Origin of the sequence: Catenulispora yoronensis (assembly GCF_039531695.1) — a bacterium.
Taxonomy (GTDB): Bacteria; Actinomycetota; Actinomycetes; order Streptomycetales; family Catenulisporaceae; genus Catenulispora; species Catenulispora yoronensis.
The window spans coordinates 113,637-169,717 of the sequence record NZ_BAAAQN010000012.1; the positions used below are offsets into that span (position 1 = coordinate 113,637).

General features: G+C 71.0%; 53 protein-coding genes and 1 pseudogene (2 of these 54 cut by a window edge). 34 read left to right on the plus strand and 20 right to left on the minus strand.

The features are described 5' to 3' along the window. Positions 1-347 (minus strand): annotated as a pseudogene (locus ABD481_RS12900) (hypothetical protein); its annotated part reaches 340 nt to the left of the window's first position; the annotation flags it as partial. Between the two features lie 147 nt (positions 348-494). Beyond that, complete coding sequence (locus ABD481_RS12905; RefSeq protein ID WP_344665845.1) at positions 495-1,346, minus strand: SGNH/GDSL hydrolase family protein; 852 nt, start codon at positions 1,344-1,346, stop codon at positions 495-497. Between the two features lie 122 nt (positions 1,347-1,468). Between ABD481_RS12905 and ABD481_RS12910 the strand changes: the two genes are divergently transcribed. From ABD481_RS12910 to ABD481_RS12920, 3 genes are all read left to right on the plus strand, one after another. Then, positions 1,469-3,352, plus strand: coding sequence for an ABC transporter ATP-binding protein (locus ABD481_RS12910; RefSeq protein ID WP_344665846.1), 1,884 nt, complete (start codon positions 1,469-1,471; stop codon positions 3,350-3,352). Positions 3,353-3,552: 200 nt separating this feature from the next. Beyond that, a complete protein-coding gene (locus ABD481_RS12915; RefSeq protein ID WP_344665847.1) occupies positions 3,553-4,044 on the plus strand; it encodes a SigE family RNA polymerase sigma factor in 492 nt (163 codons plus the stop codon). A gap of 88 nt (positions 4,045-4,132) precedes the next feature. After that, on the plus strand, positions 4,133-5,083 hold the full coding sequence (locus tag ABD481_RS12920) for a hypothetical protein (protein WP_344665848.1): 951 nt from the start codon (positions 4,133-4,135) through the stop codon (positions 5,081-5,083). Positions 5,084-5,180: 97 nt separating this feature from the next. Here ABD481_RS12920 and ABD481_RS12925 read toward each other — a convergent pair whose 3' ends face one another. Next, on the minus strand, positions 5,181-5,753 hold the full coding sequence (locus ABD481_RS12925; RefSeq protein ID WP_344665849.1) for a transposase: 573 nt from the start codon (positions 5,751-5,753) through the stop codon (positions 5,181-5,183). Between the two features lie 287 nt (positions 5,754-6,040). On the opposite strand from ABD481_RS12925, the gene ABD481_RS12930 reads away from it, so the two are divergent. Then, on the plus strand, positions 6,041-7,012 hold the full coding sequence (locus ABD481_RS12930; RefSeq protein ID WP_344665850.1) for a VOC family protein: 972 nt from the start codon (positions 6,041-6,043) through the stop codon (positions 7,010-7,012). Here the strand turns inward: ABD481_RS12930 and ABD481_RS12935 are convergent. Then, positions 6,993-7,934: an SURF1 family cytochrome oxidase biogenesis protein gene (locus tag ABD481_RS12935; RefSeq protein ID WP_344665851.1), complete on the minus strand. Its 942-nt coding sequence runs from the start codon at positions 7,932-7,934 to the stop codon at positions 6,993-6,995. The two genes, ABD481_RS12930 and ABD481_RS12935, sit on opposite strands and share 20 nt — an antisense overlap. A gap of 93 nt (positions 7,935-8,027) precedes the next feature. Next, positions 8,028-9,041: a DMT family transporter gene (locus ABD481_RS12940; RefSeq protein ID WP_344665852.1), complete on the minus strand. Its 1,014-nt coding sequence runs from the start codon at positions 9,039-9,041 to the stop codon at positions 8,028-8,030. A gap of 69 nt (positions 9,042-9,110) precedes the next feature. Here ABD481_RS12940 and pdxR point away from each other — a divergent pair, with 69 nt between their 5' ends. Then, positions 9,111-10,484 carry a MocR-like pyridoxine biosynthesis transcription factor PdxR gene (pdxR, locus tag ABD481_RS12945; RefSeq protein ID WP_344665853.1) on the plus strand — a complete coding sequence of 458 codons (1,374 nt, stop codon included), beginning with the start codon at positions 9,111-9,113 and terminating at the stop codon, positions 10,482-10,484. Here the strand turns inward: pdxR and ABD481_RS12950 are convergent. Next, positions 10,481-11,452, minus strand: coding sequence for an SDR family NAD(P)-dependent oxidoreductase (locus ABD481_RS12950; protein WP_344665854.1), 972 nt, complete (start codon positions 11,450-11,452; stop codon positions 10,481-10,483). The two genes, pdxR and ABD481_RS12950, sit on opposite strands and share 4 nt — an antisense overlap. Then, on the minus strand, positions 11,449-12,363 hold the full coding sequence (locus ABD481_RS12955) for an SDR family NAD(P)-dependent oxidoreductase (RefSeq protein ID WP_344665855.1): 915 nt from the start codon (positions 12,361-12,363) through the stop codon (positions 11,449-11,451). Before ABD481_RS12955 ends, ABD481_RS12950 begins: the two co-directional genes overlap by 4 nt. Before the next feature lie 152 nt (positions 12,364-12,515). On the opposite strand from ABD481_RS12955, the gene ABD481_RS12960 reads away from it, so the two are divergent. Then, positions 12,516-13,130 carry a PadR family transcriptional regulator gene (locus ABD481_RS12960; protein ID WP_344665856.1) on the plus strand — a complete coding sequence of 205 codons (615 nt, stop codon included), beginning with the start codon at positions 12,516-12,518 and terminating at the stop codon, positions 13,128-13,130. Here ABD481_RS12960 and ABD481_RS12965 read toward each other — a convergent pair. Then, a complete protein-coding gene (locus tag ABD481_RS12965) occupies positions 13,127-13,411 on the minus strand; it encodes a hypothetical protein (RefSeq protein WP_344665857.1) in 285 nt (94 codons plus the stop codon). The genes ABD481_RS12960 and ABD481_RS12965 overlap by 4 nt on opposite strands. A 171-nt stretch (positions 13,412-13,582) precedes the next feature. Between ABD481_RS12965 and ABD481_RS12970 the strand changes: the two genes are divergently transcribed. From ABD481_RS12970 to ABD481_RS13005, 8 genes are all read left to right on the plus strand, one after another. Continuing rightward, positions 13,583-14,011 carry a very short patch repair endonuclease gene (locus ABD481_RS12970; RefSeq protein ID WP_344665858.1) on the plus strand — a complete coding sequence of 143 codons (429 nt, stop codon included), beginning with the start codon at positions 13,583-13,585 and terminating at the stop codon, positions 14,009-14,011. Positions 14,012-14,196: 185 nt separating this feature from the next. Then, positions 14,197-16,776: a Z1 domain-containing protein gene (locus ABD481_RS12975; RefSeq protein ID WP_344665859.1), complete on the plus strand. Its 2,580-nt coding sequence runs from the start codon at positions 14,197-14,199 to the stop codon at positions 16,774-16,776. Then, the gene (locus ABD481_RS12980) at positions 16,773-17,792 is read left to right on the plus strand and encodes a PD-(D/E)XK motif protein (RefSeq protein WP_344665860.1); all 1,020 of its coding nucleotides are present in this window, start codon (positions 16,773-16,775) and stop codon (positions 17,790-17,792) included. The genes ABD481_RS12975 and ABD481_RS12980 overlap by 4 nt, the downstream gene beginning before the upstream one ends. After that, positions 17,789-19,744: a hypothetical protein gene (locus tag ABD481_RS12985; protein WP_344665861.1), complete on the plus strand. Its 1,956-nt coding sequence runs from the start codon at positions 17,789-17,791 to the stop codon at positions 19,742-19,744. Before ABD481_RS12980 ends, ABD481_RS12985 begins: the two co-directional genes overlap by 4 nt. Before the next feature lie 8 nt (positions 19,745-19,752). Next, positions 19,753-20,637: a hypothetical protein gene (locus tag ABD481_RS12990; RefSeq protein ID WP_344665862.1), complete on the plus strand. Its 885-nt coding sequence runs from the start codon at positions 19,753-19,755 to the stop codon at positions 20,635-20,637. Further along, complete coding sequence (locus ABD481_RS12995) at positions 20,637-22,523, plus strand: DNA cytosine methyltransferase (protein ID WP_344665863.1); 1,887 nt, start codon at positions 20,637-20,639, stop codon at positions 22,521-22,523. Before ABD481_RS12990 ends, ABD481_RS12995 begins: the two co-directional genes overlap by 1 nt. Continuing rightward, complete coding sequence (locus ABD481_RS13000; protein WP_344665864.1) at positions 22,520-23,608, plus strand: DNA cytosine methyltransferase; 1,089 nt, start codon at positions 22,520-22,522, stop codon at positions 23,606-23,608. Before ABD481_RS12995 ends, ABD481_RS13000 begins: the two co-directional genes overlap by 4 nt. Before the next feature lie 110 nt (positions 23,609-23,718). Beyond that, the gene (locus ABD481_RS13005; protein ID WP_344665865.1) at positions 23,719-25,005 is read left to right on the plus strand and encodes a M50 family metallopeptidase; all 1,287 of its coding nucleotides are present in this window, start codon (positions 23,719-23,721) and stop codon (positions 25,003-25,005) included. A gap of 21 nt (positions 25,006-25,026) precedes the next feature. Here the strand turns inward: ABD481_RS13005 and ABD481_RS13010 are convergent, their stop codons facing one another. The 3 genes from ABD481_RS13010 to ABD481_RS13020 all read right to left on the minus strand — a co-directional run bounded on the left by ABD481_RS13010 (position 25,027) and on the right by ABD481_RS13020 (position 27,532). Beyond that, positions 25,027-25,926: a GNAT family N-acetyltransferase gene (locus tag ABD481_RS13010; RefSeq protein WP_344665866.1), complete on the minus strand. Its 900-nt coding sequence runs from the start codon at positions 25,924-25,926 to the stop codon at positions 25,027-25,029. Between the two features lie 84 nt (positions 25,927-26,010). Continuing rightward, positions 26,011-26,757 carry an SAM-dependent methyltransferase gene (locus tag ABD481_RS13015; RefSeq protein ID WP_344665867.1) on the minus strand — a complete coding sequence of 249 codons (747 nt, stop codon included), beginning with the start codon at positions 26,755-26,757 and terminating at the stop codon, positions 26,011-26,013. A 127-nt stretch (positions 26,758-26,884) separates the two neighbouring features. Next, entirely contained in the window at positions 26,885-27,532 is a 648-nt protein-coding gene (locus ABD481_RS13020) for a TetR family transcriptional regulator (protein ID WP_344665868.1), read from the minus strand. 89 nt (positions 27,533-27,621) lie between these two features. Between ABD481_RS13020 and ABD481_RS13025 the strand changes: the two genes are divergently transcribed. The 7 genes from ABD481_RS13025 to ABD481_RS13055 all read left to right on the plus strand — a co-directional run bounded on the left by ABD481_RS13025 (position 27,622) and on the right by ABD481_RS13055 (position 34,779). After that, complete coding sequence (locus tag ABD481_RS13025) at positions 27,622-28,476, plus strand: acetoacetate decarboxylase family protein (RefSeq protein WP_344665869.1); 855 nt, start codon at positions 27,622-27,624, stop codon at positions 28,474-28,476. Then, positions 28,466-29,362, plus strand: coding sequence for an SDR family NAD(P)-dependent oxidoreductase (locus ABD481_RS13030; protein ID WP_344665870.1), 897 nt, complete (start codon positions 28,466-28,468; stop codon positions 29,360-29,362). The genes ABD481_RS13025 and ABD481_RS13030 overlap by 11 nt, the downstream gene beginning before the upstream one ends. Before the next feature lie 14 nt (positions 29,363-29,376). Beyond that, positions 29,377-30,702 (plus strand): amidohydrolase family protein, encoded by a 1,326-nt coding sequence (locus tag ABD481_RS13035; protein WP_344665871.1) that lies wholly within the window; start codon positions 29,377-29,379, stop codon positions 30,700-30,702. After that, complete coding sequence (locus ABD481_RS13040) at positions 30,702-32,078, plus strand: amidohydrolase family protein (RefSeq protein ID WP_344665872.1); 1,377 nt, start codon at positions 30,702-30,704, stop codon at positions 32,076-32,078. Before ABD481_RS13035 ends, ABD481_RS13040 begins: the two co-directional genes overlap by 1 nt. A 444-nt stretch (positions 32,079-32,522) precedes the next feature. After that, entirely contained in the window at positions 32,523-33,635 is a 1,113-nt protein-coding gene (locus ABD481_RS13045) for a trypsin-like serine peptidase (RefSeq protein ID WP_344665873.1), read from the plus strand. A gap of 154 nt (positions 33,636-33,789) precedes the next feature. Continuing rightward, on the plus strand, positions 33,790-34,182 hold the full coding sequence (mscL, locus tag ABD481_RS13050; protein WP_344665874.1) for a large conductance mechanosensitive channel protein MscL: 393 nt from the start codon (positions 33,790-33,792) through the stop codon (positions 34,180-34,182). A 102-nt stretch (positions 34,183-34,284) separates the two neighbouring features. Continuing rightward, positions 34,285-34,779, plus strand: a complete 495-nt coding sequence (locus ABD481_RS13055; RefSeq protein ID WP_344665875.1) for a DUF1003 domain-containing protein — start codon at positions 34,285-34,287, stop codon at positions 34,777-34,779. A 94-nt stretch (positions 34,780-34,873) separates the two neighbouring features. Here the strand turns inward: ABD481_RS13055 and ABD481_RS13060 are convergent, their stop codons facing one another. Together ABD481_RS13060 and ABD481_RS13065 are read right to left on the minus strand one after the other, a co-directional pair. Then, complete coding sequence (locus ABD481_RS13060; RefSeq protein ID WP_344665876.1) at positions 34,874-35,896, minus strand: D-alanyl-D-alanine carboxypeptidase family protein; 1,023 nt, start codon at positions 35,894-35,896, stop codon at positions 34,874-34,876. 113 nt (positions 35,897-36,009) lie between these two features. Next, positions 36,010-36,741: a helix-turn-helix transcriptional regulator gene (locus tag ABD481_RS13065; RefSeq protein WP_344665877.1), complete on the minus strand. Its 732-nt coding sequence runs from the start codon at positions 36,739-36,741 to the stop codon at positions 36,010-36,012. Positions 36,742-37,106: 365 nt separating this feature from the next. Between ABD481_RS13065 and moaA the strand changes: the two genes are divergently transcribed. Continuing rightward, positions 37,107-38,096, plus strand: a complete 990-nt coding sequence (gene moaA, locus ABD481_RS13070; protein WP_344665878.1) for a GTP 3',8-cyclase MoaA — start codon at positions 37,107-37,109, stop codon at positions 38,094-38,096. Positions 38,097-38,345: 249 nt separating this feature from the next. Next, positions 38,346-38,594: a hypothetical protein gene (locus ABD481_RS13075; protein ID WP_344665879.1), complete on the plus strand. Its 249-nt coding sequence runs from the start codon at positions 38,346-38,348 to the stop codon at positions 38,592-38,594. 103 nt (positions 38,595-38,697) lie between these two features. On the opposite strand, the gene ABD481_RS13080 is transcribed toward ABD481_RS13075, so the two are convergent. The 4 genes from ABD481_RS13080 to ABD481_RS13095 form a co-directional block, all read right to left on the minus strand. Beyond that, positions 38,698-39,507, minus strand: a complete 810-nt coding sequence (locus ABD481_RS13080) for an isocitrate lyase/PEP mutase family protein (RefSeq protein ID WP_344665880.1) — start codon at positions 39,505-39,507, stop codon at positions 38,698-38,700. Positions 39,508-39,587: 80 nt separating this feature from the next. Next, entirely contained in the window at positions 39,588-39,980 is a 393-nt protein-coding gene (locus tag ABD481_RS13085; RefSeq protein WP_344665881.1) for a DUF3099 domain-containing protein, read from the minus strand. A gap of 117 nt (positions 39,981-40,097) precedes the next feature. Next, positions 40,098-41,522 (minus strand): metallopeptidase TldD-related protein, encoded by a 1,425-nt coding sequence (locus ABD481_RS13090; RefSeq protein ID WP_344665882.1) that lies wholly within the window; start codon positions 41,520-41,522, stop codon positions 40,098-40,100. Then, complete coding sequence (locus tag ABD481_RS13095) at positions 41,519-43,030, minus strand: TldD/PmbA family protein (RefSeq protein WP_344665883.1); 1,512 nt, start codon at positions 43,028-43,030, stop codon at positions 41,519-41,521. The genes ABD481_RS13090 and ABD481_RS13095 overlap by 4 nt, the downstream gene beginning before the upstream one ends. A 159-nt stretch (positions 43,031-43,189) precedes the next feature. On the opposite strand from ABD481_RS13095, the gene fabG reads away from it, so the two are divergent. From fabG to ABD481_RS13130, 7 genes are all read left to right on the plus strand, one after another. After that, positions 43,190-43,894, plus strand: coding sequence for a 3-oxoacyl-[acyl-carrier-protein] reductase (gene fabG / locus ABD481_RS13100; RefSeq protein ID WP_344665884.1), 705 nt, complete (start codon positions 43,190-43,192; stop codon positions 43,892-43,894). A gap of 2 nt (positions 43,895-43,896) precedes the next feature. Beyond that, positions 43,897-44,667, plus strand: coding sequence for an enoyl-ACP reductase FabI (gene fabI / locus ABD481_RS13105; protein ID WP_344665885.1), 771 nt, complete (start codon positions 43,897-43,899; stop codon positions 44,665-44,667). 431 nt (positions 44,668-45,098) lie between these two features. Then, positions 45,099-46,610: an MFS transporter gene (locus ABD481_RS13110; protein ID WP_344665886.1), complete on the plus strand. Its 1,512-nt coding sequence runs from the start codon at positions 45,099-45,101 to the stop codon at positions 46,608-46,610. Positions 46,611-46,867: 257 nt separating this feature from the next. Next, on the plus strand, positions 46,868-48,649 hold the full coding sequence (locus ABD481_RS13115; RefSeq protein WP_344665887.1) for an MFS transporter: 1,782 nt from the start codon (positions 46,868-46,870) through the stop codon (positions 48,647-48,649). Positions 48,650-48,867: 218 nt separating this feature from the next. Further along, positions 48,868-49,317 carry a MarR family winged helix-turn-helix transcriptional regulator gene (locus ABD481_RS13120; RefSeq protein ID WP_344665888.1) on the plus strand — a complete coding sequence of 150 codons (450 nt, stop codon included), beginning with the start codon at positions 48,868-48,870 and terminating at the stop codon, positions 49,315-49,317. A gap of 104 nt (positions 49,318-49,421) precedes the next feature. After that, positions 49,422-49,613: a hypothetical protein gene (locus tag ABD481_RS13125; protein ID WP_344665889.1), complete on the plus strand. Its 192-nt coding sequence runs from the start codon at positions 49,422-49,424 to the stop codon at positions 49,611-49,613. After that, positions 49,613-50,119, plus strand: a complete 507-nt coding sequence (locus ABD481_RS13130) for a SixA phosphatase family protein (protein ID WP_344665890.1) — start codon at positions 49,613-49,615, stop codon at positions 50,117-50,119. Before ABD481_RS13125 ends, ABD481_RS13130 begins: the two co-directional genes overlap by 1 nt. Before the next feature lie 45 nt (positions 50,120-50,164). On the opposite strand, the gene serB is transcribed toward ABD481_RS13130, so the two are convergent. Further along, positions 50,165-51,394 carry a phosphoserine phosphatase SerB gene (gene serB / locus ABD481_RS13135; RefSeq protein ID WP_344665891.1) on the minus strand — a complete coding sequence of 410 codons (1,230 nt, stop codon included), beginning with the start codon at positions 51,392-51,394 and terminating at the stop codon, positions 50,165-50,167. Between the two features lie 216 nt (positions 51,395-51,610). Here serB and ABD481_RS13140 point away from each other — a divergent pair, with 216 nt between their 5' ends. Further along, positions 51,611-52,054: a DUF3592 domain-containing protein gene (locus ABD481_RS13140; protein WP_344665892.1), complete on the plus strand. Its 444-nt coding sequence runs from the start codon at positions 51,611-51,613 to the stop codon at positions 52,052-52,054. Between the two features lie 8 nt (positions 52,055-52,062). On the opposite strand, the gene ABD481_RS13145 is transcribed toward ABD481_RS13140, so the two are convergent. Both ABD481_RS13145 and ABD481_RS13150 read right to left on the minus strand, forming a co-directional pair. Continuing rightward, positions 52,063-52,542 (minus strand): mycothiol transferase, encoded by a 480-nt coding sequence (locus ABD481_RS13145; RefSeq protein ID WP_344665893.1) that lies wholly within the window; start codon positions 52,540-52,542, stop codon positions 52,063-52,065. Between the two features lie 184 nt (positions 52,543-52,726). Further along, positions 52,727-53,506, minus strand: coding sequence for a hypothetical protein (locus ABD481_RS13150; protein ID WP_344665894.1), 780 nt, complete (start codon positions 53,504-53,506; stop codon positions 52,727-52,729). 143 nt (positions 53,507-53,649) lie between these two features. On the opposite strand from ABD481_RS13150, the gene ABD481_RS13155 reads away from it, so the two are divergent. From ABD481_RS13155 to ABD481_RS13165, 3 genes are all read left to right on the plus strand, one after another. Continuing rightward, the gene (locus tag ABD481_RS13155; protein WP_344665895.1) at positions 53,650-54,471 is read left to right on the plus strand and encodes an ABC transporter ATP-binding protein; all 822 of its coding nucleotides are present in this window, start codon (positions 53,650-53,652) and stop codon (positions 54,469-54,471) included. A 210-nt stretch (positions 54,472-54,681) separates the two neighbouring features. Continuing rightward, a complete protein-coding gene (locus tag ABD481_RS13160; RefSeq protein ID WP_344665896.1) occupies positions 54,682-55,101 on the plus strand; it encodes an NfeD family protein in 420 nt (139 codons plus the stop codon). A 145-nt stretch (positions 55,102-55,246) separates the two neighbouring features. After that, a protein-coding gene (locus tag ABD481_RS13165) for an SPFH domain-containing protein (protein WP_344665897.1) crosses the window boundary here: on the plus strand, positions 55,247-56,081 show its 5' portion. Its footprint extends 206 nt past the window's final position; only the first 835 of its 1,041 coding nucleotides appear in the window; its start codon is at positions 55,247-55,249; its stop codon lies beyond the right edge, outside the window.

Below are 56,081 nucleotides of genomic sequence, written 5' to 3' on the forward strand. Positions count from 1 at the left end.
AAGACCCAGATGAAGGGCACGGCCAGGAACGAGTAGAAGAAGCGGGGGGCTTCCAGGTTGTGCGCGCCCGCGCCCGGCTGGCCGGCGACGCCGGTGAGGGTGCCGCGGATGCGGTCGACCGTGTCTTCCTGGTGGAAGAAGACGCCGGTCTGGCGCAGCGCCTCGTCGGTGGAGTGACCGGCGAACTTCAGGGCGGCCGCCACGTAGTAGAGCGCGTCGCCGTCCCAGAGCTTCACGCGGCTGTGCCACCACCAGTACTCGGTCACGAAGACCAGGAGCAGGATGAGCCACGCGATGGGGGGAACCTCACCGCGGGCCCGGCGGCCCAGGCGTAGGAGCGTGTCCATGGGTGAAGGGCCTGTCTGTCGGTCGCTGGACTGATCGGGACCGCGCCATTTTTGTGGAAGCGCGGTCGGATGACAACTCCGACCGGTATGGGCGGGTTGCGGGCGCCTCCGGGCCTCGGGGTGTTGGGGCGTCAGCGCCTCAGCGCATCAGGGCTTTGGCGTCATGGGCTCGGTCGAGACCCCCGCGGTCGCCGGTGTGACCGGTGTCACCGGTGTCACCGGTGCCGGCCGCGGCCGCTTGGCCGCACGCCCGTCGCCCGACGACTTGCCGCGCAGCCGACGGCCGATCCACGGCAGCAGGTAGATCCGGACCCAGCGCAGGTCCTGGCGGCGGGCCCGGAGCCAGGGGGCGGGCCGGGCCGAGGGCAGCTCGGCACGCCAGTCGAAGTCCGGTTCGGCGCCCAGCGCCTGGAGCACCGCCTCGGCGACCCGCCGGTGTCCCTCGGGCGACAGATGGAGACGGTCCTCCGCCCACAGGCGGGGGTCGTCGAAGACCTGCGCGGTGAACAGGTCCACGACCACGACGCCGTGCGACTCGGCGAACTCGTCGACCAGCCGCATCAGGTGCCTGGTGTTGGGCATCAGGCGCTGCGAGCCGCGCATCCGGCGGCGCGGGTCGGTCGGACGGAACATGACGATCGTGGCCTTGTCCGTGGCCAGCTGCTCCAGGCAGGAGCGCAGCTTGGCCTCGACCAGCTCGATGTCGCAGCGCGGACGCAGCACGTCGTTGAGGCCGCCGGCCAGCGTGACCAGGTCGGCGTCCAGGGCGGCGGCGGCCGGCACCTGGTCGTGCTCGATCTGGCCGATAAGCTTGCCGCGGACCGCGAGGTTCGCGTAGCGCAGGGCCGGGTCGTCCCGGGTGAGGCGCTCGGCCACCCGGTCCGCCCAGCCGCGGAAGCTGCCGTCCGGCAGCACGTCGTCGCACATGCCCTCGGTGAAGGAGTCCCCGACCGAGACCATGAGCTTGCCCTGGCGGGCATTCAGCGTCGTGAAGTCCATGGTGATCAGATTTTAGCGGCGGTAGTTTCCAGGTTCATGGCGGGAATGGCGGACCGGTGCTTTCGCATTGACCATGTGGCTGCGCGGGTGCGCCGCTGTGAGAGGGAGTGACGCTGGTGTCGATGGGTGGCCCCCAGATGGGGATGATGATGCGGGGTGCCCGAGGCCGGGACGACAAGGAGATCCTGAACCACAAGCTCGCTCCCGGGACCATCAAGCGGATCATGGGGATCGCGCGGCCGTACCGGCTGCTGATCGGGCTGTTCCTGGCCGTCGTGGTCGGGGACGCGGTGCTGGTCGTGCTGCCGCCGTTGCTGTCGCAGCAGCTGGTCGACGACGGGGTGCTCAAGGGCGACAAGGGCCTGGTCACGCGGCTGGCGCTGATCATCGCGGCGGTGGCCGTGGCCGATGCCGGGGCGTCGCTGGTGCAGCGGTTCCTGTCCTCGCGGATCGGTGAAGGGCTCATCTACGACCTGCGTACGCGGGTCTTCGCGCATGTGCAGCGGATGCCCATCGCGTTCTTCACGCGGACCCAGACCGGCGCGCTGATCTCCCGGCTGAACAGCGACGTGATCGGCGCGCAGCAGGCGTTCACCTCGGTGCTGTCCAACGTGGTCTCGAACGTGATCAGCCTGGTGCTGGTCGCCGGGACCATGTTCTACCTGTCCTGGCAGATCACGCTGCTCTCGCTGCTGCTCCTGCCGGTGTTCCTGGTGCCGGCGCGGCGCGTCGGCAAGCGGATGCAGGGCCAGGTCCGCAAGCAGATGACGCTGAACGCCGACATGTCGGCGATGATGACCGAGCGCTTCAACGTCTCCGGCGCGCTGCTGACCAAGCTGTTCGGCCGTCCCGAGGAGGAGGACGCGGAGTTCGCCGAGAAGGCGGCCGGGGTCCGGGACGCAGGCGTCACGATCGCGCTGACCGGCGCCGCGTTCATGACCGTGCTGTCGCTCGTCGCCTCGCTGGCCACCGCGCTGACCTACCTGATCGGCGGCCACCTGGCGATCAGCAAGTCGATCACGCTGGGCACCCTGATGGCGCTGGCGGCGCTGCTGGGCCGGCTGTACGGGCCGCTGACGGCGCTGACGAACGTGCGGATCACCGTGATGTCGGCGCTGGTGTCCTTCGATCGAGTGTTCGAGGTGCTGGACCTGGAGCCGATGATCAAGGAGAAGCCGGACGCCGGGCGGGTGCCCGAGGGGCAGGTCGCCGTCGAGTTCGAGGACGTGGCCTTCCGGTACCCGGCCGCGGACGAGGTCTCGCTGGCGTCGCTGGAGTCGGTGGCGCGGCTGGACCAGGCGCCGTCGGCGCAGGTGCTGCGCGGCGTGACCTTCCGGGCCGCGCCGGGGGAGATGGTGGCCCTGGTCGGGCCGTCCGGAGCCGGCAAGACGACGATCACGTCGCTGGCGAACCGCCTGTACGACCCGACCGAGGGCGCGGTGCGCATCGGCGGCGTCGACATCCGCGACGTGACGCTGGAATCGCTGCACGCCACGGTCGGGACCGTGACGCAGGACGCGCACATGTTCCACACCACGATCCGCGGCAACCTGCTCTACGCGCGGCCGACCGCGACCGAGGAGGAGCTGGTCGACGCGCTGCGGGACGCGCAGATCCTGGACCTGGTCAGGACGCTCCCGGACGGCCTGGACACCGTGGTCGGCGACCGCGGCTACCGGCTGTCCGGCGGGGAGAAGCAGCGCCTGGCCATCGCCCGGCTGCTGCTCAAGGCGCCGAGCGTGGTCGTGCTCGACGAGGCCACGGCGCACCTGGACTCGGAGTCCGAGGCCGCGGTGCAGCGCGCGCTGGCGCGGGCGCTCCAGGGCCGGACGTCGCTGGTGATCGCGCACCGGCTGTCGACGGTGCGGGACGCGGACCAGATCCTCGTGGTCGAGGACGGCCGGATCGTCGAGCAGGGGCGGCACGAGGAGCTGCTGGCCGCGGGCGGGCTCTATGCCGAGCTCTACCGGGTGCAGTTCCAGGGGCAGGAGGGCATTCCGGCCTAGCGGATCGGATCGGTCCGCATTCCGACTGCCGCTTCGCGGGCGCGACCTGGATCAGGGTCGCGCCCGCGAGGCGGCAGTCGTCGTTCGCAGACTTCTGCGAGCTCCCCGCGGATCGGACCGCACCCGAACCCGCCGCCACCGCATCTCTACCGGTGACTGCAGTCGGAAGAACAGCCCTTCACACCGCCGGGGGACCCAGGTTGGAAGCCAGGGAAGAGTTCACGGAGTACGCGGCCGCCTCGGCCAAGCGGCTCCGCGACATCGCCTATCTCATGTGCCGGGATTGGCACCAGGCTCAAGACCTGACCCAGGCGGCGTTGGCGAAGGTGTACGTGGCCTGGCCGCGCATCTCCCGGCGCGAGAGCGTCGATGCCTATGCCCGGCAGGTCCTGCTCCGCGAGTTCCTCAGCGGGCGGCGGCGGCTCAGCTCCACCGAGCGGCCGATCGCCGAGGTGCCGGAGCGGGTCGGCCGGGAGGACCAGGCCGATCTGCGGCTGACGCTGCTCGACGCGCTGGCGACGCTCTCGCCGAACCAGCGCGCGGCCTTGGTCCTGCGGTACTGGGAGGACCGCAGCGTCGAGCACGTCGCCGAGATCATGCGCACCTCGCCCGGCTCGGTAAAGAGCCTGTGCTTCCGGGGACTCCAAGTGCTGCGCGCGCAGCTCGGAACGGAGTTCCTGGCCGACCGGTGAGCTCCGGTCCGGCGTCCTTCGAGCTCGGGCGCCGGCCGGCTCACCGTCCCACCGACGCAGATCACTTATTCGTCTCATGGAGGACCAGATGCAGGAAGAGGACTTCCGCGCCCGGCTGGACGCGGAACTCGACGCGGAGCTCGGACCGCCGATCGGCACGCTGGTGGCCGCCGCGACGGCGGCCGGCGAGCGGCGGCGGCGCCGTCGCACGATCGTCCAGCTCACGGCGGGCACCGCCGGGGTGGCCGCGGTCGCGGTCGGCGCGGTGTTCGCGGCCGGGCATGTCGGCTCGGGCCCCGGCGCGCCGGCGGCGGTCGGCCCGGGAGTGGGCGCGGTGGCCGCGCCGAGGACCACTGCGCCGCCGACTCCGGCTGTCACGCCGACCACGCCGACCACGTCCCCGGCCACGCCGGCCACGGAGACGTCGACGCCCCTGCCGGGCACCAGCACCTCCGGACAGCTGCCCACCGAGTACGAATCGTCGGAGATCGGCGATCTGCCGCCGGTGCCCTCGGGCCAGGCCCGCACCACCGCGCAGTCGATGCTTCTGCTGCTGGAGCAGAACGTCACCAGGGTCGGCGGCCCGGGCGACTTCAGCCACACGTTCGGCTACGCGCCCACCGGGAACCCCGGGGAGGCGCAGAAGACCATGTTCCTCGGCGACCTCTACTGGAACCACACCACCATCTCGGTCAGCTACACGCTGCCCCCGAAGAAGCAGGCCGACCCGAAGAAGAAGGTGCCGCCGGGCGGCGACGTCTTCCGGTGGGACACGCCGGGGGTCACCGGCACGTCCGAGGTGAAGCTGGCCAAGTCCGCGCGCGGTGTCGAGCTGACCCGGACCGACGGCTCGCGGGTGATGGTCCTGGAGACCAACGGTCCGGGGAACGGCCTGGCCGGGCCCGACCGCGCCGACCTGCCGCTGACCAGCGACCAGTTGCTGTCCATCGCGCGGGACTCGCGCTGGGAGGCGTCGATGGGCGCGGACTTCGTGGCGCAGGCGCAGACCGCGATCGAGCTCGAATCCACGCCCTACTAGCACCCCGTTCGACCTGATGGCCGGGCGCCGCGACCCCGGAAGGGGTCGGAAGGGGGTGTCCCCGGGACCGCCGTCCCGGGGACACCCCGCCGGTGCGTCAGCGGCTCTTGCGCAAAGCGGTGAACCCGAACTCCATCGCCACCGGGGACGGCTGGCGGACCAGGGTGGTGGAGCGCGGGCGGCGCGCCACCCGGGTCTCGCCCTCGGTCTCGCCGCTCTCGCCGGAGTCGATCACGCGGTCGAAGTCGATGCGGCGGGCCTCGGGGATCTCCTCGCGCAGCACGCGCGCGATGTCGGGCCAAATGCCGGCGCGCTGCCAGTCGCGCAGCCGGCGCCAGCAGGTCATGCCGCTGCCGTACTCCAGCTCCTGGGGCAGCTTCTCGAAGCCGATGCGGCGGCCCAGCACCACCAGGATGCCGTTGAGCACGGCCCGGTCGTCCAGCGGCTTGCGGCCGGGGTTGCGGCGGCGGCGCGGGCGCTCGGGAAGCAGGGCGCTGATCCGCTCCCAGGCCCGGTCGGTCACCACCGGGTCCGGATGCCCGGTCCGGCGCAGCCGGGGCAGCGGCGTGTTGGCGCTGGTGGTGGCCGGGTCGCGGCGGGGGGCCGGGACGCCGAGCAGGACCGCGCTGTGTACGTCGGGCGGGTCGATGCGCGGTGGGGTGTGGGGCACGTATCGCCCAACGCGGTCGAAACAGCAGACGTCACGCTTTCGGGTCGGTTGTCACCCATTGGAGGCAGACGTGCGCGACGCGTAGCGTTAGTGTGGGCCCTGGGTTGCCGCGGTGGGATGGCTGGCGCTTATACGCCGAAAGGACTAGGTGGGGACTAGATCGGCATGGTTCGGCAACCTTACGGGTCCGGGTTTCGTCAGAATGTTGAGTGCGGGGTGCGATCGGGGGTAGCCGGGGGCTGCTCTGCAAGCCGGTACGACGACTCTCTTCTTGGGGGGAACCGCAAGTGGGAACGAACGGACGCCATGCCGCCGAGGCGCGCAGGAGCTGGCCGGAGGGGGATCCGGTCGCGGTGGCGATGGTGGGTCTGCTCGATGTGGAGCTGCGCCGCCGGGGCTGCGCCTGGTCGATCGTGGAAGAAGGGCTGATCGAGGTCTACGGGCCGCACCGGGGGCGGTGGCCGCTGGCCGCGCTCAAGCGGCGGATGGAGGTCGCCGAGAAGGCGGACTGGCCGGAGCTGGTCGAGGAGCTGGTGCTGGCCCGGGTGGACCCGACCGGGTTCTACGCCTCGTCGGTGTCCGCCACCGGCGACCACGACTCGGAGTGGGCCTCGGTCCGGGGCCGGATCCGGGCCCGGCTGTTCGGCGGCGAGGACGCCGATTCGGCGGCGCTGGCCGGGATAGAGCACCGGTTCTGCGCCGAGGGCCTGGTGGAGGTGCTGGAGCTGGTGCCGCCGTCGCCGCTGCGCGATCCGCTGGGCGCCGGCGTGCGCTGGTACCGGCCCGAGGAGGGCCCGGTGGCCTACGGCGACCTGGCCCGGTGGAAGGTGACGGCGCGCGAGGCGTACCGCACGGCACGGGAGAACGTGCGGCGCGAAGGGCTGCTGGAGACCCGGCGGCTGGAGGCGGACGGCGTCGGGATCACGGTGGTGCGCGGCGGCTCCGGCTATGTGCCGACGCACTCCTTCTGGCTGCCCGACTACGTGCCCGTCGACAGCAACGGCGCGCTGGTGGTGATACCGAATCGGGGACTGTTCGCGGCGCACCCGGTCCGGGGTCCGGAGGCGGTGCCGGCCGCCGGGGGCCTGCTGCGGCTGGCCCGGCGGCAGTACGAGTCCGGGGTCGGTCCGGTGAGCGACCAGCTGTTCTGGTGGCGGGACGGGGTGCTGTACCGGCAGGGCTCGCAGCGCGGCGCGGACGGGATCCGGTTCGAGCCGACGCAGGAGCTGGCCGACGTGCTCAGGGCGCTGGCGCGGTAGCGGGCGCGGTGGCGGTGGCCGGGTCCGGGGCGTTGGCGTTGGCCCGGTCTGGGTCCGGGTCCGGAGCGTTCGCGTCGGCGGGCTGCGCGGCGGGCTTCGTGGTCGGCTCGGCGGGCTCGTCCGACTCGTCGAGTTCATCGAGTTCGTCGTCCTCGGCGGCCTCGGCCGCCTCGCGGACCCGGTGCTGGGCCTCGCGCCGGATGATCGTCACCCAACCGCCGATCGCGATCAGGCAGAACAGCCACCACTGGAACCAGTACGACAAATACGGTCCCTCGTCGAGCGAGGGCTTGTCGATCGGCGTGATCCGCGCGGCGTCGGCCGGCTGCGAAGTGATCACCTCGGTGTAGCCGCCGCGCAGCGTCAGGCCGGTCTTGGCGGCCAGCGAGTCGGTGTTGACCAGGCTGATCTGGCCGGCCGGCAGCCCGGAGGTGACGTCGCGGATGCCGGTGTTGCCCTTGGTCTCGGACTGCTGGAGCCGCCCGGTGAGCGCCACCCGGCCGGCCGGCGGCGCCGGGATGGCCGGCGACTGCTGCTGGTCGGCGCTGTCGGTCGGGATCCAGCCCCGGTTCACCAGCACCGAGGTGCCGTCGGACAACGTCAGCGGCGTGATGATCCAGAACCCGGGATTGCCGTTGACCTGGTGGTTGCGGGCCAGGAACTGGTGTCCGGGATCGTAGACGCCGGCCAGCGTGACCTGCTTCCAGCGGCTGGTCCGGACCACCGGGGCCCCGACCGCGTCGACCCCCTCGATCGGGACCGGCGCGGCGTCCATGGCGGTCCTGATGACCGCGTTCTCCGCCTTCCGCTCGTGGTAGCGGCCCCGCTGCCACATCCCCAGGCCGATGAAGGCGGGGATGAGGACCAGCCAGATCAGCACATGAAGGCGGACCCAGCGCCACGAGAAGACGAAACGGTACACGCGCCGACGTTACCCGACCCCCGCGCGGCGTCCGGCGCCAGGTCGTACTAATCGCCTCGGCCCCGATGGGCGGCCCCGGCCCCGTCGGCGGTCTCAGCCCCGCCTGAGCCCGGTGACGATGCCGAGCACCACCACCGCCACCCCGGCGAGCTGCGCCGCGCCCGGCGTGCCGACGCCGAGGACCGCGCTGGCCGCGCAGGCCGACACCGGCACCGCGCCGATCAGCAGACCCGCGCGCTGCGGGCCCAGGCCGCTGAGCGCCCGGTACCAGAGCAGGAAGGCGCCGACGGTGAGCGGGAGCGCGAGGTAGAACAGCGCCGCGGCCTCGGCGGCCGTGGGCATCCGCACCATCGCGGTGCCGTCCGTGGCCAGGCCCGCGATCAGCAGGGCCGGGACGGCGATGACGCAGAGGTAGGCGGAGACCCGCAGCTCCCCGAACTTCGGCAGCAGCGGGACCGCGAGCAGCGAGAACAGCGACTCGCAGGCCAGCACCAGCACGGCGAACACCAGGCCGATCGCGCTGCCGTGTCCGAAGCCCTGCACCATCGCGCTGCCCGCGACCACCAGCCCGGCCGCGCCGAGGACCGCGCCGCGCCGCATCCGCTGGCCGGACCGGGTGACCAGCGGTCCGGCGATCGCCAGCACCAGCGGGGAACAGGCGACGACGCTGCCGAGGGTGGCGGCGTCGGTGTGCCGGAGCGCGGCCAGCACGAAGATGTTGAACAGGACCAGCCCGGCCGCCGAGAGCATGGCCAGCTGGAGCCACTCGCGGGCGGTCGGGCGGATCCGGGGCAGATTGCGGCGACGGACTATGAGGGCGAAGACCGCGGAGGCGAGCATGTAGCGCAGCGCCTGGCCGCCGAGCACCGGGTAGTCGGTCAGGCGGGCGCTCACCGCGGTGGAGGCGCCGAGGATCGACATGCCCAGGGCGCCTTCGAGGACGTGGCGGGCGCTGCGGGGCCGGGCTGCGGAGTTGGCGGCGGTGCCAGTGGCGGGGTCCGCCGTGATGGCCGCCGCGATGTCCGCCGTGATGGCCGTGGCCGGGGAGGTGGTGGGCACGAGGGACAAGCCGGCCGCCAGTGCACCCTCTTCCGTGATCGTCGACATGCTGCGAGGCTAAGCTTGGATTGGTCCGTGAGTAAGGACCAATCGATAGCGTGCTTAGGGGACCAATCCATGGCCGAGATCCTGGTGGCACTGGACCGCGCGGCGGGCCGGCTGGTCGAGCAGCTGGTCGCCGGGCTGCGCGACGGCATCCGCGCGGGCCGGATCGCCGGCGGCACCGTGCTGCCGCCGAGCCGCCAGCTCGCCGCGGAGCTGCGGCTCTCGCGCGGCATCGTCGTCGAGGCCTACCAGCAGCTGGTGGCCGAGGGCTACCTGCTCAGCCGGCCCGGGGCCGGGACCTGGGTGGCGGGCGGCCACGCGGTGGCGGACACCCCGCCCGCCCCGGAGGCCGAGCAGCCGGCCGTGCCGGACTTCGACCTCACCCCCGGCCGTCCGGACCTGGCCGCCTTCCCGCGCACGGCGTGGGTGGCGGCGCTCCGCCGGGTGCTCAGCGACCTGCCGCACTCCGACCTCGGCTACGGCGACCCCGGCGGCGTCCCGCGCTTCCGTGAGGAGATCGCCGCGTATCTGCGGCGGGTCCGGGCCGCCGACGCCACGCCCGACCGCGTGGTCGCCGTCAACGGCTCGGCGCACGGCCTGGCACTGGGCCTCCAAGCGCTCTACGAACGCGGCCACCGGGTGCTGGCGGTCGAGGACCCGTCGGCCGACCGGCCGCGCGGGATGATGGCGGCCTCCGGAATGCGGCTCATCGGCGTGCCGGTCGACGAGTCCGGACTCGTCGTCTCCGAGCTGCGGCGCACCGACGCGACCGTGGTGTTCGCCGGACCCGCGCACCAGTACCCGACCGGCGTGGTGCTGGCGCCGGCCCGCCGCGCCGAGCTGATCGCCTGGGCGCGCGCCGTGGACGGGATGATCCTGGAGGACGACTACGACGCCGAGTTCCGCTACGACCGCGACCCGGTCGGCTGCCTCCAGGGCATGGCGCCGGACCGGGTGCTGTATCTGGGCACGACCAGCAAGTCCCTCGCGCCGTCGCTGCGCCTGGGGTGGGCGGTGGCGCCGCCGGAGCTGGGCGCGCGGATGCGGGGGCTCCGCCAGGACAGCGACCTCGGCGGTTCGGTCCTGGACCACCTCGCCATGGCGCACCTGATCGCCGAGGGCGCCTACGACCGCCACCTGCGTACCATCCGCCGCCGGTACCGCCAGCGGCGTGACGCGCTGTTGGGCGGGTTGGCCGAGGAGTTGCCGGGATGGAAGGTGCGCGGCGTGGCGGCGGGCCTGCACGTGCTGGTCGACCTGCCGGAGGGCAGCGACGAGGACGCGCTGTCGGCCGCCGCCGAGGCCCGGGGCGTGCGGGTGCAGCCGCTCGGGCCGCTGCGGTTCGCCCCGGGGCCGCCGGGACTCGTGCTGGGATACGCGGGACTGGCCCCGGGGCGCCTGGTGGAGGCGGCGCGGCGGTTGGGAGCGGCGGCGGGGGAGTGTTAGACCGGTGGTCCGGTCGGGAGGGGGTTGTCGGCTGGGAGCGGGTTGCCGGCCGGGGGCGAGCTGTCTCGTCGAGGCCTTGCAGTCTTCGCCGGGAAGGGGCCGCGCAGCGCCTCAGTGGCCTGCCAGAGGCGCTCGGCAGCCTCCCGGTCGTGGGCGTGCGGCGACGGCGCCACGGGCCGGCTGCGGTTGTAGTACTCGCCGTTGCGGACCGCCGGGGCCGTGGCGAGCTCGGTGAGCGGTTCGCCGCCCTTCGCCGGTGAGGAGAGCATCCAGCGGGTCGCGGTGCTCAGCAGCCAGAATCCGGGGCGGTGCATGGAGCGCACCAGGCGGGTGCGGACCATGCCCGGATGCACCGCGACCGTCTCGAAGGCCGGGAGGCGGCGGTGGAATTCGAGGGTGAACAGCAGGTTCGCGAGCTTGGAGCGGCTGTAGGCGAGGTAGGTGCTGTAGCCGCGGTTCGACTGCAGGTCGTCGAAGTCGAGGCGGACGTCGCCGGCCCCGAACAGCGGGGCGCGGTGGCCCTCGGAGTTGGTGTTGACGACGCGGCCGGCCCCGCGCGCGAGCAGCGGCAGCAGGAGCGCGGTCATGGTGAAAGGGGCCAGGTGGTGCACGGCGAAGTTCAGCTCCATGCCCTCGGCGGTCAGGGTCCGTCGGGGGACCATGACCCCGGCGTTGTTGACGAGGGTGTCGACGGCGTCGGTCTCGTCCCGGATGCGGCTGACGACGGCTTCGATGCCCGCGCGGGTGGAGACGTCTCCGGCGAGGAAGGCCGGAGGGCGGGTCGCGGGTGAGGCCGGCGTTCGGCTGCTGATCTGCTGCACCAGGCTCGCGCCGCGTCGTGCGTCCCGGCCGACGAGGATCAGCCGGTGCCCGGCGGCGGCCAGCTGGAGCGCGCTGGCCCGGCCGAGGCCCGAGGTGGCGCCGACGAACACGATGGTGCGTGGGGTGGAGGTGGCGAGCGGCTTCATTGCGCGGCGGGGACCTTGTTCAGGCCCATGACGCCGGCCAGCAGCCGGTCGCGGGTGCGGAGAGGCAGTCGGGCCAGCAGGCCGAGCAGGCGGGTGTCCGGGCCGACGGTGTAGCGGGGCTTCGGCTTGCGCGCGGTCAGGGCTTTGACGATGGCGTCGGCGACGATCGACGGCGGGGATGCCTTGGATTTGGCGAGGGATGCGGTGACGGCCCGCACCTGCGCTTCGTAGAGCGCTGTCCGGGACGGGGTCAGCGCGGCGGTCGCCTTCGCGACGGCGGCGGACGCCTTGTCGAAGATCGGCGTGTCCAGGAGCCCCGGCTCGATCACGACCACGGGCAGGCCCCAGTGCGCGAGTTCCAGGCGCTGGGCGTCCGACAGCGATTGCAGCGCCGCCTTGCTGGCCGAGATCGGGCCGAAGAAGGGGCCGGCGACGCGGGCCGTGGCGGCGGTGATGTTGATCAGGCGGCCGTTGCCGGAGCGCAGCAGCGGCAGGAACGCCTGGGTGACGGCGACGGGGCCGAAGACGTTGACGTCGAACTGGTGGTGGAGATCCTCGGGCGTCACCAGTTCCAGGGGTCCTTGCACGATGATCCCGGCGTTGTTGACGATCCCGTGCAGGGCGGTGCAGCCGTCGCCCAGTACGTAGGCCACCGCCGAGGCCACGCTTTCGGGGTCGGTGACGTCCAGCTGGAGGGGGCGGATGTTCGGGTGTTGCGGAAGTCCTCCGCTGGAGCTTCGCAGCGGGCCCGACGCCAGGCCTAGCCCCGGGCCTCGCACCGGGCCCCGCACCGGGCCTCGCACCGCGGCGTAGACCCGGAACCCCCGATCGGCCAACGCCTGCGTGGCGGCCCGGCCCACCCCGCCACCGGCCCCGGTCAGCAGAACAGCGCGTGTCTCGCCGTCCCCCATGGCAACCCCTCCAATATTTCGCTCGCAACATGTCTGTCTGTACATGTCATCGTCTACATGTCGCGACCGCTGTGTCAAGATGTGTCCGAGTGCCCCCGCCCAGCCCGTCCCCAGCCCGACCGCCCAGTCCATGCACCAGGAGGAACCCGCCGATGTCGCTGCGCCACGGCCTGCTCGGCCTGCTCGCCGAAGGCCCGGCCAGCGGCTACGACCTGGCCCGCCGCTTCTCCGAGGCACTCGGCTCGGTCTGGCCCGCGCAGCACCCGCAGATCTACTCGGAGTTGGCCCGCCTGGAGACCGCCGGCCTGATCGAGGTCGAGAGCACCGGCCCCCGCCGCCGCAAGGCGTACCGCATCACCGACGAGGGCCTGGCCGAGGTCCGCCGCTGGCTGGCCGAGGTCGAAGTGGACCACACCTTCCGGATGGAGACCCTCTTCCGCGCCTACTTCTTCTGGCTCATGGACCCCGAAGACCTGAAGGCCCACCTGGCCAAGGAACAACTGTTCTTCGCCGAAACCGCCGCCGCCCTCCGCGGCTACGCGGCAACCAAGGACCGCGGCGACTGGGGAACAAGCACCCAGACACGAGCAATGCGCATCGCCCTGGAAGCCGGGATCCGCATCAACGAAGCCCTGGCAGGCTGGGCGCAATGGGCCCAGGAAACAGACATCATGACCGCCGAAGACTTCGGCACCGCCAAACACCAACAAGGCGCCGCCGGCACCCCACCGACGACGCCCGCCAACCAACAGGACACCGAACCCTAAGCGCCCGCCGCCCCAACCAAGTCCTGATGCCCCGGATGCGGCTTATGGTCCACATGGTCAGCGATACCGTCAGCCCCAGCCGCCGTAGCGCAATGCGCGCAGCAATAGAACTTCCCGTCGGACTCCACCCCATGGCCGACAATGCGGCACCGGCAGTGCTCACAGGTCGGCGCCATCCGGTGGATCGCGCACTCGAAGGAGTCGAACGTGTGCTTGACTCCGGCGGCGATGACATCGAAGGACATGTAGTAGTCGTTGCCGCAGACTTCGCAGACGGCCATGGGAGGTGGATCCTTCCAAGAGGGAATCGCGTGCTCGGGTCCAGCGTCGGAGCAACGAGGGTCGGGTGCATCTCGTGCGAGCCGAACCGGTGACGGTCGTGGGTGGCGTTCGCCCGACCGGCTTGCGCAATCCGGATCCTGGGCGTGACGCCGCGGTGGATACTGGTTTGTATGGCATCCATTGCGTCGTCCGAGGCAGTCGCCGCTCGTATGAGTCGTCAGGCTTCCCGGAACACGACGCAAGAGATGGCCGTGCGTCGTTCGTTGTATGCCAAGGGGTTTCGCTATCGCGTTCACGGACGTATCCCGGGAATGGCACGACGGACGACGGATATAGCCTTCCTGGGGCCGCGAGTGGCGATCTTCCTGGACGGCTGCTTCTGGCACGGATGCCCGGAACATGCGACAAGTCCGAAGTCGAACGCGGACTGGTGGCGGACGAAGCTCGACCGCAACATGGCTCGTGATCGCGAGACGTCCGATCACCTCGCCTCGCTGGGATGGACGGTCCTCCGCTTCTGGGAGCACGAGGCGACGGAGGACATCGTCGATCGGATCGTCACGGAAGTGAACGGCCGCCGGAAACCTCGTCGGCCCTGATCCCGAGGGGGCGGACCGTCCATTCAGTTCGGTGGGAACGCTGCTGTGTCGACATGGTGACGGTCGCGGTGCGCAGTGGGTCCGGGTCGATAGTGTGGTCATCGCTTGTCTGCGAGCATCGCTCCCATGTGCGGGTGGCAAGCAACGGGCCTCGACATAACAAAATCCAGGGGAAACAGACGTCCATGGGTGACGATTTCGACAGCAATTACGAGACCTTCCAGGCGTTCGTCGACATGTTTCCTCCGGCCGAGGCGGTCAAGCGCCTGGAGATGCTCGGCGTTCCATCGGAAACCGTCCAGCGGATTCGTGAGAAGCACGAGCTGCAGACGATTCGGATCAAAGAGCTCGAAGAACCGCGGACCGTTGTGCTCGGCAATCGGGACACCTGGTACACGGGGCCGCGCGCGGGCGACCGCTACTGGCCGGCCATGGTCGACCTGCTCCGGGCTGGAGGCTGGCCCCAGGACCCCGCGGTCACGAGCCTGGACCAGGCTTCCACGCGGATCGTCTCACTGCTGAACCACCCTCTTGAAAAGACGTTCGACGCGCGTGGACTTGTCGTCGGGTATGTCCAGTCCGGCAAGACCACCAACTTCACGTCGGTCATGGCCAAGGCGGCCGACCGCGGATACAAGCTGTTCATCGTCCTCACGGGCATCCACAACGGCTTGAGACGCCAGACGCAGGCCCGCTTGATCAGCCAGTTGGTGGAGCCGAACCCGGCGAGATGGTCCCAGCTCACGGACCTGCACCAGGACTTCCGTCCGGTCGGCCACCCGGCTTCCTTCTTCGGGACGAGCAACAAGACCCACGTACTGTGCGTCGTGAAGAAGAACGCCACCGTGCTGAGAAGGCTCGTCGGCTGGCTCGGGCAGGCGGCCGACCATCTGCAGGACTGTCCGGCGTTGATCATCGACGACGAGGCGGACCAGGCGACGGTCGCCACGAAGACGATCAACCCCCTCATCCTTGAGATCTTGTCGCATTTGCCGCGCTCCGCGTACGTGGGCTACACGGCATCACCGTTCGCCAATCTGCTCATCGATCCGGCGGCCGAGGATCTCTATCCCAAGGACTTCATCGTCAACCTCCCCAAGCCGAGCGGGCATTTCGGCACCGAGGTCCTGTTCGGGAGATATGCGCTCGACGGCGAGGACCCGGAGTCCGTCGACGACGGCCACGACATGATTCGGTCGATCCCGAAGGCCGACGTGGACTGCGTCCGACCCGCCTCCAGGGACGACATAGAGGGTTTCGAGCCGACGATCACGCACACGTTGCGCGAGGCGATTCTCTACTTCTGGCTGGCAGCGGCCGCCCGACGGGTCCGAGCCACCGGGAACCCCCACAACACGATGCTCATCCACACCAGCGTCAACACTGCCGTGCACAACAGCTTCGACCGGCCGCTGCGACTGCTGAAGGCCGGAACTGCGAATTCGCTGTCCGGCGACAAGATGAAGGCCGAGTTGCGATCGCTGTGGGAGCGGGAGACCGCCAAGGTGGCGGCGGCGGACTTCGGGGAGAAGAAGGTCGACTTCGACACTCTGCTTCCCGAACTGCCCGGGGTGCTCGCGGACTGCCGCATCATCAAGGACAACTCGGACAGTGACGATCGACTCGACTACGAGAACGGCCCCGTCGTCGCGATCGCGGTGGGCGGGAACACGCTGTCCCGGGGTCTGACGTTGGAGGGTCTGTCGACGAGCTACTTCGTACGGGCCGCGTCGGCCTATGACACCCTGCTGCAAATGGGCAGGTGGTTCGGATTCCGGGACGGCTACGCCGATCTGCCGCGGATCTGGATGACCGACGAACTGGCCGGGTGGTTCCGCCACCTGGCGACCGTCGAGACCGAGATGCGCCGCGACATCGATCGCTACATGACCGAGGCCGAGACTCCCCTGTCCTTCGCGGTACGTCTGCGCACTCACCCCGATCTGCGGGTGACCGCCGCTGCCAAGATGAAGGCGGCGGTCACGGCCGCGGCGTCCTACGGGGGCAAACGCGTTCAGACGCACTACTTCAAGACGAACGCACAGTGGCTGTCGAGCAACATCGACGCGGCTCGGACGCTCGTGTCCAAGGCGGTCGGTCAGAGTTCGGCACATGACGACCGGTCCGCGGACGGGCGCCATGTCTTCCGGAACGTGCCCCACGATCTGGTGCTGGAGTTCCTCGCCGACTACACCTTCCACGAGAACTCCCTGGAGAGCGACTCCGAGCTCATCAGGGACTACATCAAGCGGCGGGTGCGGACCGCGGGCGCGCTGGCCCGATGGAACGTCGCGATCGTCGGCACACCGGCCCGCACTCGGGACGACGAGTTCGAATTCGCACCCGGAATCCAGGTCGGGAGGATCAACCGCGCCCGGCTGGCGCCGGAGCACGGCCGGACCGCGCCGGACGACTTCGCCGACATCAAGACCCTCATGAGCCGTCGGGACGCGGCCGTCGACCTGGCCGGCGAGGTCTCGCAGCTCTCCGAGGCCGACATCATGACGAAGCGACGGGAGCAGTTGCCGGAGACCGGACTGCTGGTCCTCTATCCGATCGACAAGCGGTCCGAGCCCCGTCCGGACAAGCCCCAACGCCGGCCGCTGGACGCCGAGGAGCATGTGATGGGTGTGGGCCTGGTCTTCCCCGACCCGAGCGGCACGGACAGCGCGGCCTACGTCTCCGCGGACCTGTCCGGCGTCAGGGCCGCCGAGATCGAGGAGGAGGAAGACCTCGCACGTCTCATCGAGGGCGATGTCGCATGACCGACGACACTCTGCGTGCTTTGGTCGATCGGCGTTGGGCCGAGCTCGGGACGGAGCAGGCGACCGGTGAGCACCGGCTGCGCGTGGCCGAGCTCGGGGTGGACACCGCGGCCGGGCCCTTGCTGGCGGCCGTGGACTTCGAGGGCAACCGGCATGTGATGGTGCCGATCGCCTCGAACCAGAAGGTGCGGGGCGGATTGGCCGGGCCGGTGCTGTCGTTGCGCAAGCGTCCGCTCGAAGGGCCCGACAGCTATCAGAGCTACGCGGACCTCGGTTGCCTCCGTCGGGACATGGACGATCTGTTCACCCTGCTCTGCACGAACGTCCTGGAGGCCACGAAGGAAATGCCGGACACGCCGTTGAAGGCGCTGTACCGGGTGATCAATCGATGGAAGGCCCTGTTCCGACCGCAGCAGGCGTTGCTCGGCCCGGACCAGCTCGCCGGACTCTTCGGCGAGCTGCTGGTGCTGAACCGGCTCCTGGAGCAGGAGACGAGTGCCCACCGGTTCTGGCGGGGCCCGCAGGGGTACCGGCACGACTTCGCGAGCGTGAACGTGGCGATCGAGGTCAAGGCCGGGCTGCACGGCGAGGCCCGCAGGCCCCGGATCCACGGTCTCGGGCAGCTGGAGCCGCCGCCGGACGGGGATCTCTGGCTCGCCTGGCACCGGATCGAACGTGTGGCCGACGGGGGTGTCGGGGTCGCCGACCTGGTGGACCGCGCCCTGCATCTGTGCGACGACGAGATCGCGGTGCTCGACCTCCTGGTCCGTGCGGGATACCACCATGGGGACGCGGATTATTATCGGGACCTGCGATTCCTCGCGACCGAGGAGCGCTGGTACCGCGTCGACGATACTTTTCCGAAACTGACGGGACTGCAATTGTCGGAGGCCGGGATAGAGGTGTCGGTTCTGGATGTCGACTACACGGTCGACTTGTCCGGGGATTCGCCCGCACCCGTGAGTGAGGATCAGGTGGACGCGGCGATGCGCACCATGCTCATGGAGCCCGTGTGATCGCGCCGGCCTGGTACTCGCAGCCCTACCCCGCGGAAGGCGCGAGCGCGGCCGAGGGCATCCGCAACCAACTCGGGCGACCCGAACTGGATCTCCTGACCATTCTGGTCCGCGAGTCGGCGCAGAACAGTTGGGACGCGCGTGTCGCCGACTCCGGTACGCCCGTCGACTACCGCATCGACCTGTGGACGGTCGGCCCGGCCCATCTGGGGAACTGGCGCGACCTGCTGCTCAACGGAGCGCCGGCGGGCGTCCATCTTCCGCTTCGGGAATCGCTGCGCGGCAACGTTGTGCGGATGCTGGCGGTCTCGGACCGCGGCACGAACGGTCTCGGGGGTCCGACTCGGGCCGACAAGGTGGTCGACGGGGCCCGCGACTTCGTGTCGTTCGTCCGGAACATAGGCGAGCCCAGGGACACCATTCGTGGCGGCGGCACCTATGGCTTCGGCAAAGCCATCTTCTACCTGCTTTCGGCGGCTGGGACAGTGCTGCTCTACACGCGGTGCCGTACCGGGAGCGGCGGATACGAGACACGTCTGATGGCGTGTGCGATGTGGAGGAGCTATTTCTCGGACGATCAGGGCGGCGAGCGACGCTTCACAGGGCGCCACTGGTGGGGCGACATGTCGGGTGAGATCGTCGAACCGCTGGTGGATGCCGAAGCCGATGCCGTCGCGCATCGCCTCGGTCTGCGGAAGTTCGCGGCCGGGGAGACCGGCACGACCGTCGTCGTGATCGATCCGGTCCTGAACCGCGACGAGGTCACCTTGACTCCCACCGCGGCGGCCGACTACATGGCGGAGAGCATTGCCTGGCAGCTGTGGCCGAAGATGATCGTCGCGGCGGGCGACGACCTGCCCGCCATCCGGTTCACTGTGGCCTGCGACGGCGTGGAGCGCGAGGTTCCCGATCCTCGTGGGGTTCGGGCCCTCAGGATGTTCGTCGACGCGTACGAGCAGATGTCCGGGCCCGATGGTCAAGAGCTCGTCTGTCTCAAGCCGAGCAAGCCACTGGGACGCCTGGGACTGGTGACCCGGACCATGCCACCGATGGAGGCCACGCTCGCCTCGAACATGGCGGGGGTGGGGCCGATGGTCCACCATGTCTGTCTCATGCGACCCGCGGAACTGGTGGTGACCTACTGGGCCGGTCCGAAGCCGCCCAGCGAGTATCAGGGCTATGCCGGCGTGTTTCGCAGCCACGACGTGATGGACGACGTCTATGCGAAGGCTGAGCCGCCGACCCATGATGCCTGGAACCACCAGTCGCTGGAGTATCCCGAGAGCACCTACGTGCGAACCACCTTCCGACGCATCAGGGAAGCTGTGGACGGCCTGCTGGGCCTGCGCGGGACCGCCAGGAGCGGCGCGGCGAAGATCGCACTCGGAGCTGCCAGTTCGATGTTCTCCGGGCTCGTGGGCGGTACGTGGGGGACGGGAGGGGCGACCGACTACGGGAAGCCCGGAAGCACGGCCGTGGCCGCTCGTCCCGGGCGGCGGGGGGAGGAATCCAAGGTCGAAGCCGCGCGCCGTACGGAGAACGGGCCCACCGCCGCCGGAGGCTCGTTCGGGCCACAGGACGGCCCGGACTTCCCGCCGAAGGTTCCGCAACCGCCCCGCCCCCGTGTGCAGTACATCGGCGAGCCCTACTTCGACGAGTGGAACGACGCAAGCGTGCTCGTCCAGGAGTTCCGTCTTCCGGCTCCCGTCCGGCAACGGATCAGGATCGACCTCGCCGTGGTGGTGCCCGGAGTCGGGGCACGGGAGGCCGTGCCGCCGAGCGGGGCGCCGGTACCGGAGCTGATCGGTTGGGAGGACGCCGAGGGCAATCTTCATACCGTCTCGGCGCTCGAAGCGCACGGGGGCGACATGGTGTGGCGGGCTCTGGTGCGACCTGCACCGGACACCATGACCGAGATAGGTATCAGGGCCGAGGCGGTGCGTAACTCGTGAATCACCGCGTGCTACCGTATCGGGTTCCTCGCGACGACGCCTTCAAGGCCGAGTCGTGGCGTCTTGTCACCGGTGACGTCGAGGCTCCCATGTCGGACGCGCTGTCGGGATGGGACTACCAACTGGATCTGCACCTTCGGCGGACGGTGAGTCTGGATCTGGATCGTGTCCGGTCGGAGTCGGGGCTTCCGGACGATTGCTCCGTCCTGCTCGTTGCGGTGTGGACCGCTACGGGTTCGAATCTCAGGGGCCCGGGTTGTCGGGTCGCGCTGACCGGCGGCGGGTGGACGACCGCGACGCTCGATGTCGACCTGCGTGGTGCGGACCTCGGCGGAACTCTCCTGCTCGACACGGCCGTGGTACTGGCCGAGCGACGTGAGGGAGCCCGTCCCTCGTCGCCGCGTCGTGCGGGCTCCGTCCTGTGGAGCGACCGGAAGACGCTCCGGCTCCAGGGCGACGCCCCGATGTTCCCCATGGCGGTGATCGACTTCGCGCTGACTTCTTTTCCGGAAGCAGCTGCCTGGCACCTTCAGATCAGCGGCACGTTGGAGAACGCCGCGATGGGGTCGTTGCTGCTGCTGGTGAACGAGAAGAACGCCGTCACCACCGCGGCCTTCACGAATGCCGGCGACCCTCGACCGACGGACAGGATCGTGTTGTCGGCCGTGTACGCGGACACCGCGCGAGTGATGATGGAACACGCGCTTGCCCAGGACGAGTTCGTGGACGAAGCGGAGTTTCCCGACGACTCGTTGGGTGCCACGTTCCTGGCCCTGTTCGATCGGATCTTCCCCGGCCGCAGCATCGCCGACGTCCGGCTGCAGCGCGCGCACTCGCCGAGCCTGTTCGCCTCCGAGCTCCAGGCCGCCGTCAAGATTTTCGAGGGGCGTTGATGGGTTTCCTGTACCCGAGGCTTCTGGCCGGAGAAGCGAAGCCGATCTTCGCCTCGTACGACGGTTTGTCCGTCGAGGATCTCCGCGATCGGGCCCGGACCGGTCATCCGTCGGCGGTCTACGTCGCCACCGGTGGCGATCGGGTGTCGGAGGCGCGGCTGAAGGAGATCGGCCTGAGCGTCGAGGGCCTCGCGCGCGAGGCCGGATTCCCGACGGGGACGACCAGGGCCGACAATGCCGAGTTCGATATCGCGCTGGCAAGGCTCTTGCACGTCGAGATGGGTCTGGCACCCGCCGAGGCCTCGTCGCGGGACCTCTGGACGTTCCTCTCGATGGTCCTGCTGCCTCATGTCGCCTACTGGCGGTATCCGAAACCGACCGGCGACCGGGTGCTGGGTAGCGACCTGACTCGTCACGTCTTCGGCCGGCTGTGGTGGCGCGCGCAGCTGGTGCATTCCCCGGAGGAAACCGATCCCTACAGCGCGTTGCGGATTCTGGGCGAGGGCGACTTCGATCAGATCTACGGCCGTCGAGCCGCCCTCGGCGGCAGTCCGCACATGGTGAAGGCCATCCTCCGTGTGTGGGACGACGTCGACCTCGCAGGACTCAATCGGAGGAGGACCCTGGCCGACTTCCTCATGAGGCTGACCCGTCTGGCTCCCTTCGTCTCGTTCGACGCCGTCGAACGAGACGCTCTGGAGGCCGAGTTCCGGGCTGTGGCCCAGGAGACCGTTGCGGCGCTGCGTCAGGAGGCCGGTGGGGTCGTTCCCGCGCCGGTGGCCGTCGGCCGGGGGCATGTCCTCGAAGCCATGATCGTTTCGCAGCCGGCGCTGCCGCTGCTGCCGGTCGGAACGGACAGTCCGTCGCTCGGAACGCTCGGAACGCTCGGCTCGGCGGCCGAGGCACCGTCCGGAGCGTCGCCCCGGCGGTTCACGTCGGTCGAGATCTGCTCGGGTCCCGGTGCCCAGGCTTTCGGACTCGAGCAGGCCGGCTTCGACCCGGTGCTGCTTCTGGACGCGAAACCGCAGGCCTGCGAGACGATCAGGTTGAATCGTCCGAAGTGGGACGTGCGGTGCGAGGACGTGCTCGGTTTCGACCCCCGCGGTGTCCCGAAGACGCTGGAAGTGGATCTGCTCAGTGGCGGGCTGCCCCGGATCGGGTCCGCGGCCAAGGCGAACACGGACGACGAGACGCCCGAGAAGGAGGTCCTCGCGGCGGCCGTCGCCCTGGTGGGGGTGATCGGGCCGAAGGCCGTCCTGTTCGAGAACCTGCCGGAACTCGCCGAGGGGGACGCCCTGGAGCCGTGGCGCGCGTGGATTCGGAAAGAGCTGGAGCATTTCGGCTATCAGACCTTTTGGCGGGTGCTCAACGCCGCCGACTTCGGAGTCGCGCAGAACCGGCGGTGCGGTTTCCTGGTGGCCCTTCCCGAGCCGTACCATTCGGTCTTTTCCTGGCCGGAGCCGCTGCCCGGGGCGCCGCGCACCGTCGGTGATGTACTCGCCGGTTCGATGGCGGCGAACGGTTGGCCCGGGGCCGGGCCGTGGGCCGAGCATGCCGGTCGCGTCGGCCCCGCGCTCGTCGGAGGTTCGGATCGGCGGGGAGGGGCGGATCTCGGCCCGACCGGCAGCAAACGAGCCTGGTTCGCGCTCGGGGTCGACGGCAGCAGCCTCGGTGACTCGGTGCCCGGGCCCGACTTTCCGCTCGACGGCGTCCCGAAGCTCACCAACATGCAGGTGGCGCGGCTACAGGCGTTTCCCGAGCAGTGGCTGTTCGCAGGAGGAAAGACGTCGGTGTATCGCCAGATCGGGCATGCCATGCCGCCGCCTTTGGCGACGGCGGTGGGATTGGCGATTGCCGCCGCGCTGACCGCTAGGATCACTCCATGAGTTCGTCCGTCCCACTCGCCTCTCCGTTCCACATTATTGACCTCTTCGCGGGGCCGGGCGGGTTGGACCTGGCCGCGCGTCAGCTCGGGATCGACGCGCAGGGCATCGAATGGGACAAAGATGCTTGCACGACACGCAGGGCCAACAATTTGGAGACCCTGAAGGGGGATGTCAGAGACAGTGATCCGTCTCGATTCCCTGAATGCAATGTCCTTGCCGGAGGGCCGCCTTGCCAGACGTTCACTGTGGCGGGCAGCGGCAGCGGACGTCAAGCGTTGGACCAGGTTCTTGCCTTCGCGGAGCGGTTCAGGCGTCGTGATCCCCTCGACGACATCAGAAAAGCCCTCAAAGAGCTGAAGGACGACCGGACCGGCCTTGTTCTGGAGCCGCTGAGATGGGCGCTGCGGGCGTTGGACGACGGTCGTCCGTATCAGGCGCTCATTCTCGAGCAGGTGCCGGCGGTTCTTCCGGTTTGGGAGGCGTTCGCCGAAATTCTCAGGACCGAGGGCTATTCAGTGTGCAAGCCGGCGGTTTTGCACACCGAGGAATATGGTGTCCCGCAGACCCGACGTCGGGCCATTCTTATTGCCAGATGGGCGGGTGAAGGGCGGATGCTCAAAGGTGATCCAGCTCTCCCGACACCTACACATCAGCGTTACAGAAAGAAACACCAGGCGCCCGGATTCGGTATCGAACCTTGGGTTGCCATGGCTGATGTACTCAGAGAGCGCACGCCACCTTTCAAGATTGTCTCGAACTACGGCACCGGTGGCGATCCGAAGGCCCGCGGAGTCCGTCTCCACAGCGAGCCGGCTGCGACTGTCACGGGGAAGGTCTCCCGCAACCGTGTCCTCGTCCCGGGAAGCGACGGCAAGGACAAGGACCTGCCCCGTCTCAGCAACTCCGAGGCCGGCGAGCTCCAAACCTTCCCGGGGCTCTCGGACTGGAAGTGGGCCGGGAACGGTGTGGCGCAACAGATCGGGAATGCAATCCCGCCCCGCTTCGGCATGCACGTACTTGGCGCCGCACTCGACTTGGGTGAGGATCGGTTGCAAAAGGCGATCAAGGAACACTACGCGTATTGATTCCGGGGCCAGGGCCGTATCCGTACTGAGACGGAAACCCTCGATGGCCGTTCCATGAACAGGTACCCCGGCGTCTCCCCACACGATCACACGGGTCTTACATTCCCGCCATGAGCAGTGTTATCGGGGGGACGGGGTCGGGGCGGATGGTGGTGGTGGGGGCCACTACCGGGTTGGCGCGGGTCAAGATCGCGGTGGGTGTGGTCGCGCAGGTGGTGTGGTTCACGGTTCTCCTTCTTCGGGAGGTCACGCCGGTGCGGGAGCATCGGGGGGATGGGATCTTCCTTGTGTTTGTTGGTGGGTGCGTTGCGGCGATCTTGATCACGGCGGTTGTTCATGAGGTGGGGCATGCGGTGGCCGCTTTGCTTATGGGGCTGCCTATCGCGCATTTCTCTGTGGTGAATGTGCGGCGGTCGAAGGGTGGGGCTCCGCCTCATGTGGGGGTGCGGCCGCGGAATGTGGACGCGGTGACGTTGCCGGTGCGGATGGCGGTTGTGGTGGCGGGTGGGCCGGTGGCGGGGTTGGTGCAGGGGGCGGTGTTCTTGGCGTTGGCGGATGCGCCTGGCAGGAGTGCGCGGTGGCACTTTCTGTTGCTGTTGCCGATGGCCAACGGGGTGATCGCGGGGGTCGGCAACTTGATTCCCGGTGGTGTGTACCGGGGCTTTCTTGATGACGGTTCGCAGTTGGTGCGGTGGCTGACGCGGCCGGCGGAGATGCGGGCGCGGTTGCGGGGTGGGGGGCCGCGGCCGGAGCCTGGGCCTCGGCCGGGGGTCGACCAGGCCGCTGGTCTGGAGGCCAGTAAGGAGGCTTGGCGGCGGATCAACAAGGTCATTGCCGAGCGGCTACAGGGCAAGCTGCCGGATCCGGAGGAGTTGGCGGGTATCTCGGCGCTCGCCGAGTTCGGGTACGCCCGGGTCCCCTCGGTGCTGTTCGCGCGTTCCACGCTGGCGTTGGTCCGGGTCATGCAGGAGCGGGCGGTCGAGGCGCGGGCCTTGTTGGTGGGGACGGAGCTGGAGCCCGCGGGGGGCGCGCATCAGGAGATCGCGTTCGCGGTGCGGGCGATGGCGGAGGCCAGCCTCAACGACGCCGCGCAGGGGCGGAGGCTGATCGAGTCGGCGCGGCGGGTCGGTGGTGCGGAGCAGCAGCCCCTTGTGCGGCTGGCTGAGCTGTTCGTCGAGGCCTGCGATCGGGCGATGAAGAGGGCAGCCGAAGCAGCGGCGGTGGCGGCTGAGGCTGCTGCCGCCGGGACGCCCGGAGCTGGCACGCCCGAAGCCGGGACGCCCGAAGCGGCCGAGCCCCGAGCGGCCCCGCCCGAAGCAGGCACGCCTCAAGCGGACACGACTGAAGCGAACGGGCCCGAAGCGGCCGCCCCAGGCGCGGCCGCTACCGAATCCTGACCCGCGGTCCCGCCACCCGCTCTACGGCTCCCGCGGCAGGATCTCGACCACCTCGATCTGGTGCGTCACGATCTGCGCGGTGAGCATCTGCGGTTCGGCGGCTTCGCCGGCTCCCGACGCTCCCGCCGAACCAGCCTCGTCGAAGAAGTCGAAGTCGTCCTCGTCCTCTTCCTCGGCTTCGAGGCGCTCAGCCCTGGCCTGCTCGGCTCCCACCGGTTCGGCGACCGCCGGCTCCTCGGCCGCCGGCCCCTCCGGCGACATCACCGGGTCGCTGATCCGCGGCTCGTCGGCGAGCGACGAGTCCTCGGTGCGCGGGTTGCCGATCAGCGGCTCCTCGCCGACGCCCTCGAAGGCGACGTTGGGCTGGCGGCCCAGGCCGCGCCATTCCGGCAGCGTGATCGCGTACAGCGCGCGGTCCTGCCATTGGCCGGCGACCAGGTAGCGGTCCAGTAGCACGCCTTCGGGGCGCATCTTCACGTGCTCGGCCACCCGGAGGCCCGGCAGGTTGCGCGGGTCGAAGGTGGCCTGGACGCGGTGCAGCTCCAGGCGGCTGAAGGCGAGCTCCAGCAGCAGGCGTGCGGCCTCGGTGCCCAGCCCCTCGGCCCAGCGGTCGGGCCGCAGGTAGACGCCGATCTCGCCCTGGCGGTGCGGGAAGCTGAGGATGTCCAGGGTGGCGGTCCCGATCAGGTCGCCGTACTCCAGACCGAGGTAGAAGCTGCGGCGGGGCTGGGCCTGGGCCATCCGCGCGGTCTCGGCGAGCCAGGCGCCGGCGGTGTCCGGGGTGGCCAGGGCCGGCCACGGCGTGTGCGCGGCGACGCGCGGGTCGCCGGCGATCCGCTGCCAGGCCAGTAGGTCATCGGGGCGGAACTCGCGCAGCGCCAGGCGCGGCCCCCTCGGATACTCGTGGTGCGGTGAAGACACGGCAGAACGTTATGCGATCGAGGCCGTCACGTCAGCTCGAAACCGGTAATGCCCTGGCAAGACGGCCCCGGCCGTGGTGGCGCACTAGCCGGGAACACCCAGGGTGAGCATGGCGAAACCGAAGAAGTCCCGGTGTCCGCGCAGCCAGATGCTCCGTTTCCGGTCCAGGTGTTCGCGCACGTCCGCGGCGTCCGGATGGCCGGGATTCGCCAACAGCCACTCCTCGGAGTCGGCGGTCTCCAGCGATTCGTAGTCCTCCCACTCCGAGCGGGTCGAGGTCTCGATCCGGAGCGGGCGGAACCCGGCGGCGACCGCGTGGTCGGCGAGGTCGGGCAGCAGTTCGCAGCGGTCGGCCGTGACGTTGTCCCACATGTGCGCCAGCCGCTCGGGCGGCGGGACCGTCTCCCAGTACTCGATGCCGAAGAACAGCCGCCCGCCGGGATTCACCAGCGGCCGCAGCACGGCCAGCGCCTCGGCGGCGGTCGTGCCGAAGATCTGCCAGGCCCCGCAGTTGATCACCACGTCGGCCGGTCGCCGATGGTCGCCGGCCCGGCCTTCGACGAACTCCACCCGGTCGGCCAGCCCCCGGGCGGCGGCGTTCGCACGTCCTCGCGCGAGGTCCCGGCCCGACAGGTCGACGCCATATCCGCGGGCCTGCGGCACGAGCGCCAGGATCCGCAGCAGCAGTTCGCCCCAGCCGCAGGCGTAGTCCGCGACGCTCGCCGGGCCGGCGGCGGCCAGGTCGGCGGCGATGCGGTCGCCGCGCTGCTCGGTCATGGGGGAGTGGAACACCATCCGCGTGGCGGGCCCGATTATGTCGTCCAGTGCCATGCCGGATCAGCGTAGGTGGGTCGCCGAGCGCGGGCTACCGACCGGGCGGAGATTATTCGACAAGGTAATCCGACGACTCCGATAACTCCGACGACTTCGAACGCCGCCCGACGCCCCTGCCCGATCCTCACCCACCCAGCAACGCCCGAACCAGCGCCCCGGTCGACACCGCGAACAGCCGGTCCAGGTCCACCGGCGTCGCCAGCTCCCGGGCCAGCGCCGGATCCGCGCCCGGTTCGGCGGACCACAGTTCCTCGGCCGACGGCCGCTGCTCCGGCGAGCGGTCAGTGCGCCGCTCCACCACCACGAACCCGATCACGTGGTACTGGACCGCCCGGACCGCCTCGGCCGCCTGCGCGCCTGTGAGCCCGGCGGCGGACACCTCGGCGGCTAGCGCGCGCTGCGAGGGCAGGAACATTGCCGGGGTCAGCCCGCGCTCGTTGACCAGCCCGATCAGGTGCGGGTGCTCGCGCAGCACCCGGCGCAGCCCGGCGGCCAGCGAGAGCACCCGGGCCACCGGGTCCGCCCCGGCGGCCGGCAGCGTGTCCAGGCCGTGCACCATCTCCTGCACCAGCTCGTCCAGCAGCGCCTCGCGGTTGCCGACGTGCCAGTAGATCGAGGTCACCGCCACTCCGAGCTCGGCGGCCAGTTTGCGCATCGACAGCCCGGCCACCCCCTGTTCCTCGACCAGCCGGGCGGCGGCGTCGAGGACCGCGCGGCGGGACACGGCGGGGGCGCGGGGCCGCGGAGTGCGGTTCGCAGCTTCCTGGGTCACGTCCCCATCCTCTCGCCGGCGACGGGCCTTTCCCCTTCGCGCCCGCTGGTGTAACAGTGTTACAGAAGGCTTATGACGAGGAGTCAGATATGCCCAAGGTCCGCTACGGCCCCCGCGATCCCGCCGCGGTCGCCCAGGCCCGGGAATCCGCCGCCCAGCTGCCCGACCTGTGGTCCACCGGCGTGCACGCCGTCTGGGAGACCGACCCCGACGCCCTGGCCCAGGTCCTCCCGCCGCCCCTGAAGCCCGGTGCCAAGCCGTATGTCCGCGCCACGATCAACAACGTCGACATCTTCGGGACGCCGCTCGGTGCCGCCGCCATCTCCGTGGCCTGTACCCACGGCGAGGAAGAGGGCTGGTACAGCCTCGTCATGCCGATGACCACAGAGCGGTCGCTGATCGGCGGCCGGGAGGTCTTCGGCGAGCCGAAGAAGCTGGCCGAGGTCACCGTCGAGCGGGACGGCGAGGCGATCACCGCCAAGGTCACCCGGCACGGCGTCGCCTTCGCCGAGATCCACGGCCGGGTCGGGGAGCGGCTCGAAGCGCCCGCTCCCTACGTCAAGACCGACTGGTACCTGAAGTTCCTGCCCGCCGTGGACGGCCACGGTTTCGACGCCGACCCGCTGCTGGTCCGCTGCCTGCGCACCGAGAAGACCCGGCTGCTGCACGCCGTCGACGGCGAGGTCGTGCTGCGCGAGTCGGCCCTGGACCCGGTCGCCGACCTGCCGGTGCGCCGGCTGGTGGAGATCACCTTCGGGGAGAAGACCTCGGACCAGCGCGGCGAGGTGGTGGCCCGGCTGGATCCGGCGGCGATCCTTCCCTACATCCACCAGCGCTACGACGACCCCGCCCAGGTCCACGACTCGGTGGAGGTCCAAGCAGCGGGGGAGGCCCAGGAGCCGGCAGTGGTCCAGGCAGCGGGGGAGGGCTCCAGTGCTCACTGACCTGCCCGGCAAGACCGCCGTCGTGACCGGCGCGGCGAGCGGCATCGGCCTGGCGCTGGCGAAGCTGTTCGCCGGCGAGGGCATGAACGTCGTGCTCGCCGACGTCGAGGAACCGGCGCTGGAACGTGCGGTCCAGGAGGTGGCGCAGCACGCCACGGCGGGGGCGCGGGCGATCGGCCACGTCACCGACGTCTCACTGCCCGAGTCCGTCAACGCGCTCGCCGACCGCGCCTTCGACGCCTTCCCGAGCGTCGACGTGCTCTGCAACAACGCCGGCGTCGGCTCCGGCGCCGAGGGCCCGATGTGGCAGCACGAGCGCACCGACTGGCAGTGGGCGTTCGCGGTCAACATCTGGGGCGTCTTCCACGGCGTCCAGGCCTTCGTGCCGCGCATGCTCGCGCAGAACACGCCCGGGCACGTGGTCAACACCAGCTCCCCGGACGGCGGCATCGCGCCGCTGCCCACGGCGAGCGTCTACGCCGTCACCAAGTCCGCCATCGTCACCATGACCGAGGCCCTCTACGCGCAGCTGACGCAGGCCGACGCCAAGATCGGCGCCTCGGTGCTGTTCCCCGGACCGCACATGGTCCGCACCGGGCTCTGGGAGTCCTATCGGAACCGTCCCGACCGCTTCGCCAAGACCAGGCCTCGCCAGACGCCGTATCCCACCCTGGAGGGCTGGGAGCAGGCGATGAAGTCGGCCGGGCTCGAGGCCCGGATGACCGAGCCCGAAGAAGTCGCCGCCCACGCCCTGGAGGGCATCCGCACCGGCACGTTCTGGATCCTGCCCAAGGGCGGTAGCTCCGACGACCTGATCCGCCGCCGCTCCCAATCGATGCTGGAGCGCGCGAACCCCGAGTACCTGGAGAAGTTCATTCTTGACTGAGTGGAGTCAGCACCATGCCAGAACTCGACAACAGCCCGTATCTCATCATCTCCTCCGATTGCCACGCTGGTCTCCCGACCGAGGAGTACCGCGCCTACATCGACAGCAAATACCACCGCGCCTTCGACGACTTCCTCGCCGAGCAGGCCGCCCGCGTCGAGGCCGCCACCAAGCTCGGCGTGCGCAATCCCGAGTTCGCCCGGCACTGGTTCGAGGAGCACGAGGAAGGGCTGCGCGGCGGCTGGGACGTGGCGCAGCGCGACAAGGAGATGGACGCCGACGGGGTCACCGCCGAGGTGATCTTCCCGGACGCCGACGCCGTCGAGTCCACCACCGCCGCTCCCTTCGGCGTCGGCCTGACCTTCTCCGGCGGCCTGGACCAGGAGCTCGCGCTGGTCGGCGCGCGGGCCCACAACCGCTGGCTGGCCGAACTGTGCTCGCACTCCCCGGAGCGGCGTCGCGGCGTCGCGCTGGTGCCGATCACCGGCGACGTCGACGCCGCGGTCGCCGAGATCCGGCGGGCCAAGGAGTCCGGTCTGGGCGCCGTGATGATCCCGGCGATGTGGGAGGACAAGGCCCCGTACCACGACCGCCGCTACGACCCGGTCTGGGCCGTGTGCGAGGAGCTGGGGATGCCGGTGGCCACCCACTCCGGCGTCGCGCCCCGCGACGAGTACGGCGACCACCTCGGCATCTACGTCTCCGAAGTCACCTGGTGGCCGGCCCGCCCGATCTGGTTCCTGATCTGGTCCGGCGTCTTCGAGCGCTTCCCCGGCCTGAAGTTCGGCGTCACCGAGGCCGGCTGCTGGTGGGCCCCGAACCTGCTGTGGTTCATGGACCGGCTGTACCTCGGCGCCCACGCCGCCGCCAAGCTCTCGCCGTTCCAGGAGGTCAAGCGGCCGCCGAGCGAGTACTTCGACCGCAACTGCTTCATCGGCGCCTCCAACACCAAGCGGCGCGAGCTCGCCCACCGCTACGAGATCGGCATCGACAACATGCTGTGGGGCAACGACTTCCCGCATCCCGAGGGCACCTGGCCGAACACCCGCAAGTGGCTCCGGACCACCTTCCACGACATCCCGGTCGACGAGACCAGGCGGATGATCGGACTGGCCGCCGCCGAGGTCTACGGGTTCGACGCCGCGGCGCTGCGGCCGGTCGCCGACCGGATCGGCCTGCGGCCCTCCGACCTGGGCCAGACCGGCGACGAGGCCGCGGGCTGGGCCGCCGCGCGCGAGGTCGGGCGGCACTGGCTGACCGGCAACGACTTCCCGGCCATCGGCTACGGCGCCGGCCTCGGCGGCTACCGCACCGACGGCGTCGGCTCGGAGGTGTCCTGATGACTGAGCCCGCGCACCAGCCCGAGCACCAGGCCGAGCACCAGCCCGACCACCAGCCCGACCACCAGCCCGAACGGCTGCACGAGCAGGGCCGCGAGCCCGAGCAGCAGCGCGCCGACGAGCAGGTCGGAGCCGGCCGGCGCTACACCGTCATCTCCGCCGACGGCCACGCCGGCGCCGACCTCCTGGACTACCGGCCGTATCTGGAGGCCAGGTACCACGACGAGTTCGACGCCTGGGCCGCGACGTATGTGAACCCGTACGAGGACCTGCTGCACGGCGACGCCACCCGCAACTGGGACTCCGCCCGCCGCCTCGCCGACCTGGAGCGGGACGGCATCGTCGCCGAGGTGCTCTTTCCCAACACCATCCCGCCGTTCTACCCGAGCATGTCGCTCGGCGCCCAGCAGCCGACCGCGGCGGAGTACGAGCTGCGGTGGGCCGGACTGCGGGCCCACAACCGCTGGATGGCCGACTTCTGCTCCCAGGCGCCGGGCCGCCGCGCCGGGACCTGCCAGGTGCTGCTCGGGAACATGGACCACGCGGTCGCCGAGGTGCGCTGGGCCCGGGAACACGGCCTGTTCGGCGGCGTGCTGCTGCCCGGGACGCCGCCGGGCACCTCGGTCCCGCAGCTGTACTCCGACGTCTACGAGCCGCTGTGGGCGGTCTGCGAAGACCTGGACATGCCGGTCAACCACCACGCCGGCTCCGCCTCGCCGGAGATCGGCCAGGAACCCGCCGGGCGCGCGGTGTTCATGATGGAGATCACCTGGTTCGCGCACCGCGCGCTGTGGCACCTGATCTACGGCGGGGCCTTCAAGCGGCATCCCGGTCTGAAGTTCGTGCTGACCGAGCAGGGCTCCGGCTGGGTCCCGGGCGTGCTGGACATGCTCGACTACTACCACCGGGCCCTGGTCCGCCGGATGACCTCGGCGATGTCCGACTCCGGCGCGGTCACCGCCGAGAGCCGGTTCGGCGCGGGCATCGCCGACGCCGTGGGCAAGGCGCCCAGCGAGTACTGGCGGCGGAACTTCTACCTCGGGGCGTCCTTCATGCGGCCCGCCGAGGTGCCGCTGCGCCACACCATCGGCCTGGAGAAGCTGATGTGGGGCAGCGACTACCCGCACGACGAGGGCACCTACCCGTACTCGCGCGAGGCGCTGCGCAACGCCTTCGCCGGGCTGCCGCACGCCGAGATCGAGGCGATCCTGGGTGCGAACGCGGCCCGGGTCTACGGCTTCGACCTGGAAGCGCTGGACGCGATCGCGGCGAAGGTGGGGCCGACCGTCGCCGAGATCTACGAGCCGCTGGCCGAGGTGCCCGCCGACGCGACCTCGCCGACGTTCGTCGCCGACCAGCTGATCCGGGTGTGGTGACCCTGGAGCGGTGATTCCGGTGCGGTGATTCCGGTGCGGTGATCCCGAGGACGGCGCCCCGGGGTGGGGATCCGCGGGCCGCGTTAGATGGTTTCCCTCGGCGGGCCCGGACGGCATTGCGCCCGGGCCCGCTTTCGGCTGATGTGCTCAGTGTTCTGATTCGACCGGCTGAGCCCGGCCGAACCCCAGGGACGCGGCCCGCCGACCCCCGCCGGTCGGCGGGCCGCCGCCATTCGGCCCAGCCCTTCAGGACAACCTCAGCTCCGCGGGTTTCCCTGGAATCACCGGTTCCGGGGCTCGGCAACCGGCGCGTTCTGCGGTGAGAATCTGAGGTGATCGGTCTTTCGGCAGGCAGGCAGGCAAACAGACAGACAGGCGGGTCCGGATCCGGACCCGCCGGCCGGCCGGCGGATCGGGAGTCGTTCTGGAACGGAGTGTGTGCCGATGCTGGAACCCGTCGGGCGGTCGCGGGTGGCCCGCGGACGGCAGCGCGTGCGGGACCGGAGGCGGGCCCAGGCGCGCCGGGCCGGGCTGGCCGCCGGGGTGGCCGGGCTGCTGGTCATCGCCGGGCTGCTGGGCGCCGCGCTGAGCACTTCGCACTCCAGTGCCCGCGCGCTGACCGCCGACGGCGCCGCCGGTGCGGCGACCGGGTCCGCGCTCGCCGGCGTCTCCACCGCCGCAGCCGCCACCACGGCCTCGACCACGGCCGCCGCCACCGCCTCGACCTCCGCCGCGGCCGAGCCGTCGTCCACGGCGCCGCCGGCGGCGGCCTCGACGACGACGACCGCCCCGGACAGCGCGACTCCGGCGCCGTCGACCGCGGACGCGGCGGCGAACGCCGCGGCGAGCACCGGCGCGGCCCCGGCCTCCACCGCCGACTCCACGGCCCGGCAGACCGGCTCGCCGGCCGGCCGGCCGTTCGGCGGCACCCCGGCCGTGGGCGTGCTGTTCCGGACCGATTCGGGCGTCGCGAGCCACTTCTGCAGCGCCTCGGTCGTGCACAGCCCGGCCAGCAACCTGGTCATCACCGCCGGGCACTGCGTCTACAGCGACGGCCCCAAGCAGAACGTCGCCTTCGCGCCCGGCTACCACGACGGCCAGACCCCCTACGGCACTTGGACCGTGACCAAGGTCGTGGTCTCCAACGCCTGGCAGAACAGCAACGACCAGGACGAGGACGTGGCGTTCCTCCAGGTGGCGCCGTCGGGCTCGGGGGCGTCGCTGGAGTCGGTGACCGGCGCGAACCAGATCGCGTTCAACCGCGGCTTCGGGATGCCGGTGACGGTGCCGGCCTATCCGCAGGGCAGCGACACCCCGATCACGTGCGTCGCCCCGGCCGTCAGGTTCAGCGCGACCCAGACCGAGTGGGACTGCCGCGGCTATCCGGACGGGACCTCCGGGGCGCCCTTCCTGGCCGACGTGGATGCCAGCGGGGCCAAGGGCACCGTCATCGGCGTGATCGGGGGCTACCAGCAGGGCGGCGACACCCCTGACGTCTCCTACAGCTGCTACTTCGGCGCGGCGATCCAGGCTCTCTACCAGAACGCGTCGGCGTAGCGGGCGATCCGGTCCGTCTCGACCCACTCGGGTGAGATAACCCCCGACACGCGCCGAACACCCGGTTCGCCGGTGCCCGGCCGACTAGCCTCCCTCCGACAAGGCGGCGCCGCGTGGACGGTGCGTCCGCCCCCCTCCTGGAAGGTTCACGGCTTTGCTCTCCGGCTTCAAGAAATTCATGATGCGCGGCAACGTGGTCGACCTGGCCGTCGCGGTCGTGATCGGCACCGCCTTCAGTGCCATCGTCCAATCCGTGGTCAAGGACGTCATCATGCCCTTGATCACGGCGATCTTCGGCAAGCAGGACTACACCAGCCTGGTCTGGACGCTGAACGGTTCGGAGATCCACTACGGCAACCTGATCACCAACCTCATCAACTTCCTCTGCGTCGGGGCGGCTGTCTACTTCCTCGTCGTCGCTCCCATCAACCACCTCAACGAGCGGCGCAAGGCCCGGGGCGGCATCGTCCACGAGGAGCCGGAGGAGAGCGAGAAGGAGCTGCTCGCCGAGATCCGAGACCTGCTCGCGCAGCGCACCCCCATGTAATCCGCGAGCGATCCGCTCCGGGATTTCTGAGCGATCCGCTCCGGGATTTCTGTTGCCGGGCCGTCACCAACGAGGCGGCGGCCCTCTGCGACACTCCGTAGCATGACCGCAGACGCCGACCGCAAGTCCACCGTGAAAAGCGCCGTCCACCGCATCAGCCCCGGCAGCTGGCGCCGCCACCCCGGCGTCCGCACCGGGGCCGAGCTGACTCGCGGCGAGCGGGCCGCCGACTCCATGCGCAACGGCATGGGCTCGTGGATGTTCGTGTTCATATCGGTGGGCTTCCTCGCCGTGTGGATGACCATCAACGCGGTGCTCAAGAGCGCCACCGGTCGCACCTTCGACGCGTACCCGTTCATCCTCCTGAACCTGGTCCTGTCGTGTGTGGCGGCCTTGCAGGGCGCGATATTGCTGATCGCCGCGAAACGCTCCGACCAGGTGTCGAGCGAGCTGGCCCAGCACGACTACGAGGCGGACTGCCAGTCCCGCGAGATGCTCGAAGTGCTGACGCGGGAGTTCAACGAGCTGCGGCACCAGCACGGGGAGCAGAGCAAGCAGCTGGCGGAGCTGCTGGCGCGGCTGCCGAAGGGCGAATGAGGAGACGCGGAGAACGCGGACAACGCCGAGAACGCGGAACGGCGGCGGGTGACGGTCCTCGGACCGTCACCCGCCGCCGTTCCGCGTTCTCGGATCAGGGATGCGGCAGCAGCGCCGGGCATCCCTTCGTCTTATAAGACGCCTGGTACTCGAAGTGCCACGTCTCGTCCGCGTACCGTCGGCACAGTCCGAACTCGCCCTTCGTCCCCTCCAGCCACGAAGCGGCCGAAGGCGGCGCGATGTCCATGGCGTACCCCATGACGTGCGCCGACTCGTTCGGGGGCAGCGCGAACTTGCGCGCCGCCTGCGGCGATCCGAGCTCGTGCACCCAGCACTCGAAGATGCGCTCCTGGTAGGCCGCGGAGCGGTACCCGGAGTTCAGCACGAAGGACAGGCCCTGGGCCTTCGCCGCGTTCTGCGCCGCGGTGAACGCCGCGCGCGTCGACTTCGTCATGCCGTTGAACTTCGCGGCCTCGTCCTGGGTGGTCGAGTGCGAGGTGTTCTCGCAGTCGCCGCCCTCCTCGTCCGTGCCGGCCGGGGCCGCGGGGGTGGAGGACGTCTTCGGGGCCGAGGGCTTCGAGCTCGTCGTGGGCTTCTTCGGCGAGGGGGAGCTCGACGACGTCGAACTCTGCGAGGTCGACGAAGCGCTGCCGGTCGCGGTTCCGTCCGCGGCGCCCGCCGTCCCGGAGGACGAGGTGGGCGGCGGGTCCGAGTTCGTCGAGCTGCTCGCCGTCTGCGCGGCGGCCGCGTTCTCGGTCGTGTCGCCGGATCCGTGGGACCCGCCGGTGGCGATCGCCGCCGCGGTCCCGGCCAGGGCCAGCGCGGACACCGCGACACCGGCCGTCACCAGCCACCGCTTGGGTCCGCGCCGCTCCGGAGCGCTGTACTCCTCGGCCGCGCCGTCCGGGTAGTGGTACTCCTGGGCGCCGCCCCGGTACGGGGCGTATCCCCGGTCGTCCCCGCCGGGCCGCCCGTCATGGCCGCGGGCGAAGTCCTCGCCCGCCGCGGGGCCCGCCTCGGCCTCCGCCGCCGCCAAAGCCGCCGCCCGGCCGATGTCCTCGGCTGTCGGCTCCTCAGCGGGCGACTGCGGCTCCGAGCCCTGATCGCGCTGTTCCATGACCCAAAAGACGTTCCACCGAGCCGAGTGGTTGCCGTCCCGGAAGTCTCGGTTGGGTCACGATCGACTGTTCGGTGCCACAAAACACCGCGATGCCGCCGGTGTGCTGGGCCTCACGACTGCCAGCGCGTGGCGGCCTGCACCCGGCACCGCACTCCGAGCTTTACATAAGCATGCTCCAGGTGCTTGTCCACGGTCCGGGGGCTGATACCCAGCCGCGTCGCGATCTGCCGGTCGGTCAGCCCCCGGCACAGCAGGTCCAGGACGTCGGCCTCGCGCGGCGACACCTTCTCCCGCCGCGGGCTCGGGCCCCCGAACCGGGCCAGCGCCCGCGCGATCCGCGGCCGCAGGGCTTCGGCGACCGCCACGTCGTGCTGGGCGAAGTCCGGGGAGGCGCGGTTGAACACCACCGCCACCCGCCGCTGGTCGTCCGGGTGCACACCGACGACCAACTGCCGCCGTGCGCGCAGTGGCGCGAACACGGCGTCGAAGGTCGGCAGCCGCCGGAACTCCGGATCGTTGTGCAGATCCGACCGGCGCACCGCCGCGCCCGAGCCGGTCCAGGCGTGGGTCAGCAGCGGGTCGGCGCCGTGGTGCGTGTCCAGCGCCAGTGCCTGCTCGGCCGTCAGCACCCCGGCCGGCTCGGCCTGCCACATCGTCGGGTGCTGACGGTCGCCGGCCAGCCACAGCACGCTGTCCGCGGGCACGGCCCGGCGCAGCACCGGCAGCAGGTGCTCCAGCAGCTCGCTCTCCTCCATGCCGCCGAGCAGCACGTCCGCCACCGCCAGGATCCGGCGCAGGCCGATCTCGCCCGGGGTGGGGATGCGGCTCGACGGGGACGGCATTGCTCATCACCTGCGATCACGACTTCGAGCGGCGGCTTCGGGGTCGGCGGCTACGGCGTCGGCGTCAAGCGGTGGCAGCGGCAGTGGCAGCGGTGGTCGCGGCGGCGGTGGCCGTGGCCGCGACAGTGGCGCTGGGTAGCGGGACGCTGCCGGTTGGTGGACATCCGACAGCCTAGCGAGCCCGAACGCCTCCGTGAACGCCCTGAAGCATCCCGATGACGCTTTGGCGCGATACACCGCCAAGGACTCGCACAAAACGGCCGCTGTTCGTAGAGCAATCGCTCAACGGGAACAACGAGCGCTTTCTGAGAAGCTGGAGACAGGGGAACGCGCATCGTGCGCCGAGCACCACGAGAGAGGGCACCATGCTGGTCGACACCTTCGGCAGAACGGCGACGGATCTGCGGGTGTCCCTCACCGACCGCTGCAACCTGCGCTGCACGTACTGCATGCCGGCCGAGGGCCTGCCCTGGCTGCCCAAGTCCGAACTGCTCACCGACGACGAGATCGTCCGGCTGGTCGGGATCGCGGTGACCCGGCTCGGGGTGGACGAGGTGCGGTTCACCGGCGGCGAGCCGCTGGTCCGGCCGGGCGTGGCCGGCCTGGTGGCCCGGGTCGCGGCGCTGCGCCCCCGGCCCCGGGTCTCGCTGACCACCAACGGCATCGGCCTGGCGCGCCTGGCCCCCGACCTGGCGGCGGCCGGCCTGGACCGGGTGAACGTCTCCCTGGACACCGTCGACGAGGCGGTGTTCCGCAAGCTGACCCGCCGCGACCGGTTCGCGGACGTCGTGGCCGGGCTCGCGGCGGCGGCCGCGGCCGGGCTGGCGCCGGTGAAGGTCAACAGCGTCCTGATGCGCGGGATCAACGACGCCGAGGCGCCGGACCTGCTGCGCTGGTGCCTGGAGCGGGGCTACGAGCTGCGCTTCATCGAGCAGATGCCGCTGGACGCGCAGCACGGCTGGGACCGCTCGGAGATGGTCACCGCCGAGGAGATCCTGACCGCGCTGGGCCGGGAGTTCACGCTCACCCCGGAGGGCGAGCAGGTGCGCGGCGCCGCGCCGGCCGAGACCTGGCTGGTGGACGGCGGGCCCGGCCGGGTCGGCGTCATCGCCAGCGTCACCCGGCCGTTCTGCGGGGCGTGCGACCGGGTGCGGCTGACCGCCGACGGCCAGATCCGGACCTGCCTGTTCGCCCGGGAGGAGTCCGACCTGCGGGCCGCCCTGCGGTCCGGGGCGGGCGACGCGGAGCTGGCCGAGCGCTGGCGGGTGGCGATGCTGGGGAAGAAGCGCGCGGCCGGGATCGGCGAGCCGGGCTTCGTACAGCCGGAGCGTCCGATGTCCGCGATCGGCGGCTGAGCGGCCGCCGGACCGCGAGCTCGCATAGCCACGCCGACCCGGGAAAAGTAAGGGGCCCATTCCCCTCGTGGCTGTTCGCATGTCATACTTCTTACCTGCGCCCTGAACCCCCGTCGGGGCGCCACCTGCGGCGTCGAGCGGCTCCCCCCGTGGCCGTTCGACGCCGCGTCTCTTTCCCGGAACGCGGTTCAGGCCCGCTTCCCGGGCCGTGTTCGCCGGCCCTCTCCGGCTGTGTTCTACAGTGGCAGCGTGACCTCGAACGACGCGCCCGGACCCGCCATCTGCTCCGCCAAGGGCTGCCGGCAACCCGCCGCGTGGAGCGTGGTCTGGAACAACCCGAAGCTGCACGCGCCGGAGCGGCGCAAAGTGTGGCTGGCCTGCGAGGACCACCGGCAGCACCTGGCGGAGTTCCTGGACCTGCGGGGATTCCTGCTCGGGGTCGAGCCGTTCCGGGCCGGTGCGCAGGCCGAGCCGTCCGGGCCCTCCGAGGGCGCCTGAGACCGCGTCCGAGCGCTGGTCCGGGGAAGCCCCGGGAGGGCCTTCCCGGAACGCTTCGCGAAGCGCCCGGGAAGCCTTCGGGGCCCGGAAACGGGCCCGAACCTCAGAGGCTCATGAGCTTGTTTAGCTCGCCATAGTCGATCGCCTGCGCGACGGACGTGTAAGTACCGCTCGCGGCCAGTTCCTCGGCCGCCCGGCGGACCAGACCGTACGCGGCCTCGGCGACCGCCGAGCCCAGGCTGACCCGCGCCACTCCCAGCGCCGCCAGCTCGCCGACCGTCGGCGCGCCCGGGCCGACCAGGATGTTCAGCGGCGCGGCGATGTCCCTGGCCAGCACCGCGACGGTCTCCGGCGCGGTCACGCCCGGCACGAAGATCCCGGTGGCCCCGGCCGCCAGGTAGCGCTCGGCCCGGGACAGCGTCTCGGCCAGGCGGTCCTCGGGGGCCCCGAGGCCGAACAGGAAGACGTCGGTGCGGGCGTTGATGTACAGCGGGACCCCGGCGGCGTCGGCGGCCCGGCGGGCGGCGGCGATCCGCTCGGCGTGCTCGGCCGGGTCCCGGATCCCGTCCTCGATGTTGATCCCGACCGCGCCGGCGTCGAGCACCGCGGCCACGGTCCGCTCGACGCCGTCCGGGTCCGCCGCGAACCCGCTCTCGATGTCGGCGGTGACCGGGACGTCCACCACGCCCACCACCCGGCGGATCAGCTCCAGCGCCGAGTCCCGGTCCAGCCGGTCGCCGTCCGCGGCGCCGAGCCCCCAGGCCACGCCGGCGCTGGTGGTGGCCACCGCCGGGGCGCCGGTGGCGGCGACGACGCGCGCGCTGGCGGCGTCCCACGCGTTGGCCAGGGCCAACGGGGTGCCGGGGACGTGGAGTTCGCGGAATCGGACGGCCAGGTCCTGCTGTGAAGTCATGGCACGACGGAATCACATGGGGCTGACTCGCGCACCGGATTCGGGCGACTCCGAATCGGGTGGCGCGGCGCGAACCGGACTCAGTCCTCGTCGTCCATGACGATGCGCCCGACGAGCGGCTCCGCCGGGGCCTCCGCCTCGCCGGCCCGGTCGGCCTGGGGCCCCGGTCCGGGCAGCAGCGCCCGCCGGGTCGGATCCTGGTACCAGGAGTCGGCGGTCCGCTCCGGCTCCCGGCCGCCGTTGGCGTAGACCACCGCGACGTACGGAAGCAGCAGCGCCAGCGCCGCCAGGCCGATCTTCCACGGCCAGTCGATCGGCAGGATCACGATCAGCAGGAACGCCGCGACCCTTATCGCCATCGCCATGAGGTACTTCGACTCGCGGGAGCGGATGTCCTGGCTCAGTGGGGTCGGTGCGTCCGTGATGCCGTAGACGTTTTCCTGATGGGTGTTCCTGTCCCGCCCGATGCGCATGGGTTCCAGGCTACGCCCGGGTCCGCGGGGCGGGACAGGGCCCCGCCGGGGGTGGGCCGGCGGGGCCTGGTAGGGCTACGGACACAGGGCTACGGACACAGGGCTACGGACACAGGGCTACGAGGCCTGGCTCACGGACGACATGTTGAAGTCCGGGATCCGCAGCGCCGGCATCGCGGTCCGGTTGAAGTTCTCGCCCCACTCCCGGGAGTAGGTGCGCTCGGTCCGGCCCGCCTCGGCGATCCGCGACAGCAGCGCCACCGGCGACTCGTTGAAGCGGAAGTTGTTCACCTCGCCGACCACCTCGCCGCCCTCCACCTTGTAGACGCCGTCCCGGGTCAGGCCGGTGAGCAGCAGCGTCTGCGGGTCCACCTCGCGGATGTACCACAGGCAGGTCAGCAGCAGGCCGTCGTCGGTGTCGGCGACCATCTCGGCCAGCGGCTTGCCGGCGCCGCCGGGCGCGCCCTCCAGGATCAGGTTGTCCACCGGCGGCGTCAGCGGGGCCTGGGCCGCCGCCGCGGTGCGCCGGGTGGCCACCAGCGAGGTCAGCACCCCGTCCCGGATCCAGTCCGTCGGCCCGAGCGCGAGCCCGTTGTCGAACACCGACTGGAACGCGTCGGAGGAGTAGGCCTCGACGTACGGCGCGCACTCCAGCCCGGGGGCGGCCGGATCGCTGCGCAGCGTCACCTTCACCGGCGCGGAACCGGAGACGCTCTCGCCGAACTTCACGCCGCCGCCGGTCTTGCTGAACACCGACCGGCCGTCCTTGGCGTCGCGCAGCGAGGACGACCAGAACGCGTAGATCATCAGGTCGGCGACCGCGGTCGGGGGCAGCAGCGTGGGGTAGCGGCCGGCCGGCAGGTCGATCCGGCGCTTGGCCCAGTCCAGCCGGCGCGCCAGGTCCCGGCCGACGGCCACGATGTCCACGTCGGAGAAGTCCGCGGTCGGCACGCCGGCCCAGGCCGAGCGGGACCGGTCGCCGGACTTGGCGTTCAGCTGCACCGAGCCGGTCGGCTGCACGTGCCGCAGCCGCAGGCCCGAGGACGAGCCCAGGTACTGGGTGCTCAGGGTGTGCTCGGCGTAGCCGAACAGCAGGCTGCCGTCGGCCCGGGCGGCCTCGATCGCCTCGCCGAGCGCCGGGGCGAAGGAGCCGAACACCGAGATCCCGGTCTGCTCCGGCTCGGCGTCCCAGTCCGCCGAGACCCGGCCCGGGACCAGGTCGTTGGCGTCGTCGGCGGGTCCGGCGTCCTCGGCCGCCTTCTCACTGGCCCGCACCAGGTCCTCCAGGGTGGACAGGTCCACCCCGGAGCGCCCGACCACGCCGGCGCCGGCCTTGGCCGCGCCGGCGGTGCCGTTCTTCACCGAGATCACCGTGACCGACTGCCCGGCCGCGACGCCGTTGGTGGTCAGGGTGTTGTTGGCCCAGCGCAGGTTGGCGTCGGTGGCGGCGTCCACGATCACCACGGCGCCGTCGGCGCGGGAGAGCTCCAGCGCCTTCTCGACGAGCTGCTGCGGCGTCGGCTGCGAAGAGTTCGGGCTCACTGGCCGGCCTCCTGGACGGTGTTGAGGATGCGGATGCCGCGGAACAGCGCGCTCGGCGCGCCGTGGCTGACCGGGGCGACCTGCCCGGGCTGGCCCTTGCCGCACTGGAACGAGCCGCCGAGCACATAGGTCTGCGGCCCGCCGACCGCCTCCATGGCGCCCCAGAAGTCGGTGGTCGTGGCCTGATAGGCGAAGTCCTTCACCTGGCCCTTGAGCTCGCCGTCCTCGATCAGGAAGGCGCGCTGCCCGGTGAACTGGAAGTTGTAGCGCTGCATGTCGATCGACCAGGACTTGTCGCCGACGATGTACAGGCCGCGCCGCACCCGGGAGATCAGCTCCTCGGTGGAGGGGCCGTCCGGCGCCGGCTGGAGCGAGACGTTGGCCATCCGCTGGATCGGCACGTGCGAGGCCGAGTCGGCGAACGCGCAGCCGTTGGACCGGCCGCCGTTCAGGCCCTTGAGCTGCGCGATGCGCCGGTCGAGCTGGTACCCGGCCAGCACCCCGTCCTTGACGATGTCCCAGCGCTGGGTCTGCACGCCCTCGTCGTCGTAGCCGACGGTGCCCAGGCCGTGCTCGACCACCCGGTCCCCGGTGACGTTCATCACGGAGGAGCCGTACTCCAGGGTCCCGAGCTTGTCGAGCGTGGCGAACGAGGTGCCGGCGTAGGCCGCCTCGTAGCCCAGCGCGCGGTCCAGCTCGGTGGCGTGGCCGATCGACTCGTGGATGGTCAGCCACAGGTTGGAGGGGTGGATGACGAGGTCGTACTCGCCGGCCTGCACCGAGGGCGCGGCCAGCTTCTCGGCCAGCAGGCCGGGCAGCGCGTCGAGCTCGGCGTCCCAGTCGAAGACGTCGTTGGAGGTGAAGAACTCCCAGCCCCGGCCCACCGGCGGGGCGATGGTGCGCATGGTCTCGAAGGCGCCGGTGGCCTCGTCGACGGCGACCGCGGTCAGGCCGCCCTCGGAGCGCACCCGCTGCTGGGTCAGGCGATTGCCGGCCAGGTCGGCGAAGTACTTGCACTCCTGCACGGCCTGGAAGTCGGCGTCCACATGGGCGACGCCCTTGTGCCGCAGCAGGCGCTCGGACCAGGCCCGGAAGTGCGCGATCTTCTCGGTGTCGGGCACGTCGAACGGGTTCGTCCCGAAGCTGGAGACCCAGGACTGCTCGCCGTGCACCGGCTCCGGCGCCAGCACCACCGGCTCGGCGTTCACCGGTTTGGACACCCGGGCCACCTCGACGGCCTGCTCGGCCAGCCGGGCGGCGGTGTCCGGGGTCAGGGCGACGCCGGCGGCGAAGCCCCAGGTGCCGTCGTAGACGACACGGACGCTCAGGCCGCTGTCGGAGGCGTCCACGACGCCGTCGACATGGCCGTCGCGCAGGTTGATCAGCTGGGAGCGGACGGTCTCGACGCGGAGGTCGGCGTGCTCGGCCCCGAGCTCCCGGGCCCGGGACAGCGCCGCCTCGGCCAGTTCGGCCAAGGGCAGCGAGGTGAAGGACTCGTCTACGGTCATACAGCCCAACCTAGCCGCAGCGGCCGGTTCTGCGTCGGTTGTGGAACCTCTACAAAACCCAGGCCGGACGATCTATGCCGACCGTGGTTGCGGCTACCGCCCGGTAGCCCGATAACGTCGGCACAGACGTTAATACGGAGTCAGAACAGAGGTGTCGAATTGAGCCGGTCGGTACTGGTCACGGGGGGAAACCGGGGAATTGGCCTGGCCATCGCGAAGGGCTTCGCCGCGCAGGGCGACAAGGTCGCGATCACCTACCGCTCCGGGGAGGTGCCCGAGGGCCTGTTCGGCGTGCGGTGCGACGTGACGTCCGGGGAGGACGTCGAGCGCGCCTTCGGCGAGGTGGAGGCGCAGCAGGGTCCGGTCGAGGTGCTGGTGGCCAACGCCGGCATCACCCGCGACACGCTGCTGCTGCGGATGAGCGACGAGGACTTCGAGGCGGTGCTGGACACCAACCTGGTCGGTTCCTTCCGGGTCGCCAAGCGGGCCAGCAAGGGCATGCTGCGGCTCAAGCGCGGCCGCATCGTCCTGATCTCCTCGGTGGTCGGCCTGTCCGGCTCGGCGGGCCAGGCGAACTACGCGGCCAGCAAGGCCGGCCTGGTCGGCTTCGCCCGCTCGGTGGCGCGCGAGATCGGCTCGCGCGGGATCACCTGCAACGTGGTCGCGCCCGGCTTCGTGGAGACGGACATGACCGCGGTCCTGTCCGACGACCGGAAGAAGGAGATCCTCAAGCAGGTGCCGCTGAACCGCTACGCGTCCACCGACGAGATCGCCGGCGTCGTCCGGTTCCTGGCCTCGGAGGAGGCCGGATACATCACTGGTGCCGTCATCCCCGTTGACGGCGGTCTGGGAATGGGGCACTGAGCATGGGAATTCTTGAGGGCAAGCGCATCGTCGTCACCGGCGTGCTGACGGAGAGCTCCATCGCCTTCCACGCCGCGAAGCTGGCGCAGCAGGAAGGCGCCGAGGTGGTGCTGACGGCCTTCCCGCGCCCGTCGCTGACCGAGCGGATCGCCAAGAAGCTGCCGAACGGCGGGGCCCCGGTGATCGAGCTCGACGTCACCAACGAGGAGCACCTGGCCGGGCTGGCCGACCGGGTGAAGCAGCACATGGACGGCGTCGACGGGATCGTCCACAGCATCGCCTTCGGCCCGCAGGACGCGCTCGGCGGCAACTTCCTGAACACCCCGTGGGAGTCGGTGGCCACCGCGGTCCACGTCTCGGCCTACTCCCTGAAGTCCGTGACGATGGCCCTGCTGCCGCTGTTCCCGGAGACCGGCGGCTCGGTGGTCGGCCTGGACTTCGACGCCCAGGTGGCCTGGCCCGGCTACGACTGGATGGGCGTGGCCAAGGCGGCGCTGGAGTCCACCTCCCGCTACCTGGCCCGCGACCTCGGCGGCCGCGGCATCCGCAGCAACCTGATCTCGGCCGGCCCGATCAAGACCATGGCCGCCAAGTCGATCCCCGGCTTCGAGGCCTTCGACGGGGTCTGGGACCAGCGGGCCCCGATCGGCTGGGACCTGCACGACGCCGACCCGGCGGCGCGGGGCATCATCGCGCTGCTCTCGGACTGGTTCCCGCGCACGACCGGCGAGGTCATCCACGTCGACGGCGGGGTGCACGCGATGGGGGCGTGAGGCCCTCCCGGTCCCGCGACCGGTGCTCGAAGGCCGGGCCCGATCCCCGATTCCGGGGACGGGCCCGGCCTTTCGCCGTGGCAGTGCTCGGAGCCGCTCCCGGGGCGCTTCTCGATTCGTGCCCACTTCGGATCATCGTCGCCCGGTGGCCGAAAATCGGCGGAACCTGTCAGTGCCTGCCGGTAGAAATGACTCCGACGCCGCCACCACGTGCGGCGACATCTTCAGACTGAGGCCGCCGGGCCGGTGAGTATCGCGATATAGCTTGACTATCCGCGCACGAGATATAGCGTGTGCATCGCGACCATGCCGCCTTGACGACCGGCGCGGAGGGGAATCCGATGAGCGAGGTATTGCGCGGGACAGAGGGGCGGACGGCCTCGGTGTCCGCACCCGAACCGGAAATCGTAAACGATTCCGTAAGCGATCCCGTGAGCGATCCCGGCGCCGGCCCGGAGGCCGGCGACCAGGGGCAGGGCTCGGCGATCCCCAAGGGCGCCTGGGCGGTGATGTTCACCGTGCTCGGCGCGTCGATGATGGACCTGCTGGACGCGACGGTGATGAACGTCGCGGCGCCGTCGATCCGCAACGGGCTCGGCGCCTCGAACACCGAGTACCAGTGGATCAGCACCGGGTACGTGCTGTCGTTCTCGGTGCTGCTGATCGCCGGCGGGCGCCTCGGGGACATCGTCGGGCGGCGGCGGATGTTCATGATCGGGCTGACCGGCTTCACGGTCATGTCCGCGGTCTGCGCCGTGGCGCAGAACCCGGCCGAGCTGATCACCGCGCGGCTGCTCCAGGGCAGCGCCTCGGCGATGATGATCCCGCAGGGCATCGGCATGATCCGGGAGAAGTTCGGGCGGGAGAACAGCCAGAAGGCGTTCGCCATCTTCGGGCCCTTCATGGGGTTGTCGGCGGCGCTGGGGCCGGTGCTCGGCGGCGCGCTGATCACCTATTCGTCGTGGCGGTGGGTCTTCGTGATCAACCTGCCGGTCGGCCTGCTGGCGCTGTTCTTCGCCAACAAGGTGCTGCCGACGATCCACCACCGGGCCGGCGACCGGCCGAAGCTGGACGTCATCGGCCTGGTCCTGTGCTCGGCCGCGGTCGGCCTGCTGGTCTACCCGATCATCCAGGGCCGGGAGAACCACTGGGCGGCCTGGACCTTCGTGATGATGGCCTCCTCCGCGGCGGTGATGGCGGTCTTCGGGATCTACGCCCGCGCCCGCCACAAGAAGAACCTGGACCCGTTCCTGGAGACCAGCCTGTTCCGCAAGCGGGCCTTCACCACCGGCACCATGACCATCTTCCTGTTCTTCGGCGCCTGCGCGGCGGCCTTCACGGTCAGCCCGCTGCTGCTCCAGGTCTCGCTGGGCTGGTCGCCGTTGCGCGCCGGGCTCACCGGCGCCTGGTGGTCGCTCGGCACCATCATCGCGATGGCGGCCGGCCAGGCCTTCGTGAAGAAGGCGCCGCGCCGGGTGCTGCACGCCGGCCTGCTGACGCTGGCCGCCGGCATGACGCTCAGCGCGCTGATCATCCGGCACTACGCCGGGACCACCTTCACGCGGTTCACCGACCCGGGCGGCGAGCCGCACCAGATCTGGAACAGCGGCATCACCAGCTGGAACCTGGCCCCGGCGCTGCTGGTCTGCGGCATCGGCATGGGCCTGGTGTTCGCGCCGTTCTTCGGCCTGGTGCTGTCGGCGGTCGACGACCACGAGCTCGGCTCGGCCAACGGCGTGATCAGCTCGTTCAACCAGCTCGGCAGCGCGGTGGCCGCCGCCCTGTTCAGCACCTTGTTCTTCGACAAGGTCGAGTCCGGCGGCTCGCCGTTCCCGGCCACCCAGCTGATCTACTGGCTGGCCGCCGGGATCCTGGTGCTGACCTGGGCCTTGGCCTTCATGGTGCCGAAGACGGCGCGGAGCGAGGAAGAGATCATGATCTGACGCCCGCGGGCGTCGGACCGCACGGGGGAGCGCGAGAAGCACGGGGGTGCACGGGGGTGCGGAGGGAACAGCGGGGATCGGGGGATCGGGGGAGAAGCGGCTCGGCGCGCCAGGCGCCGGGCCGCTTCCGCGTTGTCCGGCCGCACGGTTCTTCGTGGTGGGGGGACGCTCATGGTCATCCCTCCCTTGTCAGCCCCGAGCCCCCGTCATATACTTAGCGTGCGTCAACTAAGTAGTTTATCGAGGGCGGGGAAAGCATGACCGTGAAGCAGGCCTCCAGCGCGTCGGGGAAGGCCGGCTCCGGCCGTGGGCCGGACCATCCGCACTACAAGTGGGTCGCGCTGTCCAACACCACGTTGGGGATGCTGATCGCGACGATCAACTCCTCGATCGTGCTGATCTCGCTGCCCGCCATCTTCAACGGCATCAAGCTCGACCCGCTCCAGCCGTCCAACGTCAGCTACCTGCTGTGGATGCTGATGGGGTACATGCTGGTCACCGCCGTGTTCGTGGTGGCGCTCGGGCGGCTCGGGGACATGTACGGCCGGGTCAAGATCTACAACTCCGGCTTCATGGTGTTCACCGTCTGCTCCATCGCGCTGTCGCTGGATCCGTTCCACGGCGGCACCGGCGCGCTGTGGCTGATCGGTTGGCGGGTGCTGCAGGCCATCGGCGGGGCGATGCTGATGGCGAACTCCGCGGCGATCATCACCGACGCCTTCCCGGCCGCGCAGCGCGGCATGGCGCTGGGCATCAACATCGTCGCGGCGATCGCCGGCTCGTTCATCGGCCTGGTGCTCGGCGGCGCGCTGTCGGAGTGGAACTGGCGGACCGTGTTCTGGGTGAACGTCCCCATCGGTCTGATCGGCACCGTGTGGGCCTACAAGTCGCTGCACGACACCGGCGTCCGGCACAAATCGAGGATCGACTGGTGGGGCAACCTCACCCTGGGCGCCGGGCTGACCGCGCTGCTGGCCGGCATCACCTACGGCATCCAGCCCTACGGCGGCCACACCCAGGGCTGGACCAACCCGTGGGTGCTGGCCGGGCTGATCGGCGGGCTGGCGCTGATCGTCGCGTTCTGCGTCATCGAGGCCAGGATCGACGACCCGATGCTGCCGATGACGCTGTTCAAGAACCGGTCCTTCGCGATGGGGAACCTGGCGAACCTGCTGGGCGCCATCGCCCGCGGCGGCCTGCAGTTCATGCTGATCATCTGGCTGCAGGGCATCTGGCTGCCGCTGCACGGCTACGACTACAAGGACACGCCGCTGTGGGCGGGCATCTACATGATCCCGCTGACCCTGGGGTTCCTGGCCGCCGGGCCGATCGCCGGGCACCTGTCGGACAAGTTCGGGCCGCGGGTGTTCGCCGCCGGCGGGCTGCTGGCGATGGCCGCGTCGTTCGCCGGGCTGCTGATGATCCCGACCGACTTCGACTACTGGATCTTCGCGCTGCTGATCTTCCTCAACGGCATCGGCGGCGGCCTGTTCTCGGCGCCGAACACCTCGCTGATCATGTCCAGCGTCCCGGGCCGCATGCGCGGCGCGGCCTCCGGGGCCCGCGCGACGTTCATGAACGCCGGCATGGTGCTGTCCATGGGCATCTTCTTCTCGCTCATGGTGGCCGGGCTGTCCAGCTCGCTGCCGCACACCTTGTCCGGGGGCCTGACCGCGCAGGGCGTGCCCGCCGACACCGCCACCCAGATCTCGCACCTGCCGCCGGTGGCGACGTTGTTCGCCGCCTTCCTCGGGTACAACCCGATGCAGCAGCTTCTCGGCCCGTCGACGCTCGGCGCGGTGCCCCCCTCCAACGCGCAGACGCTGACGGGCCGGGAATTCTTCCCGCACCTCATCTCCGGGCCCTTCCACGACGGCCTGATGGTGGTCTTCTCGCTCGCCATCGTGATGTCGGTGATCGGAGCCGTCGCGTCGGCGCTGCCGGCCAAGGCCGGCGACGCCGAGGCGCTGGAGGCGCAGTCCGAGGCCGGAGCCGAGACGGGCGCCGGACAGCAGCAGAGCGCGGCGGCGACCGCCTGAAGCGGCCGGGCTCGGTAGATTGAGGGCGCGGGAGCGGCGACGAGCCGCGCCCGCGCCCTCAATCGTCGCCGATCGCACCGCCTGTTCCGCCTGTCCCACCCGTTCTGCATGTTCCGTCTGTCCCGTCTGCTTCGCCTGTTCTGCCTGCTTCGCCGTCCGGACCCCGCTCCGCCTCCTCCGTCCGCCGCCTCACCACCGGCGCTCCTGTGAAGGACCCGATGAACGCCTCGCCCCCCGTCCAGCCCGACACCGAGGTCGCCGCGCGCCTCCGGGTCGCCCTGGGCCGTCTGAACCGCCAGCTGCTCCAGCGGCAGTCCGAGGCCAGCTTCGCGCAGCTCTCGGCACTGTTCGTGATCGAGAAGTGGGGGCCGATCCGGATCGGGGACCTGGCACAGCGGGAGAAGGTGGCCGCGCCCTCGATGACCCGCACGCTCAACGGCCTGGTGGCCGCCGGCTGGGTGCAGCGCGAGCCGGACCCGGAGGACGGCCGCTCGTTCATGGTGACGCTGACCCCGGCCGGGCAGGCGCTGATCGGCAAGGTGCGCAAACAGCGCACCGCGGCCCTGGTGCAGGGCATGGAACGGCTGACCGCCGAGCAGCTGGAGGCGCTGCACGCGGCGGTGCCGGTGCTGGAGCAGCTGGCCGACGAGGTCGAGCCGAAGCGCTGACGCTCGTCCGGTGGCCGGGCGCGTCGACCAGACACCGGCGCCGGTGTCCTGACCGGGCAACCCCGGAGCGCGCGCCCTCGGGAGGCGGTGGGAGACTGGCTGGCATGACGGCAGCGAGCGAGGACCCCCAGAGCACCGTCCCGGACACCCCGGCCGAGGCCGAGTGGCCACCGCGCGAGTGGCGCGAGGCCCGGCGCGGCGCGGGCGCGAAGAGTATGTACCGGACGCTGGTGCTGATCGCGGTGATCATGGCGGTGCTGGTCGCGCTGTCCTTCTGGGGCATGGCCAACGGCTGATGCGCCACACGCTGATCCTGCTGCGGCACGCCAAGTCGGACTGGCCCGACGGCGTGGCCGACCACGACCGTCCCCTGAACAAGCGCGGCCGCGGCGACGCCCCGCACACCGGCACGTGGCTGGTGGCCGAGGGCCGGGTGCCGGACCGGGCCGCGGTGTCGACGGCGGTGCGGACCCGCCAGACGTACGCCCTGGCCGCCGAGGCCTTCGCCGCCGAGCCCGAGGTCGTCTTCCTCGACGAGCTCTACGGGGCCTCGCCCGGCGAGATGCTCGAAGTGATCCGTGCGACGCCGGAGAGCGTCACGACGCTGTTGGTGGTGTCGCACAACCCCGGGACCCAGCATCTGGCCCTGGTGCTGGCCGACGACACGAACCCGGAGCTGGCCGGCAAGGTGCAAGCCGGATATCCGACGAACACCGCGACGGTGCTGGAGTTCGACGGCGAGTGGGCCGGGCTTGACCCGGAGGGGGCGTCGATCGTCGCCGTGGAGTCGCCGCGCGGCTGAGCTGCGCGGCGGGACCGGTCGGGCCGGTCCGGTCCGTGACCGGCGTCAGGCGGCCGCGGTCTTGAGGTCCTCCTCGGCCGCGTCGGCCGCCTCCACCTCTTCCCGCGTGATGCCCAGCAGGTACAGGATCGTGTCCAGGAACGGCACGTTCACCGCCGTGTCCGCCTGCGCCCGCACCACCGGCTTGGCGTTGAACGCCACGCCCAGCCCGGCCGCGGCCAGCATGTCCAGGTCGTTCGCGCCGTCGCCGATCGCCACGGTGTCGGCCACCGGGATCCCGGCCGAGGCCGCGAACCCGCGCAGGGCCGCCGCCTTGCCCGCGCGGTCCACGATCGGACCCACCACGCGGCCGGTCAGCCGGCCGTCGGCGCCGATCTCCAGGGTGTTCGCCAGCGCGAAGTCCAGGCCGAGCTCGTCCCGCAGCGAGTCGGTGACGTGCGTGAAGCCGCCGGAGACGATCCCGACCAGGTAGCCGAGCCGCTTCAGCGTCCGGACCAGGGTGCGCGCGCCCGGCATGAGCCGGACCGACAGGCGCACCTCCTCCAGCGCCGAGGCGTCCAGCCCGGCCAGCAGCGCCACCCGCTCCCGCAGCGAGCCGGCGAAGTCCAGCTCGCCGCGCATCGCGCGGGCGGTGATGTCGGCGACCTCGTCCAGGCAGCCGGCGTGCGCGGCCAGCTCCTCGATCACCTCGCCCTCGATCAGCGTGGAGTCGACGTCCATCACGACCAGCCGCTTGGCCCGCCGGTTCAGTCCGGCGTGCTGCACCGCGATGTCGGCCTGCTCGGCCGCCGCGACCCGGGCCAGCCGCGGCCGCAGCACGTCGGGGTCGGCGCCGGAGACGTCGAGCTCGATGGCCGTCACCGGGTACTTGGCCAGCCGGTGGATCCGGTCGATGTTGCCCTGGCACTCGGCGATCTCGTGGGCCAGCGCGGCCATCGCCGACGGCCGCAGCGGCGCGCCGAGCACCGTGACGTGGGTGCGGCCCTCCCGGCGCTTGCGGTTGTCGCCGAGGCCGGAGACCACCTCGATGTCGAGCTTCTCGGCGGCGGCCCAGCGGTGCAGGCCCATCCGCAGCGCGGTCTGGTCGGCCGGCGCTCCGACCAGCACCCCCAGCACCAGGCGGCCGCGGACCACCACTTGCTCCACGTCCACGACCGGGACGGTGAACGGTTCCAGGACGGCGAACAGACTCGCGGTGACGCCGGGACGGTCCGCACCGTAAACGGTGACCAGGACGGTTTCGGCCGGCGGTGGCAGGGCTAGCGCGGTGTTCATGGTCTTTCCACGGTACCCGCGGCACCGTCCAGTACGGAGTACTGTCCGCGTGGTGAGCGCCGCAGGTCACAGCGCTTCGCCAGGCTCGCGCCCGGGCCGGCGATCAGCTCGGCGGCAGGCCCGCGATCAGCGGGGTGATCGGTCGATGCTGCCCGTACGGGTGACGTGCGCCCGTTCGACCGGCCCGGCGGGCCATGATCGGCCTAGCATTTGAGTATGGCCGCGGACGACCTGTCATTCGTCGCCGGGTTCCTCGCCGCGTCCGGGATGTTCTGGATCGGTGGCGGGGTGCTCTGGCTGGCGCTGTGCGCCCAGCGGCTGGCCCGGCTGCGCCTGCGGCTGCTCGGCGTGCCCGCTCAGGGCGAGGTCATCGGCATGGTGGTCTGCTGCGACGCCTCCGGAACCGTCCGGAACGCCCCGCGGGTCCGCTACTTCGCGACCACCGGCCCGCCGGTCGTCACCCGGGCCTACGGCTACCGCCCGCACCAGAGCGTGGCCACCGGCGCGCAGGTCCGCCTCTGGTACGACCCGCTGCGGCCCGAGCGCATCCTGGTCTCCCGCTTCGACCTGCGCCCGCGCGACTTCCTGGCGTTCGCCGGGGCGCTGGCGGTGACCGGCATCGGGATCGCGATGGAGTTCGCGGCGCTGACGCTGGGGTAGCAGCTGCCTCAGCCCGCGACCGGGTCCCCGACCAGCAGTTCGCGCACCGCCTCGATCAGCCCCAGCACCCGCCGCGTCTCCTCCAGCATGTGCAGCAGGATCCAGCGCACGTTGTACCGGGTGCCGGCGCAGGCTACAGAAGTGTCCAGGCTCAGGGTCGAGGCGATGACGCGGGACAGGTCGCACTGCGCGTCGTACTCGTCGAGCAGCAGCGCCAGCGGGACGTCCGGATCGGCCAGGTAGTCCTGGGCCGGGGCGCGGTCCCGCTCGCCGCGCAGCGCGACCTCGAACCACGTGGCCTCGGCCCACCGCAGGTGGGAGACCGCGCCGCAGAGCGTGAGGCCGGAGCCGGGCAGCAGAACACGGTGCGCGTCGGCGTCGGACACCCCCAGACAGCTGGCCCGGATGGCGGTGCGGGCGGCGTCGAGGAAGGCGTTCAGGCTGGCGCGCTCGTCGGCGGCGATCGGGGGGTGGAGCCGCGTAAGCATGCCTGGAAGGTAAGCGAACGATTTGTCCCCAGGTAGGCGGAGGAATCCCTGAGCGACTGAAGCGTTTTAGCGTGCAACCTGGAGCGGGTGTCCGGATTCGGTGCTCCGACGGGGCGAGCGGGACGGCCGATGGGCAACCGGTGGGCAGCCGGCGCGTGATTGCCGGGCAGCCGGCGGGCAGCTGCTAGTCGACGCGCCCGGGCTCCAGGATCGAGTGGTACGCCGCCAGCTGGGCCCGGCGCGTGACCCGCTCCAGGCCGACCAGCGCCGAGGCGCGCAAGCGGGACTCCAGCGCCGTGACACTGCCGCCCTCGTCCTGCCCGGCCAGGTCGGCGATCGCGGCCAGGCGCTGGGCCTGGGTCAGGACCTTGACGGCGCGCGGCGGGTAGCCCGGCGCCAGCACCGCCTCCGGGGCCCGGCCGTGGCCGCGGATCGCGGCCAGCGCCTCGGCGACCTCGGGGCGCCAGCGGGCCACGTCCAGCCGCCCCAGCTCCTCGGCCGCCTCGCGCAGCGCCGCCGCCATCTCGCGTTCGGCCTCTGACAAGGTGGGCACCGCCGCGGCCCCGTCCTGCACCGGCGTGACGGTCCAGCGCACGGTCTGGCCGCGGTCGCCGTCCGGGCCGTAGCCCTCGACGGCCGGGACGATGCCCAGCGCCGGGCCGTCGGTCAGCACCGCCTCGCCGGCGGCGATCGCGGCCTGGTTGAAGCCCGCCGGGCCCTTGAGCCCCAGCGGGTCGCCGGGCCGCGGCAGCGCCAGGCGCAGCCCGGTGACGCCGGCCGCGCGCAGCCGGCCCAGCGCGACCGTCCAGCCCACGTCGCCGTCCTCGCCGGGCACGCCGGACACCCGGTGCGGGTCGTCGCCGTCGGCGCGGACCGCCTCGGCGGCCGAGTCCAGGCTGGTGTGTCCGGCCAGCCACGCGTTGCCCCACGCGACCAGACGTCCGGACCGGTGTTCGCTCAGCATGCCGTCCAGCGTACGGGGCGAGGCCGACGACGGCGGCGGTGCGCGACACCGGCGGCGCCCGTGCTGTGCCGAGGCGCGGTGGCCTAAGCTTTACGCGATCGAAGATCGAGGCCGCCCACGCGCCAGAGGAAGTTGTGCCGAACATGACCACCGATGCCTTGTCCGTCGACCCCGACAGCGTCCTCGACCTCGTCGACGTCTCCGTGGTCCGGGAGGGCCGCAAGCTGCTGGACGCGGTGAACTGGACGGCCGCCGACGGCGAGCGCTGGGTGCTGCTCGGCCCGAACGGCGCGGGCAAGACCACGATCCTGAACATCGCCGCCACCTCGCTGTTCCCGACCGCCGGCGCGGTCGGCGTGCTGGGCGAGCGGCTCGGCGCCGTCGACGTCTTCGAACTGCGTCCGCGCATCGGCTACTCCTCGGCCGCGGTCGCCGAGCGGCTGCCGCGCGGCGAGACGGTCCGCGACGTGGTGATGACCGCCTCCTACGGGATGATGGGCCGCTGGCGCGAGCGCTACGACGAGGCCGACGCGCAGCGCGCCGAGGAGCTGCTGGCCTGGTGGGGCATGGCCGAGTTCGGCCGCCGGACCTTCGGCACGCTGTCCGAGGGCGAGCGCAAGCGCGCGCTGATCGCCCGGGCCCTGATGGCCGACCCGGAGCTGCTGCTGCTCGACGAGCCGGCCGCCGGCCTGGACCTGGGCGGCCGCGAGGACCTCGTGCGGCGGCTGTCGCGGCTGGCCACCGACCCCTACGCGCCGGTGACGGTCCTGGTGACGCACCACGTCGAGGAGATCCCGCCGGGCTTCTCGCACATCCTGCTGGTGCGGGCCGGCGCGGTGGTCGCCGCCGGGCCCATCGACGGGACGCTGACCTCTGAGAACCTGACCGCGACCTTCGGGCTCCCGCTGGCCGTGGAGAAGTACGCGACGGCTGTCGGCGACCGATGGTACGCCCGCGCGGTGTGAGCTGACCGGTGAGCTGGCCGGTGAGCTGACCGGTGAGCCGGGCGGTGGGCAGGCCGGTGAACAGGCCGGTGGGCAGGTCTGCCGGCTCACCGACGGGCACTCCGGACGGCGGGCCGCCGGGCATTGTCCGGATCCTGTCGCCAAACCCCTGATACTTCACGTCGGTCGCGGGCCTGCCCGCGGCCGATTTCGTTGCGTAGCATGGGTTTCATGCACTCGTGGATGGTGTGGGCGATCGTCGCGGCCGTGTTGATCGCCCTGGAACTCACCACGACCGCCTTGGTCTTCGTGATGCTCGGGATCGGGGCCGCGGCGGCCGCGCTCGTGGCCGGGGCCGGGGTCGGCGCGGTGGTGCAGTTCGCGGCCTTCGGCGCGGTCTCGGTCGCCACCCTGGTCTTCGCCCGGCCGGCTGCCGTGAAGCGCCTGCACGGCCCTGAGCACCGGCAGGGCACCGATCAGCTGGTCGGCACCGAGGCGGTGGTGATCGAGCGGGTCGACGGCCATGACGGCAGGGTCCGGATATCCGGGGAGATCTGGAGCGCCCGCGCGTACGACGGCCAGAGCGAGTACGCGGTGGGGGACCGGGTGGACGTGGCCCAGATCGACGGAGCCACCGCCCTCGTGCTGTGATTCCGGGGTCTTCCGGATGGGCAGGACAATCCTCGACGGAACGGTGTGTGCGTGACACCCTCCCGGCCCTAAGATCGAGCTCTGTCACCGGGGGGTGCCGCCGCCTCCTCCGCCGGACCGAAGATGTCATAAAGGAGGTGTCGACATGGTCGCCACGATCGTCGTCCTCATCGTGATCGCCGCCCTGATCGGGTTGTCGCTGTTCCAATCGGTGCGCATCGTGGGGCAGGGTACGGTCGCCGTCATCGAGCGCTTCGGCCGCTACACCCGCACCCTGACCCCGGGTCTGCGGATCCTGATGCCGGTGGTGGACCGCGTGCGCGCCATCATCGACGTCCGGGAGCAGGTGGTCCCGTTCCCGCCGCAGCCGGTGATCACCCAGGACAACCTGACCGTGTCCATCGACACCGTCATCTACTTCCAGGTCACCGACGCCCGCGCGGCGGTGTACCAGATCACGAACTACATCCAGGCCATCGAGCAGCTGACCGTGACCACGCTGCGCAACATCGTCGGCGGCATGGACCTGGAGCGCACCCTGACCAGCCGCGACTACATCAACAACGAGCTGCGCGGGGTCCTGGACCAGGTGACCGGCAACTGGGGCATCCGGGTCAGCCGGGTCGAGCTCAAGGCGGTGGAGCCGCCGGCCTCGATCCAGGACTCGATGGAGAAGCAGATGCGCGCCGACCGGGACCGCCGCGCGGCGATCCTGTCGGCCGAGGGCTTCAAGCAGTCGCAGATCCTCACCGCCGAGGGTGAGAAGCAGGCCGCGGTGCTGCGCGCCGAGGGCGAGGCCAAGGCCCGCGCGCTCCAGGCCGAGGGCGAGGCGGCGGCGATCCGCAAGGTGTTCGAGGCGATCCACGAGGGCAACGCCGACCACCAGGTGATGGCCTACCAGTACCTCCAGCAGCTCCCGAAGATCGCCGAGGGCGACGCCAACAAGCTGTGGATCATCCCCAGCGAGTTCGGCAAGGCGC

Coding starts and splice junctions, on each gene's coding strand:
- ABD481_RS13060 (WP_344665876.1), bottom strand. CDS start 35,896: ATGGAACAGCGCGATCAGGGCTCGGAGCCGCAGTCGCCCGCTGAGGAG.
- ABD481_RS13155 (WP_344665895.1), top strand. CDS start 53,650: ATGACCACCGATGCCTTGTCCGTCGACCCCGACAGCGTCCTCGACCTC.
- ABD481_RS13035 (WP_344665871.1), top strand. CDS start 29,377: ATGCCAGAACTCGACAACAGCCCGTATCTCATCATCTCCTCCGATTGC.
- ABD481_RS13160 (WP_344665896.1), top strand. CDS start 54,682: ATGCACTCGTGGATGGTGTGGGCGATCGTCGCGGCCGTGTTGATCGCC.
- ABD481_RS12905 (WP_344665845.1), bottom strand. CDS start 1,346: ATGGACTTCACGACGCTGAATGCCCGCCAGGGCAAGCTCATGGTCTCG.
- ABD481_RS12980 (WP_344665860.1), top strand. CDS start 16,773: ATGACCGACGACACTCTGCGTGCTTTGGTCGATCGGCGTTGGGCCGAG.
- ABD481_RS13085 (WP_344665881.1), bottom strand. CDS start 39,980: ATGCGCATCGGGCGGGACAGGAACACCCATCAGGAAAACGTCTACGGC.
- ABD481_RS13015 (WP_344665867.1), bottom strand. CDS start 26,757: ATGGCACTGGACGACATAATCGGGCCCGCCACGCGGATGGTGTTCCAC.
- ABD481_RS13005 (WP_344665865.1), top strand. CDS start 23,719: ATGAGCAGTGTTATCGGGGGGACGGGGTCGGGGCGGATGGTGGTGGTG.
- ABD481_RS12940 (WP_344665852.1), bottom strand. CDS start 9,041: ATGTCGACGATCACGGAAGAGGGTGCACTGGCGGCCGGCTTGTCCCTC.
- ABD481_RS13065 (WP_344665877.1), bottom strand. CDS start 36,741: ATGCCGTCCCCGTCGAGCCGCATCCCCACCCCGGGCGAGATCGGCCTG.
- ABD481_RS13115 (WP_344665887.1), top strand. CDS start 46,868: ATGACCGTGAAGCAGGCCTCCAGCGCGTCGGGGAAGGCCGGCTCCGGC.
- ABD481_RS13125 (WP_344665889.1), top strand. CDS start 49,422: ATGACGGCAGCGAGCGAGGACCCCCAGAGCACCGTCCCGGACACCCCG.
- fabI (WP_344665885.1), top strand. CDS start 43,897: ATGGGAATTCTTGAGGGCAAGCGCATCGTCGTCACCGGCGTGCTGACG.
- ABD481_RS13055 (WP_344665875.1), top strand. CDS start 34,285: ATGACCGCAGACGCCGACCGCAAGTCCACCGTGAAAAGCGCCGTCCAC.
- serB (WP_344665891.1), bottom strand. CDS start 51,394: ATGAACACCGCGCTAGCCCTGCCACCGCCGGCCGAAACCGTCCTGGTC.
- ABD481_RS12955 (WP_344665855.1), bottom strand. CDS start 12,363: ATGGGGGACGGCGAGACACGCGCTGTTCTGCTGACCGGGGCCGGTGGC.
- ABD481_RS13140 (WP_344665892.1), top strand. CDS start 51,611: ATGGCCGCGGACGACCTGTCATTCGTCGCCGGGTTCCTCGCCGCGTCC.
- ABD481_RS12995 (WP_344665863.1), top strand. CDS start 20,637: ATGGGTTTCCTGTACCCGAGGCTTCTGGCCGGAGAAGCGAAGCCGATC.
- ABD481_RS13145 (WP_344665893.1), bottom strand. CDS start 52,542: ATGCTTACGCGGCTCCACCCCCCGATCGCCGCCGACGAGCGCGCCAGC.
- ABD481_RS13080 (WP_344665880.1), bottom strand. CDS start 39,507: ATGACTTCACAGCAGGACCTGGCCGTCCGATTCCGCGAACTCCACGTC.
- ABD481_RS13040 (WP_344665872.1), top strand. CDS start 30,702: ATGACTGAGCCCGCGCACCAGCCCGAGCACCAGGCCGAGCACCAGCCC.
- ABD481_RS12965 (WP_344665857.1), bottom strand. CDS start 13,411: ATGGCCGTCTGCGAAGTCTGCGGCAACGACTACTACATGTCCTTCGAT.
- pdxR (WP_344665853.1), top strand. CDS start 9,111: ATGGCCGAGATCCTGGTGGCACTGGACCGCGCGGCGGGCCGGCTGGTC.
- ABD481_RS13150 (WP_344665894.1), bottom strand. CDS start 53,506: ATGCTGAGCGAACACCGGTCCGGACGTCTGGTCGCGTGGGGCAACGCG.
- ABD481_RS12920 (WP_344665848.1), top strand. CDS start 4,133: ATGCAGGAAGAGGACTTCCGCGCCCGGCTGGACGCGGAACTCGACGCG.
- ABD481_RS12970 (WP_344665858.1), top strand. CDS start 13,583: ATGGCATCCATTGCGTCGTCCGAGGCAGTCGCCGCTCGTATGAGTCGT.
- ABD481_RS13000 (WP_344665864.1), top strand. CDS start 22,520: ATGAGTTCGTCCGTCCCACTCGCCTCTCCGTTCCACATTATTGACCTC.
- ABD481_RS12910 (WP_344665846.1), top strand. CDS start 1,469: ATGGGTGGCCCCCAGATGGGGATGATGATGCGGGGTGCCCGAGGCCGG.
- ABD481_RS13025 (WP_344665869.1), top strand. CDS start 27,622: ATGCCCAAGGTCCGCTACGGCCCCCGCGATCCCGCCGCGGTCGCCCAG.
- ABD481_RS13120 (WP_344665888.1), top strand. CDS start 48,868: ATGAACGCCTCGCCCCCCGTCCAGCCCGACACCGAGGTCGCCGCGCGC.
- moaA (WP_344665878.1), top strand. CDS start 37,107: ATGCTGGTCGACACCTTCGGCAGAACGGCGACGGATCTGCGGGTGTCC.
- ABD481_RS13095 (WP_344665883.1), bottom strand. CDS start 43,030: ATGACCGTAGACGAGTCCTTCACCTCGCTGCCCTTGGCCGAACTGGCC.
- ABD481_RS12960 (WP_344665856.1), top strand. CDS start 12,516: ATGTCGCTGCGCCACGGCCTGCTCGGCCTGCTCGCCGAAGGCCCGGCC.
- ABD481_RS13045 (WP_344665873.1), top strand. CDS start 32,523: ATGCTGGAACCCGTCGGGCGGTCGCGGGTGGCCCGCGGACGGCAGCGC.
- ABD481_RS12975 (WP_344665859.1), top strand. CDS start 14,197: ATGGGTGACGATTTCGACAGCAATTACGAGACCTTCCAGGCGTTCGTC.
- ABD481_RS12950 (WP_344665854.1), bottom strand. CDS start 11,452: ATGAAGCCGCTCGCCACCTCCACCCCACGCACCATCGTGTTCGTCGGC.
- ABD481_RS13130 (WP_344665890.1), top strand. CDS start 49,613: ATGCGCCACACGCTGATCCTGCTGCGGCACGCCAAGTCGGACTGGCCC.